Consider the following 57,671-nt stretch of genomic DNA (forward strand, 5'->3'; position numbering starts at 1 on the left):
CCCGGCCATAGGGCGAGACACTGAAAACAGCCGATCCCAAAGGCAAGTTTTGGAGTCATTTCATCTAAAGAGTGAAAGGTTGCCTGTTCAATATCATGTGCTGGAGCATATTTTTCGACGCAAAGAATGAAGACTGCACCTACCGCAAGGGCAAAAGAAACAGTGATTGGGTTGAACAGGTAGGTTTTAATATACCCGCTGAGTAGTAATCCAATAATGCTGGCAGGGAGTGATGTAAGGAAAAGCATCCATAGGCCGCGTATGCCGGAGAAAGGAACTTCAGGTGTGTTTTTCAGTAATCCTAAAAATCTGTTAAGATACAGCATGACAACAGCGAGAATGGCTCCAAGCTGAATAAATACTTCGAAAACTGTTGCCTTTGGACCGGTATAGTCGAGAAGGTGTCCAGAGATAATAAGGTGCCCAGATGAAGAGACTGGTAAGAATTCAGTCAAGCCTTCGATAATACCGAGAATTCCAGCGGAGAAAAGTTCAGTCATAAATATGTCACATATGGTTTAGGGTTAATGGCAACAACCGCGGAAAAATACAGTATAGTAGACTTAGTTGCAAGGTGTTGGTTAGTGAGTTAGATTACCACGTTTTTCCATGTTAAGGGCTTAGGTCGTATTTACTACCAATGGGGAGTCGCAGATGACTACTATTATGCCGCAGAGTGAGCTCGTGAAAAAAGCTGTTGTCTATATTTATGAGCAGCGAAAAAAGTATCCCAAAAATTTTAATAAATTGTTGGATCAAGCGGGGATGCGATTTAACCTGAGTCCTAAGGAAGCAGAAATGCTTAAGGATTTTTTTAAACAATCAGAAAGTGACCACTAGGGGGGGCTGTTCTGTTTAATATCAGTTTAGTGCACAGACAGATTTTTAAGGAACATGTATCCATTTTTTGTCTGGCGATGTTTTCTCTGGTTTTTTTGATAGTAATCGGAAAGGTCTTACAGCTTCGAGAATTGTTTCTTGGTCTGGATATCGGGATTCTCGAAATGTTGAAGCTTTTTGGATTCTTAATTCCTGCCGTTTTGCTTATGATTATTCCAATAGCAACCATGCTATCTGTGTTTCTTACTTTTTTGCGCATGAGCTCTGATAGGGAGCTTGTCGCGTTGAAAGCAAGCGGTGTTAGTTTATATCAGTTACTCCCGGCACCAGTTGTATTTGGAACGCTTTGTACTTTGCTTACCCTTTGGGTTTCCATGTTTGGAATTTCATGGGGCATGAGTAATTTCCGTTCATCAGTTTTGGAATTGGCACAGACACGTGCCAAGGTTGTACTGCAACCGGGCGTTTTTAATAAATCTATTCCTAACTTAATGATTTATTCGCGTAGCTCCAGCCTTGCAACAGGAGAATTGGAGCATGTGCTTGTTCAGGACACCAGTAGAGATACAGGCGGGGTCACCATTGTTGCTCCGACAGGAAAACTTATCTCAGATACGGCTCAGGGAGAAATCCGTTTTGTTTTGCATGATGGTAAAATATACCGTCAGAACGGTAATAAGATTAGCGTACTTGGCTTTAATCGGTATGTAGTCCGCCTTGCGTTGTCGCAGCTAGTGAAGGGCGTCCATCTAGGCAAACTTCGTCCTTCCGGCATGTCTTATTCTCAACTACAGGCCATTAAGAAAGATCCATCCATTGCTGAGAGTAGATCCTTTATACACAAAACGGATGTTGAAATTCCAAAGCGCTGGGCGATGCCGTTTGCCTGTCTTGTGCTTGGTTTATTTGCCATGCCGTTAGCATGTGCTTTTGAAGGGATGCGGCAGCAAATGGGGGTTGTCATGGCTCTCGGGAACTTCCTTGTTTACTACAGCCTGCTTTCTATTGGGATGAAGAGTGGCGAAAGTGGCAGTGGTTTTTCTCCGGACATTACCCTTTGGATTCCTAACGTTCTTTTTGGCTGTTTAGCAATTGCAGGACTATATTTTACTGCAAAAGAACGAACAGTGAATGTTACTGCCATGATTACACATGTATTATTCAATCGTCGCAAAGGAAAAGGTGATGGAACATGTCGCTCTTAACTCGCTACATGCTTAAGCAGAACCTTTTTTTAATGCTGCTTATCTTGGGGATTGGCACCGCCGTTTATTTGTTGACCGACTTATTTGAAAAGCTGGATGACTTTCTCGAAGCTGGACTCGGTTTTTATACCGTTGCCATGTATTTTATTTGCAAGCTTCCTCTTATTGTTTCGCAGATTCTTCCTGCGGTATTTTTGCTTTCTTGCACAGTTCAACTATGTGTTATGTCCCGTAACAAAGAGCTTGTAGCGTTGCAGGCTGGTGGCGTTTCTTTTGTGTCGCTTGCCCGTTTTATCGTGTACATGGGATTATTTTGGGCTGTGATTCAGCTTGGTTTTTCACAGTTTCTCGGGGTAATGGGCGATGTTGAATCGCGGCGTATCTGGAATGAAGAGGTACAAGGAGAAACGGCTGCCAATACTACAGTCCGTGATATATGGTTCATTGAAGATGAGTATATTATCAACCTTGGTGTGGCTCATCTGAATGATGAAACTGCTGAGGGTGTCACCATTCTGCGTGTGTTGGAACAGGGTGACACTATTAAGGAAGTTATTAAAGCGCAGCGTGTTTCAATTCAGCCTGAGGGCTGGGTCTTGACCTCCGTGCTGCGCACAGAACCGGGTAGTTATGTCGAATCGACAATCCCGAAATTAGTTTTGCCGATACAACAGAAGCTGGGTGTATTTAAAACAGTATCTGCTGATGCAGACTTGAACAAGTTGGCATTATGGGAGCTTGGAGCAGCTATAGATAGACTGAAGTCATCCGGTTCTAACGTTGAAGCTCTTCAAACAGCGTATCAGCAGAAAATTGCCTACGCCACGGCAGTCTTAGTAATGGGGCTGGTGGCATTGATGCTCCTCACTTGGAGAGACAGCCTTTACATAAACATTTCTGTCGGGCTTGTCCTTACCTTCGTATTTTATGCACTCTTTACATGGTTTGGTGCTCTTGGTGAACGGGGCTATATTAACCCCGTACTTGGTGCTTGGTTTGCCAACATTCTGTTTGCAGCGGGTACCCTTGGGCGAGTGCTTTGGTATACTCGTTCCCGTGTTAAGAAAACGTCTTCTATGACGCTTTCCGGCAGTACTGCTACCTAATTAATTTTTCCTTACAGCAATAACATTTGTCATGCGCTTTACTATAGGTGTATGGAGATTGTATGTTTGAAAATAGCTTTTTTTCTGAATGGTTAGATGCTTTCTCTGTCGATGACGATCGTTTTGGTACAGCATATGATGCCGTACCGGATAACCGTCGTGCATGGTTGAAAACTACAATTGCCCGACTTCATGTGTTGTACGGAACCCCTCAGGTTATGTGGGGAAGGCAGGAACGACACTGGCGGCAGGGACATGTTTCTATTGCAGAAAGCCGACCGGTAGATTGGACTGCTGTGGTTGTGGATTCTGCCTATATGTCGGGTGTACGTCTTCTGGCGGCAGCAATGATCCCTTTGCTCAGCGGTGTCGAAGATATTCTTGTTGTTTTTACTGGTGATGCGCCAGTTGCGGCGGAATGCCTTGCCGCGCTTGAACTGGCAGGCATTGAGCGGGCTGTGCAGTTAGATACAGAAAAAACAGTAGCTTTTATGGCAGCGGTTTCTGGTGCTGAACTTAGCGGAAGAGTTCTTGCTCTTGGTGACACTGCTCTACAGGTTGTACACGACGCCGGAATTCCAAGTAACGGTGTTTCTATGTGGTTCGAACCTCAGTTCACGAGTATTGGTGTTCTTTCGGGCGGGTCTTTTGATAGAAAGCTATTGGCGTGGGCGCATCCTGATTTGAACATTGTTGATGTTACGGTGGACGATCTTGCATCGTTGCCTTCAGTTGCTGCGGTTTGCTGTGAAGGTGATGTTGTTGATACTGTGGTGGATACAGTTCCTGTTTCTTTAGGAGCAGGACAGGAAGGCTGTTGGATTTGGCCGGATTTATTGCCGCAGTGGTTTACGCATCGCCGTTTTTCTCTTCTTTCTGAAGTGTAACATCTCATTTGAGCGAAGGTGGATTCAATGAGCAAGAGCGCGACTTCATATCTGCATGGCTTGAGAAACATTGGCATTATTGCACATATTGATGCTGGAAAGACTACGCTTACTGAGCGAATCCTGTACTACACTGATAAAATTTATCGCATGGGCGAGGTGCACGAAGGTACCGCAACCATGGATTTTATGCCGGAAGAGCAGGAACGAGGAATTACGATTGCTTCAGCTTGCACCACGTGTGAGTGGAAAAACGGTGTTATTAACATTATCGATACTCCGGGGCATGTTGATTTCACTATTGAGGTTGAACGTTCATTGCGGGTGCTTGATGGTGCGATTGGGGTTTTTTGTGCTGTTGGCGGTGTTGAACCGCAATCCGAAACTGTATGGCGCCAGTCAGAAAAATTTAATGTTCCTAAAATCGCTTTGATAAATAAGATGGATAGGCTTGGCGCTGATTTTACTTCTGTGCTTGCGTCTATGCGCGAACGTCTGAAAGCTAATCCATTGTTGCTTGTGGCACCTCTTGGAGAGGGTGATGAGTTTTCTGGTCTTGCAGACGTTTTGACTCTGGAGCGTCTGGACTTTGATCAAGAGTCTGAAGGCCGCAACTACACGCGCACTCCTCTTTCAGGTGAAGAGTTGATTTTTGCTGAAAAATGGCGGGAAAAAGTACTCGAAACGGTTGCAGATTTTGATGATGAGATCATGGAAATGTACCTTGGCGGGGAAGATGTTCCACTTGAACTGATCAAGGATTGTATCCGCAAAGCGACACTAAATTTGTCCGTTACTCCTGTTTTTTGTGGTTCTGCTTTGAAAAATGTGGGCGTACAATGTGTTTTGGATGGTGTCTTTGACTATCTTCCAGAGCCGCTTAGTGTTCCTGCACCAAAGGCAATTATACAGGAAACTGGTAAGGTTCAGGAGCTTGTTGTTTCACCGGAGAGTCCCTTAGGCGCTCTTGCCTTTAAGGTGTACATGGATGAAGGGCGTAAAATGGTGCTGGCGCGTATTTACTCCGGTATGCTACGTTCTAGTGACTCTATTCTGAATGTCACACAGGGTAAAAAAGAAAAGCCTGCCCGTCTTTATCGGTTGCATGCAAGCCACAGGGAGCAGGTAGAAGAAGCGCGCGCAGGTGAGATTGTTGCTCTGGCCGGAATGAAATTCGCAAAAACAGGCGATTCCCTTGCGACAGAAAAACATCCATATTTGCTTGAAAATATTGCAGGGTATCGACCTGTTATTTCGCGTGCGCTTGAGCCGGCTAATTCAGAAGAGGCCGATAAGCTTGATGAAGTGTTGCAAAAATTATTACTTGAAGATCCGACATTACAGTATGAACAAAGCCCTGAAACCGGACAGCGTGTTATTTCCGGCATGGGTGAGCTTCATCTTGAGGTTGTTGTAGATCGTCTTCGTCGAGAGTTTCATGTTACACCGCGTGTGGGCAACCCGCAGGTTGTTTATCAGGAAACAATCAGCAGTACAGGTTCTGCTTTTGAAGAGTTTGATCGGGAATTAGGAGATAAACGTCATTACGGTTACGCAAGCCTGACGGTTACTCCTCGTGATCGTGATGCCGGCAACATGGTTCGGTTTACATTTGATACCACTGAATGGCCGGATGCATGGGTTGATGCTGTTGAGCAGGGCGTTAAAGACGGTTTGCAATGCGGTGTTATTAAAGGATATCCTGTGCAGGATGTAGACGTTGCTATTACAGAAATTAAACGCAATGAATGTTCTTCTGAACCTGGTTATCGAATGGCCGCAGGTATGGCTCTTAAGACTGCGCTTGAGAACGCAAAACCGGAGTTGCTTGAGCCAATAATGGATGTAGAGATTTCTGTTCCTGACGAGAACGTTGGGGACGCTATTAGCTTGCTTGGCGCAAAGGGCGCAAAAGTTGAAAACCTTTTTGACCGCGCAGGGCTTAAAATGGTGCAGGCATTGGCCCCTATGTGCAGTCTTTTCGGGTTTTCAACGGACTTGCGTTCTGCAACACAGGGGCGCGCCGGGCTTGTAATTCAATTTTTACGATTTGATACTTTGTCGTAAAGATTAGAAACGAGGAGTTTTTGGTGCGGTTCTGGGAATCATTTAAACGAGCTATACGATATAATTACTTACGAGTAATGCGTTTGAAGGTTTCAACGCATTCTGTTGCGTTGGGTGTGGCCGCTGGTGTCTTTACGGGGTGCCTGCCTATTCTTCCGTTCCAAACGGTCGTGGCTGTTGCGTTGGCCTTTGTGCTGCGATGCAGTAAAATTGCAGCAGCTGCTGGAACATGGATTTCCAATCCGTTGAACTGGGTGCCTTTTTATACAGCGTGTTTTATTATTGGGAACTTGATTATTCCAATTGATGTAACGTTTGATCCTCACCATATGGAGTTGAAAGAACTTTTCGCACAAGGCGGCGGGATTGTTGTCGTTATGATGGCTGGCGGACTGGCAATGGCAATACCATGCTCCATTTTGTCATACATTATTACGTTTAGGGCCGTTGCACGTTTCCGCCAACGCCGCATGATACGACTTATAAATAAATATAAGAGTAAGCATGGAGGCCAGAGCAGCAATGATCAAACCTTGGACCGTTGAACAGCAAGCTGATTTTGGACAAAAACTGGCAGCCTGCCGCAGAGCTGTTCTCTTTCTTGACTATGACGGCACATTGGCGCCGTTAGTTCCAGACCGTCATAACGCCCGCCCATTTCCCGGTGTTCGTGAGGCGCTGGAACGGTTGTTGGTTATTAAGCATTGTCGTACAGTACTTGTCAGTGGTCGTCCGGTGAAAGAGCTTCAGCCTCTGTTGCAAAGCCGTTTACCCTTTGAGGCATGGGGCTCTCATGGTGGTGAGCACCTGCGGGTATCTGGGCAGCTGGATTTGGTGTCTATTCCCGAAAAAGCCCGTGAGGGGCTTCGCATTGCTGCTGAAAGGGTAGCAGTTTTATTGGGTGACCATGCCATTGAATGCAAACCCAACAGTGTCGCTGCACATGTGAGCAGTATCAATGCGGAACTGATTCCGCAGTATATAATCGATCTTGAAGAGTTGTTGGAACCTATTGCAGAAAATTTCGGACTGGAGCTTCTGGATTTCCATGAAGGAGTGGAAGTGCGTGTCCCGGGAATTAATAAATCTCGAGCTATTCATTCTGTCCTTTCAGAGGAGCCTAAAGATGCTGTTGTTGCATATATTGGTGACGATGTGACAGATGAAGATGCATTCCGTGCTTTGGGAGAACAAAGCTATACTATTCTGATAGGACGGGAGAAACGCTCATCTGCGGCTAGATGGTTGTTGTCCGAGAAGTCTGATGGTCTTCATATCGTTGAATTTTTGAATGCAACCGCGTCTGCTCTTTCATAACTAACGTACTTTGATGTTCCGCCCCGCACTGGCAAATGCAGTGCGGGGCTTTTTTTATCTCATCATGTTTCTTGGGAACTCTCATTGTCTCATCAGGGTAAGCTGGGTATTCTTATAGGCTGAACAATTTGTAAGGAGTTCCCATGCCCAAAGCTATTGGAGAAGACCAGGGTGTTATTGTCGTTTCAAACAGGTTACCCGTTTCACTGGAGTGTGATGGGGGGATATGTCATTCTTCGCCTGTCTCAGGTGGATTGGTAACGGCATTGTCGCCTGTGCTTACTGCGAGTAAGGGGGTATGGATTGGCTGGGCCGGCGCACCGGACGTTGAGGGGGTTGATGCTGCCTTGCGTCTTTTTTCAGAGGATACAGGGTACACACTGCGACAGGTTGGGTTGACATCAGAGCAGATTGAGAACTTTTATTTTGGATTTACTAACCAGATTATTTGGCCGTTGTTTCATGCCTCTAATTTTGAGTGCAATTTTAACCCTGAATACTGGCGGGCATATTTAGATGTGAATGCGTTGTTTGCATTTCGCACTGTCGAAAGTGGTGATGAAGACGACTATGTCTGGGTGCATGACTATCATTTGATGCATGTCGCAAAATATATGCGTGAAGCAGGTGACTGCAGGCGCACTGGCTTTTTTCTTCATATACCGTTTCCCAGTGTGGATTGTTTTAAGCGGCTACCATGGCGTGCTGAATTGTTGGAGGCACTTCTTGAGTATGATCAAATTGGTCTTCAAACCTTGCACGACAGGCGCAACTTCATTCGGGCTGTTTCTGCTTTGTTACCGCATGTTACCGTATCCGGCCGAGGGCAGGTTGTACGTGCTAAAATTGGTTCACGCACTGTGAAGATCGGTGCCTTTCCTATTAGCATTGATTATAAAAAATTTTATAAGACGGCTCGGTCAGCCAGTGTTCGTAAGAGTGCACAGCAGGTACATAAGGCGTTGCCGAGCAGTCAGGTTATTTTGGGAATAGACCGTCTTGACTATACGAAGGGGATACCACATCGCCTTAGAGCAATGCACCAATTGTTGACTGACCATCCAGAAATTCAGGGTAAACTTAGTTTACTACAGGTTGTTGTTCCAAGCAGGGCAGCTATCCCGATGTATGCAGAGTTAAAAAAAGAAATTGAAAGACTGGTCGGACAGATTAACGGTGAGTTCTCAGTGCCGGGCTATGTTCCGATTCATTATCAATATAGAAATTTGTCTTTTGACGAATTGATTGCGTACTATCGCGCTTGCAGTATTGCTCTGGTGACGCCGCTTCGTGACGGGATGAATCTTGTTGCCAAAGAATACTGTGCCGCCAATGTGGAGCGTACGGGAGTACTGGTGCTCAGTGAGTTTGCCGGTGCTGCCGCACAGCTTAGAAATGGGGCTATACTGGTGAATCCTTTTGATGTAGAAGGTGTTGCTGCTGCTATTCATCAGGCATATACGATGGAGAAAAAGATGCGGCAAAGACGAATGGACAGAATGCGGGAATCAATCCGCAAAAACGACATTTTTAAATGGGTAGACAGCTTTTTTGCATCTGCTTTTGCAAAGTAGCGCTGCCTGTCTGGATATACACTCATGGCATTGGATATTAAGCAAGGACCTCGCGCAAAAAAGAGTTTGGGGCAGAACTTTTTGCAGGATAAAAATACGGCTAACCGTATTGTTGATGCGCTTCACATAGAAGCAGAAGACTATGTTATTGAAATTGGCCCGGGCCCGGGTGCGCTGACACATCTTATTCATGACCGTAAACCGGCATGGTTCACGATTCTTGAAAAAGATCACCATTGGGCACACGAGCATAAGCGCCAACCGCCTGCCGGTAATCCTGCGTTGCAGGTTGTGCTTACAGATGCCTTGTTGTTTCCGTGGGAGAACTTAACTCCTGAAAAGCCGTGGAAGGTTATTGGTAATCTGCCTTACAATGTTGCTTCTCCACTTATGTGGGATATTTTAAGTAAGGCTTCCGGCTTAAGACGTGCTGTTTTTATGATTCAAAAAGAAGTAGGGGACAGAATTGTTGCTACCCCTTCTTCCAAACAGTATGGGGCATTGTCTGTTTGGTTACAGAGTTTTTGTAAGCCAAGACGGGAGTTTATCGTTCCTCCGGGGGTGTTTATTCCGCGTCCCAAGGTGGATTCTGCTGTTTTGAGTTTTGTGCCGACTCCTGCCGAAGAACGTGATTTTGACCCAGAAGCTCTTTCTTGGTTACTTAAAGTGACTTTTCAACAGCGTCGAAAGCAATTGCAGAAGATTTTAAAGGGTTGTGTAGCTTCAGGTGCTGAAAAAGCCCTTGAAAATGCCGGCGTGCAAGGATCTGCAAGGCCTGAGACGCTTACAACTCGTCAGTTTCAATTGCTGGCAGATGGTTTGAAAAGCTGCCCAAAAAAGTAGGAAAGCCCTGTTTTCAAGGCTTTAAGAGCGTATAAACCGTTGCATATGCTGCATTCATCTGGTATCGACTAACAAGTTTGGGCTTATATCTCAACTAACAGTAATATTTTTGTAGCTAGAGTGTGTGCGCTTTGGCAAAATGTATTGCAATTCCCAGAGAGGAGGACGTGGCCGTGACCAAGGCGGAACTCGTAGAACGAATTGCTGAGAAAGCAAATCTTACTAAAGCAAATGCAGAACGCTCCCTGAACGCATTTCTTGAATCTGTGCAGGATGTTCTTGTGGCTGAAGGTAAACTGACTTTGACCGGTTTTGGCACTTTCGTTGTTGAAGAGCGTAAAGAACGCTTGGGACGCAACCCGCAGAGCGGTGAGCCAATTATCATTCCAGAAACTAAAGTAGTTAAATTCCGCCCGGGAAAACTGCTTAAAGAAGCTGTTAAGTAGTAGGAGACCGTTATGCTGCATGGCGAAACTCTGCACAGTGCATTGCCTCAGGATATTCCTTGGTGGATGCCTGACCACTTCGTATTCTTCGGAGCACTCTACGCTGTTCTGTTCGTAATTCTTGGTGGACTGGGTTACGTAATTCTTAAGTCCGCTCTTCATGCTAGACATGAAAGTTCCGGACACAGTCACTAATTTTTCGTTTGTTAAAAAAAGCCTACTGTTCTCAGTAGGCTTTTTTTATGTGTAATATGTAAAAAATAACTTGCAAAAAAACAAATCAGGCCGTAAATTACGCTCTTGTCTTGAGCATGCTTGTGCTTGAGGTATTAAGTAATGAAGGTGGTGATATTTCATGCCAGGCGTATATCTCGATGATGGTGATTACAACTTCGACATCGCGCTTCGACGCTTTAAAAAGCAGGTAGAAAAGGCAGGCATTCTTTCAGAAATGAAAAAACGTCAGCATTTCGAAAAACCTAGCGTAATGCGTAAGAAGAAGAAAGCAGCTGCCCGTAAACGTCTTCTTAAGAAGATGAGAAAGATGAACCAGTACTAGTACTGCGTTTACCGCTACGGCGGGTGCATCTATAGATGCTTCTTGGCGGGGATTCGTTATCGGATCCCCGCATTATTCTATGCAAAAATTACATAAGAGTGACAGCATGAGCCTTATTCAGCAGATCGATAAAGATTACATTACTGCCTATAAAGCCAAGGAGCAAGTTGCACTTGGTGTACTGCGTCATCTGAAAACTGCTGCGAAAAACATGCAGATTGACCTCAAGCGTGAACTTAATGATGAGGAAATGCTTGATGTTGTGATGAAGCAGGCGAAACAGCGTCAGGACTCTATTGAACAGTTCCGTGCGGCAAATCGTGAAGACCTTGTTGCAGTCGAAGCTGCAGAACTCGAAGTTTTGCAGACTTACTTGCCAAGCCAGCTTTCCGATGAAGAACTTGAAGAACTTGTTACCAAAACCGTAGAAGAAACCGGTGCAGCCGGTATGAAAGATATGGGTAAGGTAATGAATGCTATTATGGCAGAATACAAGGGTCGCGTTGACGGTAAAAAACTGAGCGCATCAGTTCGCGCAAAGCTCGCATAGTTTTATGGAGCAGCGTACTATACACAATTTAGAGTTCCGTAAGGTGCTTGGGCGCCTTGCGGACTTTGCTGTTTCGGAGGCAGGCGCGAATGCGTGTTTGTCTATTTCTCCTGTGTCTAATTATAATGATGCGCAAAAAGAAGCGCAGTTATTTAGGCAAGGACAGGAATGGATGCGTACCGTGACTGTAAAGCTCTCTTCTTTTCCTGATCTTGCAGGAATGTTCCGTTTTATTGATACCCCGACCGCAGTTCTTGATCTTGATGATCTTTGGGCACTGCGTCAGGTGCTTGTTCAGGCACGGGATCTGCGGGCTTCCATTCGTGTAAGTACAGAAGAATCACCTTGGCCGCTTTTGTTGGCTATGGTGGATAAATTTCCTTGGCCGGAGCAGTGTGCTTCCGGTCTTTCCCGTTGTGTCGGGGATGATGGTCTCATCCGTGATAACAGTACCCCTGAGCTTTTGCTAATACGTCAGGAGATTCGAAGAATCCACCAGACTTGTACTCGTAAAGCTAAGGATTTTGTTAATTCACACGGCATCCTTCAATATCTTCAGGATGAGTACATTACACTTGCAAATGATCGTTATGTGCTGCCGCTAAAAAGTAACTTTAAGGGCAGAGTGCAAGGTATCATCCATGACTATTCTCAGACTGGTGAAACCTGTTATTTCGAGCCGATGTTCCTTGTTGATCTCAACAATGAGCTTGCGGAACTGAAAAAGCAGGAGCGCGAAGAAGAGCATAGAGTCCTTGAGTTCCTGACAGGTCTCGTCCGCGCCAACTATGGTGCATTACACGGCGTGTATGATCTGATGGTTCATGTGGATGTTCTGCTCGCAAAGTGTGCTTTAGCTTCCAAATTTAATGGTGTCGCACTGGACTTTAGTAATGAAGGGAATCTGCATCTTGTTGATGCACTGCATCCATTGCTTGCCCTCGCTGAAGGTGGAGCGCTTCCTGTAACTCTTGAGCTTCAGAAAGACCAGTTTGCCCTGCTTATAAGCGGTGGAAACGCAGGTGGTAAGACGGTATGTCTTAAAACTATCGGGCTTATTGCTATCATGGCAATGAGCGGCTTGCCTGTTCCTGTGAAAGAAGGCAGCTCCATTCCATTCTGGAAAAATATTTTTGCTTTTATCGGCGATGAACAAAGTCTTGAAGAAAATGTATCTACGTTTACAGCTCAGATTGCGAATTTAGGTGCTATCTGGGATGCCGCAGACGACAGCACCCTTGTTATTCTTGATGAATTTGGTGCAGGGACTGATCCGGCACAGGGTGCGGCGCTTGCTCAGGCTGTTATCGACGAGCTGCTCGACCGTGGAGCGTATGTGTGCGCGGCAACACATTTTCCTGCGTTAAAGGCATACGCACTTTCGAACGATAAGGTTCGTGCGGCGTCTGTTCTTTTTGACCCAAGTACAAAGAAGCCTTTGTATCGTCTTGCTTATGACCAGGTGGGTGCGTCTCAGGCTCTTGATGTTGCGCGTGAACACGGTATGCCGGATTATGTGCTGCGTCGTGCAGAACAATACTTGCTCATGGACGGAGAAGATACTTCTGCGCTTATTGATCGTCTTAATACCTTGGCTGTTGAACGAGAACGCGAGGTTGCCAAGCTTGATACAGAGCGTCAGCGTCTTGAAGAACGTCGCAAAAAGCTGAGTACACGGTACGAACGAGAACGTGATAAGTTGTTTGGAGACATTCAAAAAGAAGCACAGAATGTTCTTAACGAGCTAAAGAAACAAAAAATTACGCATAAGCAGGCTCTGAAAGAATTGGCAAAAACTCGCCAAAAGCTTGTTGAAGCAGATAAGGCCGGTCAGCCGACAGTGGAAGCGTTAGCTCCGCAGGAAATTAAGCCGGGTCAGACATTAAAATACAATCCTTGGAAAAAATCAGGGGTTGTAGAAGAAATTGATGATAAACGTGGAAAAGTGAAGATTAACCTTTCCGGCGTTGCTATGTGGGTGAATTTACAAGATGTTTCCTTTGCTGAAGAAGAAAATAAAACTGTTCAAGCCTCGCGTACTACAGTAAAAGCAGAACGTAAAACATCTTTTAGGGTTGACTTACGTGGAAAGCGTGCTGATGTAGCTATAAGTGAACTTGACTCTTTTATTGATAAGGCTCTTTTGAGCAATATTGAAGAGCTTGAAGTAGTGCACGGAAAGGGTACAGGCGCATTGCGTCGTGAGATTCATTCTTATCTTAAAAATGCTCCTGCCGTTGCTTCATTCCGTCTTGCACCTGCCGATCTTGGTGGTGACGGAATGACTATCGTTGAATTACGATAATGTCTTCTGGGTATCGTAACGATTCTGGATCAGCTATGACAACAAGCGGTTTTTCTGCTGTAAAAGAAATTAAAGCCCGTCTGAATATTGCTGACGTTGCACGTCGCTACATGGAGTTGCGACATGCTGGTGGCAGGTGGATGGGGCTTTGCCCTTTTCATCAGGAGAAAACACCATCATTTTCTATTAATGAAGATGAGGGTTTTTATTACTGCTTCGGATGTCAGGCTGCTGGCGATGTTATTGACTTTTTTTGTAAAGTAAACGGACTAGAGTTTCGGGAAGGACTGCAATTGCTTGCAGAAGAGACCGGAGTTCAACTTACTGAATATAAAGCAGACCCGCATGCGAAAGAAGAGCGTGATTTTAAAAGGCAGTGTTATACTATGTATGACATTGCAAAAAATCACTTTCAGCAAAATCTTTCCAAACATGATGCGCGGGAATGCAGAACGTACATTAAAGGGCGTAAACTTACGCCGGAGATTGTCGAGCGCTTTGAGCTGGGCTGGGCACCTGATTCGTGGCAATCCCTTTCAGATGCACTTGTTGCAAGGGGGATGACACAGAAGCAGGCTGCTGAGGCTGGTCTTTTGTCACGCAATGACCGTGGTCGGATGTATGATCGTTTTCGTGGAAGACTTATCTTCCCGATAAAAAATCTTTCCGGACAAGTTATCGCTTTTGGCGGTAGAATCATTGGAAAAAGTGATCAAGCGAAGTATATCAACAGTAGTGACTCAGTAATCTATAAAAAAGGTGAGCATCTCTACGGACTTTTTCAAGCACGTAGAGCTATTTCTTCGACCCAAAGTGCCTTTTTAACAGAAGGGTACATGGATGTACTTACGTTGCATCAGTTTGGTTTTGAAAATGCCTGCGGGGTGCTCGGGACAGCTCTTACTCCCGATCAAGTTAAGCGACTTGGCGGTTTTTGTTCTTCCGTTGATCTCATTTTTGATGGCGATGAAGCGGGGCGAAAAGCTGCGTTAAAAAGTTGTGAAATGATCCTGACAAAGGGAATGAAGTGTCGTGTTGTTTTGTTGCCAGACGGAGAAGACATAGACAGTTTTTTACATGAGCGCGGAGTAGAGGCGTTTGAAAGGTTGCTTGCGCAATCTCCGGACGGCTTAGCATATTGCACTGCAACTGTAAGTATGTATGCACCACGTGATGTAATGGATTGGACTACCCGTTTTTTAAGCAATATGGAACAACCTGAACTCTGTTCATTTTATGTGTCCCGTATTGCGTCCGGACTTGGACTGGATGAAATTGAATTACGTCAGCTTGTTGCACCGAAAAAGGCTGTTCAGGCCAGAGCGGACTCTTCTTTTTCGCAAAGAGGAAAACGCGACAAGTCCGGCAATTGGAGAAAAAGACAGGAGAATACGCAAGGCTCTGCCCCGCGTCCTGTGTTGGCTGCTTCATTGGAAGAGCGAGTGTTGCAGTTTGTAGTACGGTATCCACATCATATTCCCACGTTGGAACAATATGGCGGAATAGAACTTTTGCAGTCCTTATGGGCTGAATCGCTCTGGAACAAAATTTCTGCTTACGGCAATGATGCCGTTGAGTACCTTGAAGGTAAAGAAAAAGTATTTTGGATCAAGCACCGTATTGTAGATGCGGTTGCAATGCAAAAAGAACAGGAAGAATTGAACGACGTCTGTATGTTCCTGGAAAGAACTCGCCGCCAACAGCAAGGGCAATCCCTAGTAGCCGCAATGCGGCACATCACAGAGGGGGGCGAACAGGATGCAGAGATGGATTTTCTTCTGGCCTTAAAAGAATCCTTGGGGAGGTCCAATGGGGAATATTAAGGACATCCAGCAAATCAAGTCCTTGATTGCGAAGGGCAAGGTTAACGGGTTCCTGACCTTTGAAGAGGTCAACAAAGCGTTACCGGCTGAAGTGAATACTCCCGAACAGGTTGAAGAAATTATCGGGATTTTTGACCAGTTGAATATTGCTATTGTTGATACCAACAAAGCCAAGGATGAAATTCCTGTTGCCGATGCTGACAACGATGAAGACCTGCCTTCTGAAGACGTTATTGAATTTAACGAAGAAGAAGAAAGTACCGATTACGCGTCACGTAGCACGGATCCCGTGCGTATGTATCTGCGTGAAATGGGTGCAGTTCCGTTACTCGATCGTGATGGCGAAGTAGTTATCGCTAAAAAGATCGAAATTGGTGAGCAGGATGTATTATATGCACTCGTAGAAGTGCCTGTGGCTGTTGAAGAACTCGTAAGCGTTGGTGAAGACCTTAGAGAGAACCGTGTTAAGCTGAAAGACGTAGTTAAGACCATCGAGGAAGATGATCCTAGCGAAGACGAACTTAACCAGCGAGAGCGTGTTATCAAGCTTTTGGACGAGATTCGTAACATCTACAAAAAGAAAAGAAAGATCTACGATAAGCTTGATGATTGCTGTACTCTCGAGCGTCGAGTATACGGTTTGCAGAAAGAGATTATGCAGTACAAAGAAGACATTGTTATACGTCTTCGTGATATTAAACTGGAAAAAACTCTTATCGACCGTGTCATCGAAACTGTTGAAGATTACGTGCGGCAGATGCATAACTGTCAGCGAGATCTTTCGGCATATATTCTTTCAACCGGAAAAACCCAGTCTGAAATTCAGACTTTGTTTAAACAGCTTGATGATCGCGAAGTGAATCCTGTTGTTGCAGCGGACGAACTTGGACTTACCGTTGACGAGTTATTCTCCTTTAAGGAAATGATTCTTGGTAAGATTGAAATTCTGCATCGGCTGCAAGAGAAGTGTTGCCACAATGTTACAGATCTTGAAGAAGTTCTCTGGCGCATTAAGTATGGTAACACCGCGGCTATGCGCGCAAAGCAGGAGCTTATCCGTTCCAACCTGCGTCTTGTTGTAAGTATTGCTAAAAAATATACGAACCGAGGTTTGCAGTTCCTTGATCTTATTCAGGAAGGCAATATCGGTCTTATGAAGGCTGTTGATAAGTTCGAATATCAGCGTGGTTACAAGTTCTCCACGTATGCGACTTGGTGGATTCGTCAGGCTATTACCCGCGCGATTGCGGATCAGGCTCGCACTATCCGTATCCCTGTGCATATGATTGAGACTATTAACAAGTTGATTAGAACCTCTCGCTACCTTGTTCAGGAACTTGGACGTGATCCGACACCTGAAGAAATCGCAGAACGCATGGACTACCCGATCGATAAGGTAAAAAAAGTCCTGAAGATTGCAAAAGAACCTATTTCTCTTGAAACTCCTATCGGTGACGAAGAAGACTCCAGTCTGGGTGATTTCATTGAGGATAAGAAAGCAGTTGCTCCAGCTGAAGAAGTGGTAAACACTAAATTGGGTGAGCAAATTGCAGGTGTCCTTGCAGATCTGACTCCTCGTGAGGAGCAGGTATTACGTAAGCGTTTTGGTATCGGTGAAAAATCTGACCATACTCTCGAAGAAGTTGGTAAGTTGTTTAACGTTACACGTGAACGTATTCGACAGATTGAAGCAAAAGCGCTTCGAAAATTACGCCATCCGGTTCGGAGTCAGACGCTCAAGTCTTACTACGAAAACTAAAAAAAAGGCGGCTTCATTAGAAGTCGCCTTTTTTGTGAACTGTCACAGGAGTTTTCATGGTGAAGAAGAGAATATTTTTTTTAGGTATTTTATGTTTTTTATATGCTACAGCTTTAAGTGCTTTTGCCGATACTACACATGTTGTAACTGCAATTGTTGATGGCGATACGTTGATTCTTGAAAATGGAAAAAAAGTACGAATTGCATTTGTAGATACTCCAGAACTTGGGGATAAAAAAAGAAAGCAACAGTACTTTTCAAGTATAGCTAAAAAATTTATAGGAAGTAAAGTTCTTGGACGTGAAGTTTCGTTACAAAAAATTGTTGCAAACGATAGATATAAAAGATTGGTTGCAATTGTTCGATTGCGCAACGGGTGTGATTTAGGAGCGTTACTTGTCCAGAATGGCATGGCCTTTGTCTACCCACATGGTATGAAGCAGAGTTCATATATAACTGAACTTGAAAAACTACAAAAAAAGGCCATGGATGCAAGAGTGGGGATGTGGGATAAGATAATCCCTTACTTTAAAAACACCGGAAGCGTTATAGGGAACCGACGTAGCAGACGTTTCTTTGCATTAGATTGTAAATTTTCCAAAGAGATTGCAAACAAGAATAAAGTTCCCTTTATCTCTGCTGTTGATGCATTTTATAATGGATATGCTCCAGCACGAATTTGTAAGCTGTGGCCTAATGATACTGAGATATTAGAACAATAGAAAATGTATCACGTGCCTTTTTTTAAGAAAATTATTGCCGAACTGTATATGTAAGGGGGCGGTGTTGCACTCTGGTAATCCTTTAGAAAAAATTTGTCGTTTTGATGTAGGTCATAAATATTGTGATCTCTTTGAGCGCTTGGGGGTTCCTCGTGATGATCGTTGGCGTTCATTGCTCACATGTTTACGCAGTACCCAGAAGTATTCATATTATGCTCAAGAACAAAAAAAGTCAGTAGCTGACCTGTTGATAACGACACTTGAAGGCTCGGATTTTTCTGAGGAGAAATACTGCTTTGTCTTGCGTGAATATCAAGCGATTCTTGCGAGCTCTTACGCAAAGAGGTTGGAAGAGGCCTTGCAGGAATCTGTCGATTTAGCAGATGATTTTCGGAAAAGTGTCTATCGTCATCAAGGTGTTGTTGAGGATCTGGAAGAATCCAGTGTGGCCGCGGTTCGTAGTGGTGCGGATCCGGAGGACGTTGTTGCACAGCTCCGAAGTACTTTTCAGGATGTTATATCTGTTTTGAAAGAGGATGCCGAGCGTCTTGAGTATATTTGCAAAACAGATGGCCTGACAGGGTTGTTTAATCGTCGTGCCTTTGATGAAAGTCTGAAAGAAGGGATTTACGCATGGGAACATGCTGAAAAACCTTTTTGTCTGCTCCTTTTGGATATCGATAACTTAAAAATCTTTAATGATCGTTTTGGTCACCGCATTGGTGATCAGGCCTTGCAGACTTTTTCGCAAATAATGCAAGAGGTTGCACATAGGAACCACGATGATTCAGATGTTTGTTGTTGCCGGTTCGGTGGGGACGAGTTCGCGATTCTTTTGTTTGGAGATGCCGCAGCAGACGTAATTGATATCGCACAAACTATTCGCTCTCGTCTTGAAACATATGATTTCGTTATTCGGGATAATCAGGGACGTATTATTAGGCGTAATGTTCAGATGACTGTTTCATGTGGTTTTGCGCACGCCTATGACTTCCGACTGGAAAATTTAGGTGCTTTGATGTTAGATGCGGCTGACTCAGCTCTTTACGAAGCAAAAGATCTTGGACGTAATAGAATTGTAGAATATTCAAAAAAAGATGGTAGTTGCTCGTTCACCGTTGTTTGCGGTGGTGAGGTTGCGTAAAAATATTGATAAAATGGTTCCAGTTATGTTGACACAACGGCTGGAACCATATAGCCATTTTGTTAACGCGAATTTATTCTCAGGGCAGGGTGTAATTCCCTACCGGCGGTAATCCTCTTTAGGAAAGCCCGCGAGCGCTTCGCTTTGCGAAGGACAGCAGATCTGGTGTGATTCCAGAGCCGACGGTTAGAGTCCGGATGAAAGAGAGTAAATGCAGCCTGCATTCCTTTCTGACAGCAATAAATGCTGTTCTATTCTTTTGCACTGCTTTTTACTTGCCCTGATTCTTGCGATTCTTAAACTTTTTGGAGAATTCAATGAATCAGTCATTACTTGATCAGTTTGGTACCTCAGAGGAACGTGTAGAAAAAGCTCTTGCCGCTTTGCAGCAAGGTTTTGGTGTTATCGTTACTGACGATGAAGATCGCGAAAACGAAGGCGATATGATCTTTTCTTCAGAGCACCTGACCCCTGCACAGATGGCATTACTTATTCGTGAATGTAGTGGCATTGTTTGTCTCTGCATGACCGATGAGAAAGTTAAGCAGCTTGACCTGCCTATGATGGTTGATGAAAATCACAGCCAGTACCAGACCGCGTTTACGGTATCAATCGAAGCTGCAGAGGGTGTAACTACCGGTGTATCGGCAGCTGATCGTGTGCGCACAATTAAAGCAGCATCTTGCGGCAGTGCAAGTTCTTCAGATATCAACAGTCCTGGTCATGTTTTTCCACTTCGTGCTTGTGAAGGCGGCGTTCTTGAGCGCCGGGGGCATACCGAGGCAACTGTTGATCTTATGCGCCTTGCTGGCCTTGGAAACTGTGGCGTACTCTGTGAAGTTACTAATTCAGATGGTACAATGGCACGTATGCCAGAGCTTGTTAAGATTTCAAAAAAATATGAGATGCCAATGCTCACTATTGAAGATCTAGTAGCCTATAGAAAAGGAAAGAATATCTAGGGGCAGCGCTAATCCCTATGACGCAACGATAAAGACCGGACAATGTCCGGTCTTTTTTTATAGATATTAAATATGAACTCGTCGGATCCTGAACATAAAAATGGCTGCAAGGAATACTCCCTACAGCCATTTAGTTAACCTTATTCCCCGTCAATTTTTAGGACGAGGCGCGAAGCGAAGCTTAGTTTTTTTCAATTTGAGCACGTTGCTCGTGTTCATCTTTATAGAGCTTGTAAGTGATAGAATCAGCCACAGCTTGCCAACTGGCTTCAATGATGTTGTAGGACACGCCTACAGTTACCCATCGGGATAGATGGTCACCAGATTCCACAAGAACGCGTACAAATGAAGCTGTACCACCGCCCGCAGGATCTTCCGCTGTCATGACTCGAACTTTGAAGTCAAGCAGCTTCATCTCAGAGAGGCGTGGGTAGAAGTTGCAGAGTGCTTTACGCAATGCGTTATCTAAGGAGTTAACAGGACCACGGCCGGTTGCGGCAGTGTGCTCGGTAACACCTTCAACTTCAACTATTACAGAAGCCTCAGAAATAGGATCTAGGTCCTGAGCTTCTTTTAGTTCCAGCACTCGGAACTGGTTGAGTTTAAAGAACTCTCTGACTCCACGACGACCAAGCTTCTTGAGCAAAAGCAACTCAACAGATGCTTCTGCTGCGGCATAGTCGTACCCCATGCTGGAACGTTTTTTTAATTCATTGAGCAGCCCTTTGACAACCGGTTCATTTTTATCCAGATGGAATCCGAATTTTTTAGCCATGTTGACAATGTTAGCCCGTCCGGCAAGTTCTGTGAGAAGTACTCGCTGTCTGTTGCCGACAATTTCTGGATCAATGTGCTCGTACAGTGCAGAGTTTCGGTTAACCGCACTTGCGTGAACACCACCTTTATGCGCAAAAGCTGACCTGCCGACAAACGGCTGGCGGTTGAATGGCATAATGTTGGCAACGTCTGTAACAAATGCTGAGGTGCTCGTTAACAATGCCAATTTTTCCTTACCTAGAGTTGTGTATTCATCGTTGAATTTTAACTCAAGTGTAGGGATGATGGAACAGAGGTTCGCATTACCGCATCGTTCTCCGATGCCGTTAATGGTTCCTTGAACATGGGTGGCACCTGCTTGTATCGCGGCAATGGAGTTTGCCACTGCCAGTTCACAATCGTTGTGAGCGTGGATACCGAGCTGTGCATCCGGTAATGCTTTAGCTATCTGCTGTATAATCTGATATACTTCATGCGGCAGTGTGCCACCATTTGTATCACACAGACTAAGAGTTTGAGCTCCAGCACCGTATGCTGCCGTGATAGCAGCAAGTGCATATTCCTGATTTGCTTTAAAGCCGTCGAAGAAATGTTCGGCATCAAAGACAACATCGCGACCCATAGATTTTAGGAACGCAACAGAGTCATGAATAATGTCCAGGTTCAGTTCCAGCGGAATTCGTAGCGCTTCGGTTGCGTGAATATCCCACGTCTTCCCGAAAATTGTACACACATCAGCCCCGGAACTAAGCAAGTTACGTAGATTGGGGTCGTTTTCCGCAGTAAAGCCTGGGTGATGAGTACTCCCGAAAGCCGCAATCTTTGCATGCCTTAATGAAAACTTTTTAATTTCATTAAAGAATGCCATATCCACAGGGTTAGACCCTGGCCAGCCGCCTTCAATAAAGTCTATACCAAGTTCGTCAAGCTTGAGAGCAATCTTAAGCTTGTCATCATTGGTAAGGTTTATGTCTTCTGATTGAGTTCCATCACGCAAACTTGTGTCGTAGATCTGAATTTTTTTCATGGCCCTTTCAACTTTGTTATTCTTTGCCGAGCCCGAAGGCATCGTGCAGTGTTCTTACTGCAAGCTCCGTGTACTTCTCCTCGATAAGGCAGGTAATTTTAATTTCTGAGGTGCTAATCATGAGAATGTTAATATTTTCTCTACGCAGAGCATCAAATGCCTGTGCAGCAACGCCGGAGTGGTTACGCATTCCAACGCCGATTGCAGAAACTTTACAAACATGTAAATCGTGCAGAACTTCTGCCGCATTTGTTTCTTTCTGGATTTTGGCCATTAGTTCAAGAGTTTTATCCAGATCGCCGCGCGGAACAGTGAATGTCATGTCAGTCTTGTTATCACGGCTTGGGTTCTGAACAATCATATCAACAACAACGCCGCCTTCTGCAAGCGGACCGAACAAACTGGAAGCGATACCCGGCACGTCCGGAACATCGCGCAGCGTTACACGCGCCTGATCCTTGTCATATGCGATACCTGAAACTAAAACGGCTTCCATGCGTGAATCCTCCTGAGTTACTAACGTGCCTGGGGCGTCTGAAAATGTTGAACGGACAAGTACTGGTACTTTATATTTTTTAGCAAATTCAACAGAACGAATTTGTAAGACCTTAGCGCCCATGGAGGCCATTTCTAGCATTTCATCATACGAAACGCGGTCCATTTTGCGAGCGTTGCTCACGATATTCGGGTCGGTGGTGTATACGCCGTCTACATCAGTGTAGATTTCGCATTGGCAGCCAAGTGCTGCAGCAAAAGCTACTGCAGATGTATCTGAACCACCACGGCCAAGCGTTGTCACGCGGGATTCATCGGTGCAGCCTTGGAAACCGGCAACAGCAAGAACATCATGCTTTTCAAGAAGTTCCTGTAGTTTTTCTTGATTGATCCCAAGGATACGTGCGTTGCCGTGTGCACAGTCTGTGCTTACGGGGACTTGATACCCAAGCAGGGAACGGGTGTTAACTCCGGCATCTTTCATCAGCATCGAAAAGAGCGCTACAGATACCTGTTCTCCAGTAGAGACGAGAACATCAATTTCCGCCGGGTCAGGGGAGTTGGACCATTCTTTTGCAAGTCCTAAAAGTCGGTTAGTTTCTCCTGACATTGCAGAAAGAACAACCACTACTTTAAATCCCTTGGCTCGAGCGGCAAGAACTTTTTCACGTACTTTTTTCATGCACTCTAAGTTGGCAACTGAAGTTCCGCCGAACTTCTGAACCAAAATACGCATACTGATTCCTTTGTCGTTAGAAAGAGAATGAGAAAGGTAGAGCGAGTCTACGAAATAATTATGGTGCTACTTGCATCGAGGTCACAAGTGGTTTTAATGCCTCGATGACACGGGTAGCTCCTGCCCCTTTTACCAAAATGTCAATTTGTCGTCCTTCTTCGCATGGAATCCAACTGAATTGCAACCATTCATTCGGGTATTCCTGCTCAGGAAGGTGCTCCGCCCACTCGACAAGCATAAGTGTCTGTTCCTCATCCAACAGTTCGTGGAATGACTCGTCGACACTACCCCCTGCCAGCCTGTAAAGGTCATAATGGGCAGTCTCCGGGGTGGTCGGGTACAGGTTGTATACGTTAAAACTTGGGCTACTTACCTCGGCTTCATCCCCACCTGGGAGGTGTTGGACGAGTGAGCGGATAAGAGTTGTTTTACCCGAGCCGAGTGTGCCTTTGAACAATATAGTTTGCACAGGATCTGTAGAAACGAGAGCCTGTGCAAGATATTTTCCCAGAAGTTCAGTTTCTTCTGAGGTTTTTACATAAAGAAGCACAGATTAATTACTCTTTTGGTTCTTCCTTTGGAAGGAGTGTACGTAAGATATCTTCTTTTCCCACAATTCCTACCAATTTGCCATTTTTGACAACTGGCAGCGAGTGATACTTGTTATCCACCATAAGCGTCGCTATTTCGTCAATAGGTGTTTCTTCTGTTACAGATGCAGGAGCTGGAGTCATGGCCTCTGCAACCGTGCTGGCAGATATTTTTCTTATTTCTGCATCCGTATTGGAACTGAAACCTAGAGGGATAAGACCGTCAAGTACTGTAAAAAACGAAGGAACATTAAGACGTTTGTGCTGGTTGATGAGATCGCTTTGGCAGATAATGCCAATTAAAGTTCCATCAGCCTCTACTACAGGTAGTCCGTTGTAGCGTTTATCAAGCATAATGCGCGCTGCTGTTACAACGTCATCTTCCGGGGCAATTGTCTGTGGATTCTGTGTCATCAGGTCGTAGGCTGTGAGCATAAGCATTTCCTTACGGCTTTTGGCAAAGCATGAGCGATTTCTTGCGGTAGATTCCCTCTTTGCGGGAATTCATTTTCAAGAAATTCTCCAGCTAGCCCATGTTGATAGACGCCAAGACAGGCAGCTTCCCGTGCCGGAACTCCTTGAGCAAGGTGGGTTCCCAAAATTCCGGAAAGTACATCTCCAGATCCGGCAACTGCAAGTGCAGAAGTGCTGAATGGAGAGATGACCGTCGGCTTTCCTTGTTGCGCGATACAACTTACTGCTCCTTTGAGGATAACAGTACCCTTGAATATGTCGGCAAGAAGGATTGCTGACCGAAGCCTGTTTACTTGAATTTCACTGATTGTTTTTTGACAGAGTCTTGCCATTTCACCCGGGTGGGGGGTGAGGATGTCATGTTCTGACAGTGATTGTAAAAGATTTTTATCTTCGGCAAGATGATAGAGAGCATCTGCATCAAATACCGTTGGTGGGCGGAGCAACGCAATCAGCTTTCGTAAAAACGTAGCTGCATCTTTAGAGCGTCCCATGCCGGGACCAATGATAATGCTGTCTGAATTTTCGATTGCCCGAATCAGAGTCTCGGGGACATGCATAGGCCATTCTTCTGTTGTACCAATGTCCAGTGTCAGAATTTCAGGTTGTCCTGCTTTGACTTCTTGAGTCAACAACGCTGGAGATGCAACAGTTACATAACCGGCACCGGAACGCATGGCTCCGAGTGCAGATAAGTTCGGCGCGCCGGTAAGTCCTTTTGAACCGCCAATAATCAACACTTTTCCTGCGGAGCCTTTATGCATTACTTCCAATGTAGGCCTACGCAAATTGAGCACTTTGTCTGTCATGATAAGATGAGAAACAGGATGCATTTTTTGCACTTGTGCAGGGATTCCTATGGAGCGCACATACAGGTTTCCAACCCATTGAGAGGCTCCCGGCATAACAAGCCCGCATTTAGCTGCTTCAAACGTCACCGTGGCATTGGCTCGAACTGCTATAGGGTCAGCAGTGCCAAGAGTGCCGTTTAAACCGGACGGGATGTCCAGTGCAAACACAAAGGCTTTTTTACCCAGTGAATTGATGTGTTCAATGAGGCATATTTTATCAGAAGATAATGTGCCGCGCATACCCGTGCCGAGCAGGCCGTCTACAATAATGTCAGGTTGTTCTGTGAGAAGAAGGCGTGAAGCATTCTTAGGCGTTAGCAACGCGTGCGAAGTGCCGATAGCTCTGGCCAGTTTGAAATGGTAACCAGCTGTTTTATGGTACTCCCGTATCCGTTTTGTATGGAGAAGCAGAACATCTGCGCCAAGATTGTGCAGATGTCTGGCTACGGCGGCAGCATCGCCGCCGTTATTGCCGCTTCCCATAAATACAAGCACGCGTTTGTCTGTAATTGAACCCGTCAGCTCGAGAAGCACATGAAGTGCTTCCCGGCTGGCGTTTTCCATAAGAATTTCTTCACGGATACCGAAGGCAGTAATTGCTTGAGTATCCCAACTGCTTATTTCCGCCGGTGTCGGCAGGGGAAGGTATGTCATTGAGCCTCCGCTAAAGGCTATAGTGTCTATAAAGACTCAAGAATGACAACAGCAGAGGCTGTATCTCTGCCATGTGTTAAGCTGACATGGTACCGTGTTGCAGACAACGTGTCTGCAACTTCTGCTGCTTTGTTATGCAGTATCAAGATCGGTTTGCCGGAAGCTTCTGATTGTATTTCAATATCTTGAAATTGAATGCCCTGCGTGAATCCTGTTCCAAGCGCTTTCACTGCGGCTTCTTTTGCGGCGAAACGTGCTGCAAGATAGGCTACAGGATGCTTGGGTAGCGCCGCTTGTTCATTCGGATGCAGGATACGAGAAGTGAACCGGTCTCCATGTCGATCAAACGATTTTTCGATGCGGTCCAGTTCCGTTGTATCAATGCCAAGTCCGACAATCACTTAATACTCCGCGGTGTTGTTACTCAGCAAACGTGCTGATGATTTCGTTCATTTCGCGCACAGCGCGATCCATACCGACAAGAACTGCACGGGATACAATGGAGTGTCCGATAGAGTATTCAGAGATACCCGGAACATTCGCGAATTCGTATACATTGGTGTAGTTGAGGCCGTGGCCGAGGTTCACTTTAAGACCAATGCCTTTTGCATATGCTACACCTTTGATGATCTTGTCGCGTTCGAGCTGCATTTTTTCTGGAGTTTTTGCATCTGCAAAATGACCGGTGTGAAGCTCAATATATTCAGCACCACAAGCGTGAGCTGCATCAATCTGCTTTTCACTTGCTTCAATGAACAGACTGGATTTAACGCCAGCTGCATGGAATGGTGCAAGGTAATCACGGAAAAACTCTTCGCGTCCTGCTACTGCAAGACCACCTTCGGTTGTAAGTTCTTCGCGTTTCTCCGGTACAAGACAAATCATGTATGGATTAATGCGAAGTGCAATTTCATGCATTTCTTCAGTTGCAGCCATTTCAAAATGGAAACGGGTATTCAGACAACGGGATACCAGTTCAATATCACGATCCTGAACATGACGACGGTCTTCACGAAGGTGCATAATAATGCCACGTGCTCCAGCAAGCTCTGCAAAATGTGCAGCAGTTACCGGTTCTGGCTCGATACCTAAACGTTGTTGCCTAAGAGTAGCAACATGATCAATATTAACGACTAAAACGGGCATATCTTCTCCTCATATAAGTAAACCCATATGTATGTAATCACTTTATATAAAGTCTCGCGCAAAGAAAACATTGTTTTTGCGGACTCTAAAGAGGTTATACACTCTTTTACAATAAACTTCATGTCCAAAGTGTAGCAAACCTGTGCGAAACAAGTTTGACCACGTCTACTAACTGATTTTGCTAAACCGACGGACATGCATAAATCGCCTATCACTTGTGCAGACTAAGTTTGTTTTTGTTGGCTATTGCATAATATTTTTCTGCACATAATTGACTGTTCAGATACAACTCAGTAAGGAGTGTGTCCATATTTACGTGAAATATGAAATTACATGAAATATGAAATTACATGAAATATGACATCTCAGCAGGGATGAACTGGAGTTCTTTTATGAACGTTTGTATTGTTGGTACAGGTTATGTCGGTTTGGTAAGCGCAGCATGTTTTGCAGAAATGGGGAATGCAATCACATGTGTTGATGTTAATCCAGACGTTGTTGAAATGCTTTCTGATGGCCGGGTTCATATTTGGGAACCGGGGTTGGAAGAGCTTGTACAGCGTAACTACGCAGAAAAACGTCTCACATTCACAACAAGCCTGCAGGAAGGTATAGAGAAATGCGACGTGGTATTCATTACCGTTGGTACACCTTCCAGCGAAGACGGATCTTGTGACCTTTGCTATGTTGAGCAGGTCGCACGTCAGATCGGTGCGGTAATGACTTCCCCGAAAATTATTGTTGATAAATCTACAGTGCCTGTTGGTACTGCTGATTTTGTTACTTCCCTTGTTCAGGAAGAACTTGATAAGCGCGGTGAATCAATTGATTTTGCAGTTGTTTCTAACCCTGAGTTCTTGAAAGAAGGCGATGCGGTTAATGACTTTATGAAGCCGGATCGCGTTATTGTCGGTACTGAGAACGCAAATGCTGCAGCTGTTCTTGGCGAACTGTATGCACCATTTGCCCGTAGTCGTGAAAAGCTGATCGTAATGGGTGTTCGCAGTGCTGAAATGACTAAATATGCAGCAAACTGCATGCTTGCAACCAAGATTTCTTTCATCAATGAAGTAGCAAATATTTGTGAACGTGTTGGCGCGGATGTTCGTGACGTTCGTACCGGCATTGGTTCCGACCATCGCATCGGATATGAGTTTATCTATCCCGGTGTAGGGTATGGTGGTTCTTGTTTCCCTAAAGACGTTAAAGCGCTTATCCATACGGCGCATCAGTACGAGTACACTCCAGAGTTACTCGAAGCTGTGGATAACGTGAACAAGCGTCAGAAAAAACGTATGGCAGAGCGCCTTGTTGAATACTTTGAACCACAGGGTGGTGTTGAAGGAAAGACATTGGCTCTGTGGGGTATCGCTTTTAAAGCAAATACAGATGATACTCGTGAAGCTGCATCATTATCTATTATTGAAGAGCTTACTGCAAAAGGTATGCGTATTCGTGCATTTGACCCTGTTGCAGGCGAAAAAGTGAAGGATCGTTTTGCTGACAACGACCTGGTAGAGATCGTTGATGAGCAATATGCTGCGCTTGATGGTGCACAGGCCCTGATGGTTGTTACTGAGTGGCATCAGTTCCGTATACCTGACTTTGACCGTGTGAAGAAACAGCTCACCGCACCTATTCTGTTTGATGGACGTAACCTTTACAATGCCGCGACAATGGCCGAGAAAGGGTTTGCGTACTTCTGCGTAGGTCGTAAAGCAGATTAGAGAGCGCGTAGAGAAAGTCTTCTACGCCTGATGGGCATAAAGCCTTAAGAAAAGAAAACCCCTGCCGATGAGAAATCAACGGCAGGGGTTTTCTTTAGGGAAAGTCTTATAGTTGAGCAGTAGCGGCACAGCGCCTGCAAGATCTCAGTTGAAGTTCCTGTAGAATCAGTTTTTCATATTGCATTGAGTCCTGATTTTGTACAGGGGTGCCTTCTTTCAGAAAGCGTTCAAGAAATTGTGTTTCTTCCCAGAAGTCAAGAAGTTCCTCGTCGCCAAGTGATTTTATCTGCATAGCAAGAGGCGTGTCTTCGGGGAATGGTAAGATGTTCGCCATCAATTTGGTACTCCTCGCGGATAGCGTTGTACTCAATTGCTTTTGAGCGAAGTTATATTATCTAACACTCTCTTTTTTTACAACCGCTTTTATGAACAGTGGTATCACACTGTAGTTGCTTTGGATTGTGAGAACAGGTATATGTCGTTTCACTTAATTTTTTCCCGTACTACGCTGCTCGGGAAAGCAAGGAGTTGTTCTGTATGAATGAGCCTCAGAAGAAGCAGGATGACGAGCTGATGCAACTTGTCACCTTTAGTATAGGTGAAGAGGAATTTGGTGTTGATATCCTTAAGGTACAGGAAATTATCCGTACTATGGAAATCACTAAAGTGCCTAAAGCTCCGGATTTTGTTGAGGGGGTAATTAACCTTCGAGGGAAAGTGATTCCTATCATTGACCTGAGAAGGCGTTTCGGGCTTAGCTCCAAAGAGCATGACAAACATACCCGAATCATTGTAATCGAAATCAACAACATGATTGTCGGGTTTGTCGTCGATTCCGTGTCAGAAGTTCTGCGTATTCCAGCAGGCACGGTTGAACCGCCTCCGGCTGTTGTTGCAGGTATGGAATCTGAGTACATTAGTGGTGTTGGTAAGCTTCAGGATCGTCTGCTTATTTTGCTTGATCTTGATCGTCTGCTTTCTAATGATGATCTTGAGGTGCTCGGACAGATTTAGTTTTTCCTCGAGGATGTCATCGAAGATGTTTAACTTCTCTTGAAAAGCAAAAGCCGCCTGCCTTCCTAAAAGGGCCGGCGGCTTTTTCAGTTTATATATTCAATAATCCGGGAGCAGGGACGAGTGCTGTTTTCTGAAATAGTCAGAAAAATTCAGAATGAGAAGAATGCCGTTGTTCATGTTGCGCGCAGCGGGCCTGCAAGTCAGGCGCGATTAGCCCGTACATTACGTGACAGAGGCGAAAATGTGGTAGTGATCGCGCGTGATGCCAAAGAATTTGCAGAACTGAATGGACTGCTTCGGCTGTTCACTCCTGATTGCTCTCGAGGGGCTGCCTCATTAGCTACACCTCAATGGGACGATGAATGGATTACCATTCCACAGCATCCAGCAGGTACGTATGGTAAATCACGTTGGGCAACAAGAATGGCAAGCTTGTATGGGCTGGGCTTGAAGCGTGCTGCTCAGGGTGTATTGCTTTCTATCGATAACTTTTTGCCTGCACTGCCTCCTGAAGATATTTTTACCCATAATGAGTTATTACTTACAATCGGTGACGAAACAGGTCCGGATCTTATTATCGAGCAGGCTGTAGAATGGGGGTACACTCGCGTTCCTCTTGTAACGCAGCCGGGTGAAATCGCTCTGCGTGGTGATATTCTGGATATTTTTTGTCCCGGTTTTACACTTCCAATCCGAATGGAATTTTTTGGCGATCTTCTTGAAGAAATTCGCCTTTTTGAACCAACCTCACAGCGTTCCCGGGGTAATATTCAAGAACTCGTGTTGCTTCCTGCTGCCCCCGTTGTGTTGAATGACTCCAATATTGCGCAGGCTTCCGTTTGGTGGAAACAGTTAGAGGCAGAGGGCACGTTAGCTCATGGCCAGTCTTCCGCATTGCAACACGCAGCAGCAAATGGAGATTATACATTCCTTCCGGGGTGTTTCTATAAAAAATCAAGTTTCTTGGAGAGTTGGCTTCCGAAGGACGCTGTCTATGTTCTGCCGTCAGAAGGTGGGATGAATGAAGCGCTGGAAGTTTCTGAACGTTCATGGGAAGCATTTCTTGACGCGCAGGCTGAAGAATATGGAGTGCGCCAGCCCGTAAGTTGCGTGCTTCGTTCTACGGGCACTGCCGATGCTGTCTGGCAGCAAGTCCGGAGAATCCATTTTGAAGAATTAAAAATGGGTGTGGAATTACAAGGCGCTTCATTGCAGGAACGTAGCTATGGAGCCTTTCAGGATATTTTTCAGCGGCCGGAGGATGCGGAACGGCCATGGCATGCTCTTGTTAGTCATTTACGTGAATGGATGAAAGAGAAGCGTCAGGTTGTACTTAGTTTTGCTACAGATCGTAGTCGAACAAAATTTTTAACACTCGCAGAGCAAGACGGCTTGATGCCGCATATGTGCTACTCCCCGAGAGAACGGGGATTGTTTGCGCTGGTGTCCTCTTTCCGGCGCGGGATAGATCTTGAATGGGATAATATCCTGCTGCTCGGTGAAGATGTATTACAGCCTAAAGTTGAGCGGCAGGTGCGTACCCGTTCCGGTGCATTTTCTGGGCTAAAGGATTACGACGATCTAAAAGTAGGCGCGCATCTTGTTCATAGAGATTATGGTATCGCTACATTCGGCGGCCTTCATCGTCTTGATCTGGGTGATGTCTCAAACGACTTTTTACTGCTGCAGTATGCAGGTGAAGATAAGCTATATCTTCCTGTAGACAGATTGTCTTTGATCCAGCTCTTTAAAGGGCCGGATGGTGCTGCGCCTGTTTTGGATAAGCTTGGCGGAGCCGCATGGCAGGCAAGTAAGTCCAAGGCACGGAAAGCTATTGAAAAAATTGCCCATGACATCATGGAGATGTATGCATGGCGCAGACTTGCTAAGGGCTTCACATATGGGCCGGTGAATGAACTGTATCGTGAATTTGAAGCCTCATTTGGCTTTGAGGAGACTCCGGATCAGGCAAAAGCCATTCAGGATGTGCTGGATGATATGCAAAAGCCGGAGCCAATGGACAGGCTTGTTTGTGGTGACGTTGGTTTTGGCAAAACTGAAGTTGCAATTCGCGCAGCTTTCCGTGCAGCCTGTGAAGGTAAGCAGGTTGCGTTGCTTTGTCCGACGACTGTTCTTGCTGAGCAGCATTATCAGACATTCAAAAGTCGCCTTTCACGATTCCCTGTACACATTGGCCTGTTAAGTCGTTTTGTAACCCGCACTCGCCAAAAAGACGTACTTTCTGCTGCAGCACGCGGGCAAATTGATATTTTGATCGGTACACACCGTTTGTTGTCAGACGATGTAGATTTACCGAACTTGAGTCTTCTTATTTTGGATGAAGAACAACGTTTTGGTGTTCGTCATAAAGAAAAGTTGAAGAAACTGAAGCGTAATGTTGACGTACTAACGTTGACTGCGACACCGATTCCACGAACACTTCAGTTATCCATGTCTGGAGTGCGCGAGCTTTCTGTTATTGAAACGGCACCTGTTGGTCGTAAACCTGTGCAGACAGCCCTTATAGAGCGTGAAGCGCAGGAACTGAAAGGTGTGCTTGAGCGCGAACTTGCCCGTGAAGGTCAGGTGTTCTGGGTATATAACCGTGTTGAAGGGCTGGAACGTGTTGCAGAGTATGTGCGGGAGTTGGTTCCTCATGCCCGGATAGGGATGGCACACGGCAGAATGTCCGAGAAAAATCTGGAAGAGACCATGCATCAGTTCTGGCATGGTGAGCTTGATGTTCTTGTTTGTACCTCGATTGTTGAGTCAGGTCTTGATTTTCCTCGAGCAAATACACTTATCGTCGATCAGGCCCAGATGTTCGGGCTAGGGCAGCTTTATCAGCTACGTGGTCGTGTTGGGCGTTCTGACAGACAAGCATATGCGGTTTTTGTTGTTAACAATCTGGACAAACTGCCAGCTCCGGCTCGCAAACGATTACGCATTATTCTGGAATTGGATTACCTTGGTGCCGGATTTAGGGTTGCCATGGAAGACTTGCGTCTGCGTGGTGCCGGCAACATCTTAGGCGAAGCACAATCCGGACAGATGGCGCGAGTTGGTCTTGATATGTATCTTGAAATGCTTGAGGCGGAAGTAAAACGCCTAAAGGGTGAAAAAGAAAATGTTGTAGTTGAAACGGAGATCAACCTCGGCATCAATGCACATATCCCTGAATCGTATATTCCAGATGGTAAAGAACGTCTGAAGTTCTACAAAGCTCTTTCGTCCGCAACAGATTCCGGTCATATGCAGGATGTCGAACTTGAAATACGTGATCGCTTTGGGGCGTTGCCGCCAGAGCTTATAAGCTTCCTCGGTGTACTTGAGTTCAAACGCTTTCTTATGGAGATTCAGGTACAGAGGGCAGATATTTTACGAGATAAAGTGCGTCTTACATGGGCAGAGAATGCGGACGCTGTTTCGCCTGCGCTGCTTGTAGGCTGGGTAAATGATAATACAGACAGAGCAAAGTTGGCTCCTCCCGCAACGCTTGAACTGCGCTTGAAAGGAACTGATGATTTGCGTACACGTCTTGCTAAGCTTAAAAAAGAACTTGAACCGCTTGTAACTGCATAAAGGTAACGAATGCGTCGAATCATACTATTACTGATTCTTCTACTGGTTGTTGGCTGTACGCAACATCCAGAAGAGAGAGGGGTTGTGGCACGGGTCAATGGTAAGCCCATCTACTTGAAAGAGTTGGAAGCCCGCTATGATCTGAATAATCTTGGATGGGTCTCCGGAGTAGTCCCTTCTGTTGAAGCCATGAGCACAGAGTACGGGAATGTTCTTTCGGAGCTTATCATTTATAAGCTTGTGGGCTTTGCATTGGAAAACGAAGGTCTGCATGTTTCTTCAGAAGATGTGCAAAAAGAAGAAGCTGCTATCAGGGCAGATTATCCTGACGATCTTTTTGAGCGCACCTTAACAGAAGAATACATTGATATAGCTGTCTGGCGATTGTTTTTGAAACGCCATCTAGAAATGAAATTGTTTTTTAATGAAGTGTTGCGCCCGAAAGTTTCCCTGACCTATCAGGAAGCCGAAAAGTACTATAAAGAGAATTTGTCTGAATTTTATATTCCGGAACGGGTGCATGTATTGCTTGTGCGCGGTAATGACAGAACAAGCGTACAACGATCTGCTCTTTTATTAGAAAAAGCTGAAGATTGGAAAACTGTTGCTGAATCGCTGTCGTCAGAAATTACAGTACGTGAACTAAAGCTTAAGAAGGACCGTTTGCCGGTTCAGTGGGCTTCTACGTTGCAGCGTATGACTCCAAAAAGCAGCAGTAATGTCTCCACCACGGCATATGGTTTTGAACAGCTTGTTTTGCTTGCTGTTATTCCAGAGAAGCTTCTTGGACCGTCTCAGGCATATTCTGTTATAGAGCGTGTGTTGATAGATAAGAAAATGAATGAGGCATTTGTTGAATGGTTAGAAAAACAGGTTGCCTCTGCTAAAATTGAAGTGACTCCGCTTCTTTCAAAAAAATTAAGCGGAAAAGTGCATCAGGATGTTTCGTCTAACCCGTCACAGGCGCAGGAAGAGCTGCAGGAAGAACCTGACAGGGAACCTGAGTCGGAAGTTGGCAAAAGTTCTGATCCATAAACTTGAAATAAAATAAGAAATTATTTTACATGGTTTTGTTGTGAATTAGTCGATCTGTATTATTCTCATTATTGCATAATTGCTTAAAAGGTAATACAGACCCAAGAAGTAAGAACTCGCGCACCACGAGGGGAGCTGTGTTGTGCAGATGTTTATCACCTATATTGGGAGAAAAGTATGGCCTCCAGATTTTTAATTGCGCTGGCAGCTGTTGTTATGTTTGCTGCACCTGTTCATGCTGAGCAGTTGGTTAATAAAATTGCCGCGGTTGTGAACGGTGAAATTGTAACGCTATATGATTTGAAACAACTGGCAATTCCGGAATTGAGAAAAGCCGGAGTGCTTGGTCCCAAATACGCTGACAGCCCAAAAGTAAAATCTATTCTGAACACTGTTCTTGAGAACGTAGTGACAGAAAAACTTTTTTTACAGGATGCAGAGCGTCGCGGTATTTCCGTTGATGAGGCCGAAATTGAAAACGAGTTGCGCAAAATGGCGCAACAGCGTGGTTTGACTCTCGAGAAGGCAAAAGAACAGATTGTAAGCGAAGGTCTTACTGTCGAATCCGTGAAAGAGCGAGTGAAGACGTCTATTATTCGTCAGCGTCTTCTTGGGCTGATGGTTGGACGTAAAGTCGTTATCACCAAAGAAGAGGTTCAGCGTTTCTATGAAGAGCATAAAGCTGAATTTACAGCAGATGAAAAAGTCGAACTAAGTTTGCTTGTTTTTGCACCGACAGTAGATGCACTGAATGTTCATGATGAACTTTCTGCTGGTAAGATTTCATTTGAAGAAGCAGTTCAGAAATATTCTGTTGGACCAGGTAAAGAACAGGGTGGTTACCTTGGTGAACTTGGTGTTAAAGATGTATCACCGCAGATGATGGCGGCTGTTGACGGAATGAAAGATGGTTCTGTTTCTGATGTATTATCTCTTGGGTCTTCAAAAGCACTTATCAAATTGCATAGTAAGACCAAAGGTTCACTGCGTCCGTTTGAAGATGTGGCGCAGGCAATTGAAGCTAAGCTGAGGGCGCCTCGTCTGGAAGCAAGCTTTAAAGAATACGCTGAAAAACTGCGTAACAATGCCGTCGTAGACGTTCGGCTGTAAGTGGAGGTACAGATGTCTGAAATGCTGGAGCTCGGAACCTTGTTGCGTGAGGAACGTGAACGAAAAGGCTTATCACTCGAAGAACTTTCTGAACGCATAAAATTGGCACCGCGCACACTTGCATTTATAGAATCAGGTACTAAATCAGAATTGCCTCATGCAGTGTATGTGAAAGGCTTTGTTAAAAGTTATGCAATGGTTTTAGGGCTGGATCCTGAAGAACTTGGTGCAATGGTAGACATTGCATATAAAGAAGAACTTGAGGAAGAGGTTGCTGAGCCTATAGTTGCCCGCAGAGCAAAAAGAGGTTGCCCCGTTAAGCTTATCGCCATTGTGGTGCTTATTGCCGGTCTCGCTGCGGCGGGCTACTTCTATATGCAGTCTGGTACTGCGACTCTCGGTAATGAAGAAGCAACTGTTGAAGTTCCTGTCCAGCCTCCTGTCCAGCAGGAGGAACCGGCAAAACAGGGTACTGAGCAGGAGAATGCTCCTGAGATTGTTTCTGTTGAACCTGTAGTAGCCGCCCCTTCCGCGCAAGTGAAAGATGCTGCATCGGAAGTTACAACTGAAACACCTAAGGTGGCAGCAGTAGAACCGGAACCAGTGGCTAGTAACAAAGAATCAACTCCTGCTGTTGAAGCAGTGGAGATTGTGGCCCCTTCTGATGTTGTTGCACAAGAGACAGAAAAAAAAGATGTAGCAACCAAACAGACGAAGGAAAAAGCTGAAGTTGCAATGCGTTCTTTGCATATTCAAGCCATTGCGGATTGCTGGGTTGAAGCAACCGGTGATGACTTTACACGCAAAGAATTTTTACTTCGTAATGGACAAGGGTATACACTTACTTTTCCCCAAAATTTGTCTTTACGTTTAGGCAACTCCGGCGGAATTTCACTAACACTCGATGGCGCTCCATATTCTTTTAACGGTGCGGACGGTAAGGTACGTACTGTATATATTGCCGCCCAATAGTTTAATGATGGAGTTTACCGAAACAGTTATCATCCTCCGTGTTGGAAGATTTAAAGAAGCGGACCTTTGGGTCCGCTTTTTGTCTCCAACGCGCGGAATCATGAACGCATTTGCTTTTGGCGGCTGTCGAAGCAGAAGGCGTTTTTGTGGTTGTCTGGATCATTTGAACCGGGTGCTGTTTCGTGTAAAAGGCAGCAAGCTCGCAACGTATTTTTCTCTGGAAGAGGGAACGTTGATGGATTCTCCCGAGAACCTTCGTGTTAGCCACGAGAGATTGGGGCTTGCCGTGAATTGTCAGAAATTTTTAGAAGCAATGGGTATATCTTTTGAAGGTGCACCTGCTGCCTATAGTCTTTTTTCCGAGATGCTGATGTTATTGAACGAAGCAGAAACGTTGGATAAGCTTTGGCCTATTTTTTTTCGTGCTCGTTTTGCATTTGATCAAGGCTATAATCCAGAGTTGCACGTTTGTCAGGTGTGCTCTAACGAATTGAAATATCCGGTTTTTCATGTTCAGGAAGGGGTGCTTACGTGCGCCTCGTGTGCTCGTTCGCAAGGGCCTAGATTCAGATTAAGTAAGGAATCACTTGACGCTTTACGATTTGTGCAGGAAAATTCTCCGCTTCATTGGATTGAACTGAATCTTTCTGTAAGGGCTCGTAAAGAGCTTTCGAGAGCTATTGACGGCTTTATCCAATATCATATAGGTCTTTCCTGGGAAAACGGAATGTTTAGACGCGTTTAGCGCTACATAAAGTTACCACAACAACTCGGCATAGGCCGTGTAGAGAATATAGTATTCAGGGGAACAACATGAACTTCCAAGACGTTATCCTCACCCTGCAGGACTTCTGGTCCAAACAGGGCTGTGTATTGCAGCAGCCGTTCGATATCGAATGTGGTGCCGGTACATTTAACCCCGCAACTTTTTTGCGTGTTATTGGTCCGGAACCATGGAAGGCTGCATATGTAGAGCCTTCCCGTCGTCCTACAGACGGTCGTTACGGTGAAAACCCGAACCGTTTGCAGCATTATTTCCAGTTTCAGGCTATCTTAAAGCCTTCTCCTGATAATATTCAGGAAATTTATCTCGACAGCTTGCGTGCTCTTGGTATTGATCCGGCAGCACACGATATCCGCTTTGTTGAAGATGACTGGGAATCTCCAACACTCGGCGCCTGGGGACTTGGCTGGGAAGTTTGGCTGAACGGTATGGAAGTAACTCAGTTTACGTACTTCCAGCAGGTTGGTGGTATTGATCTTCATCCTACCAGCGTAGAAATTACTTATGGTCTTGAGCGTATTTGCATGTACTTGCAGGAAAAAGAGTCTGTGTACGATCTTATGTACAACGACACAGTTACATACGGTCAGGTTTACCATCAGAACGAAGTGGAAATGTCCAAATATAACTTTGAGCATAGTGATCCAAAGATGCTTCTTGAGCTTTTCAATATGTTTGAAAAAGAGTGCAAGCAACTTTGTGAGACAGGTCTTCCGCTTCCAGCGTACGATTACTGTTTAAAGTGTTCACACACGTTTAACATGCTTGATGCTCGTGGTGCGATTTCCATCACGGAACGTACTGGCTATATTGGCCGCGTACGCGCTCTTGCTTCTGCTGTTGCCCGTCTGTACGCACAGCAGCGTGAAGAGCTTGGTTACCCGTTGATGCCTGCAAAAAATAACGATTAGTCCATAGGAAGAATTGAGATGTCCTTATTTATTTTGGAAATCGGCACTGAAGAGCTTCCCGCCCGTTTTCAAAAGGGGTTGGAAAAAGAATTAATTACCCGCCTTTCTAGTTTTCTCAAAGAATCCAATGTGGAATTTGATAAGGTAGAATCGCATGTAACCCCTCGTCGTGCTGCTGTAATGGTATATGACATTGCAGAAGTTCAGAAAGAAAGCGAAGAAGTTATTCCGGGGCCTCCTGTCCGTATTGCATACGATGCTGACGGTAATCCGACTAAAGCCGCCGCTGGTTTTGCAAAAACACAGGGTGTGGAACTCGCTGACGCATTCCGTCTTGAAACTGACAAAGGTGAATACCTTGCTGTCCGTAAAAAAATGGGTGGCGCAAAAACTGTTGATCTGCTCGCAGCATTTTGTCCGGAACTGATTGCACATCTTCCTTTCGCAAAGAAAATGAAGTGGGGCGATCAGGAATTCACTTTTGCTCGTCCAGTGCGCTGGGTTCTTGCAATGCTCAACGATGTGGTTGTTCCGTTTGAAGTTGCGGAGTTGAATTCCGGCAATGAGACATACGGTCACCGTGTGCATGCAGCGGGGCCATTCGCTATTGAAAATGCAGCTGACTATTACGCAACCATTGAAGAAAAGTGTGCAGTCGTTCTTTCTGCAGAAAAGCGTCGCGCTAAAATTATTGAAGAAGGTAATGCGCTTGCTGAAAAAGCAGGTGGGCGTATTATCTGGAAAGACAGCCTGTTGGATGAAGTTCAGGGACTTGTTGAGCATCCGATCGCTTGTCTTGGCGATTTTGATGCTTCCTTCCTTGAATTACCACGTCAGGCGCTGCTTACCAGTATGCAGAGTCACCAAAAAAGTTTTGGTGTGGAAGATGCCGAAGGCAATCTCCTTCCACACTTCCTTACTGTACTGAACACAACTCCGAACGAAATGGAAGTTGTTAAAGTTGGTTGGGAACGTGTTCTACGTGCACGTCTTGAAGATGGCCGTTTCTTCTGGAATACAGACCTTAAGGTTGATGTTAATACATGGCTTGAAAAACTCGACAGTGTTATCTTCCTTGCTCCTCTTGGAAGCATGGGGAATAAAACACGTCGTATTTCCGGTTTATGTGCAGATCTAGCAGCTAAGGTTGCTCCAGAAATTCAAGCTGATGCTGAACGTGCAGGCCGCATCTGTAAGGCTGATCTTGTTTCTGAGATGGTTGGTGAATTTGACAGCCTTCAGGGCATTATGGGTGGTATTTACGCGGCGCGTAAAGGCGAAACCGATGTAGTTGCTCAGGCAATTGCCGAGCAGTACCTCCCAGCAGGTCCTGATTCTCCAGTGCCATCTACCATGGGCGGTGCTTTGGTTTCCATGGCAGACAAAGCCGACACTCTTGCCGGTTGCTTCGGTCTGGGGATGATTCCAACCGGTGCTGCTGATCCATACGCACTGCGTCGTTGCTGTCTTGGTATTGCACGTATTATTATCGAAAAACATCTTCGCATTTCTACAGCAGAGCTTTTTGCGTCTGCACAGAGCCGTTACGAAGGTATTGCTTGGAAGCTGGATGAGCAGGAAGCTCTTACGAAGCTGAACGAGTTTTTTGCACAACGCCTGAAGAACTACTTTACCAGCAAAGGATATGAAACCTTGCTGGTTGAAGCTGTACTTGGTGCAGATTCAGATGATGTATGGGCTGCAGATGCTCGCTTAAAGGCTCTTTCTACATACAGCAAGGGCGATGGCTTTGATCAGGCAGTTCTTACCTTTAAGCGTGCTGCAAACATTATTCGTAAGCAGGGTAGCGAAGCTGGTGTAGAGCTCAGCGGCGCTTATGATACTACGCTATTTGAAAATGACGCAGAGAAAGCTTTTGCTAAAGCACTTGAGGACGTAGCTCCTAAGTTTGCTCAGCTTTGGGCAGAAGAAGATTTCGATGCTCTCTTTGCGTTGCTTGCAGAACTTCGTCCTGCAGTAGACGCTTTCTTTGATAATGTAATGGTTATGTGTGATGACCAGAAGGTGCGCGCAAACCGTTTGAACCTGCTGAGTGCTCTTGTACAGCAGCTTGGCCGTTTGGCAGACTTCTCTGCGCTACAGATGTAGAGTTGTTTTTCTTTGCTGGGATATGTTGATAAAAAATGGGAATTGGTTGACACAGCGCTTTGTTGCGCGTAATGAGCTATTTCCCGTGTTCCAGTAAGGTCTTTATTTTGAATCTTACTACCATATAGTTTTGGAGGAAATTACCTTGGCTAACCATAAATCTGCCATCAAGAGACATCGTCAGTCCCTTAAACGTGCTGCACGTAACCGTGCAATGAAAACTCGCGTTCGTAACGTTGTTAAAGACGTTCGCGCAGCAGTAGTTGAAGAAGATATGACGAAAGCTCAGGAAGCTCTCCGCGTAGCTAACGGTATTCTGGATAAAGCAGCCGGTAAAGGCGTTATCCATTGGAAAACCGCTGGACGCAAGATCTCCCGTCTGAGCAAGGCTGTTGCTGGCATTAAAGCCTAGTCTGTCCTGCTTGACTTTTCAAAAAAAGCCCGCTTTCGAGCGGGCTTTTTTTCTTTTCAATATCTATACGTTACTCTGCTTGGTTGATGTTATACCTTGAATCTGGTAGCTTTTTTAATTACCCCAGATACCTTTCAGAAAAAATGCTGATGTCGTTGTTACATCTGTTTCAATTAGCTCACTGGTGGATGTTTTTGCGTCCAGTGTTGTGCTGTTGAGAAATCAATTAGTGTGAGACATTTTTAGTGGCAGGTACCGCTGCGTGTGGTCACTGTCATGGGGCATATGCCCCTAACTTCCTTTGTCTCACGTTTTTGGGAGTTACTCTCTATATGCGTTTATTTAATCGTGAACCCAAGGCTGACCAGCTGAAAGTCGTTATCGTCGGAGCTGGCGAGGTTGGTTATCATATTTCACATAGACTTGCTCAGGAGCATAAGCAGGTTGTTGTGATTGATCAGGATGAAAACGCGCTTAGAAGAATTTCAGAGATTCTTGATGTGCAAACAATTCTTGGTTCTGGTTCCAGTCCCAAAGTACTTAAAGATGCTGGTGCTGCTAACGCAGATATTTTTCTGGCAGTAACAGACAGTGATGAAGTTAATATTATTGCATGCTTATTTGCAAATATTATTGCTCCGGATGCGAAGAAGCTCGCGCGAATCCGTAACGAAGAATACAGCGGTTACAGTAAAGAGCTTTCTGAAAATCTCCTCAATATTTCTGCTATCATTAATCCCGAAGTTGAAGTCATTAAGAGCATCGATCGGTTGCTATCTATGCCGGGAGCTGTGGACTATAACGAGTTTGCTGCTGGTAAAATCAAGTTGATTGGTGTTCGTATGGGACATGGTCCATTACTGGATCAGACTCTTATGAATTTTAGAAGCGTTGTTTCTGACTCTGACGTTATTATTGCTGCAATTGTACGCGACGATGCGCTCATTATTCCGGGTGGTAGCGATACTATTCAAAAAGACGATATTGTTTACTTCGTATGTAAAAATACAAGTCTTGAGTCCGTACGCAAGGCGTGTGGAAGAAGTCTTGATCCAATCAAAAATGCATTCATTATCGGTGGGGGCAATATTGGCTTTCGTTTGGCTTCCTTGTTTGAAAAGAAAGGGATCCATACAAAGATCGTTGATTCAAACCCTGATCGATGTAGTGTTCTGGCCGAGAAACTTGATGCAGCGCTCGTACTATGTGGCGACGGCACAGATCAGGAATTTTTACAGGAAGAGAATATTGCTGAAATGGATGTGGTCGTCTCTCTAACTTCAGACGAAGAGACTAATATCCTTACCTCCCTGCTAGCGAAAAATCTTGGTGTTAAAAAAACAGTTACCCGTGTGAACAAGCTTGCATACCAGCCTTTGATTAAGGCTGTCGGTATCGATCATTCTGTTTCACCGCGTCTGTCTGCTGTTAACTCCATCCTACAGTATGTACGTCAGGGAAACGTTCTGTCTTCGGTCTCAATCAGCGGTGAAGGAGCTGAGGCTCTGGAAGCTATTGCTGAAAGCCATTCTGAAATTGTCGGTAAGCCTATTAAGGATCTACCATTCCCGAAAGGAACGTTGGTCATCGGCATTATGCGTGACACAGAGGTTATCATTCCAAACGGCGAAAGCGTAATCCTCCCTGATGACCGCATTATTATTCTGACTACTCCGGAAAATGTTGCACGAGTTGAACAAGCTTTAGTTGTAACGTTGCAATCCGTGTAGGTACTGTATGCGAGTTAAGTACTGTCTTTACATTATCGGAGCATTGCTCGGAGCTGTTGGCCTCACCATGTTCTTTCCTATTGGTTGGGCCTTGTATTATCAGGATGCTGGGTTAGTTCCATTACTGGTTTCAACTGTGATTACGTTGTTGGTTGGTGCAGCGTTATTTTTGCTGTTTCGACCTAAGCAAAAAATGATGATGAACCACAGGGAGGGGATGGCGATAGTCGCCATCGGCTGGCTTGCCGCTGGCGTTGCCGGAGCTCTTCCCTTTTATTTCGGCGATGTGTTCCCCACACTGACCGACTGTATCTTCGAATCCATATCTGGTTTTACTACAACGGGTTCCAGTGTCATGACGGACATAGAGTCCGTGGCAAGAAGTCTCCTGATGTGGCGTAGTTTAACACACTGGCTTGGTGGTATGGGGATTATTGTACTTTCTCTTGCTATTCTGCCATTTCTCGGTGTGGGTGGTATGCAATTGTACAAGGCTGAAGTGCCGGGTCCTGTTCCGGATAAGTTGAAGCCACGTATTAAGGATACCGCTGCTGCGTTATGGAAAGTATACGTTCTTTTTTCTCTTCTGCTGTGTGTTTTATTAATGTTTGGCGGTATGAACTTGTTTGATGCCATTTGTCATACCTTTGGGACAATGGCTACAGGTGGGTTCTCCACTAAAAACACGTCTGCAGGGTATTACAACAGTGCATATATTGACTGGGTGATCACAATATTCATGTTTATCGCCGGTGCTAACTTCTCTCTGCACTTCAGGGCTCTTGCGGGAGACGTTAAGTGTTTTTGGAAGGACTCTGAATTCAGGTTCTACACTGCAATTATTGTATTGTTCACTGCGATTATTACCTTGGTAGTATATGGCTCAAACTATGATTCTTTCGCAGATTCTTTGCGCTTTGCAGCATTTCAGGTCGCTTCTATTTGTACTACAACAGGTTTTGCTACCGCAGATTATGAACTATGGGCTCCACTTGCTCAAGCTTTGCTCTTGTTCCTTATGTTCCTAGGAGGCTGTGCAGGCTCCACGGGCGGCGGTATAAAATGCATGCGTATACAGCTGTTGCTCAAGCAGGGATACCATGAACTGTTTAGATTGGTTCATCCTCGTGCTGTAAAACATATTAAGCTTGGCGGGCGTACTGTTCAGGCGAGTGTTATGTCCGGCGTGCTAGGCTTTTTTGTTATCTACTTGGCAGTCTTTGTTCTTTCTGGATTCTTACTATCAGCTACTGGACTGGACGTATTGACGTCATTTGCTGCAGTTGTTGCCTGTATTGGCAATATTGGCCCGGGACTTGGCTCAGTTGGTCCTGCAGAAAATTTTGCGCACCTTCCTGACTTTGCAAAATGGGTTTTGACTCTCTGTATGCTGTTAGGGAGGCTGGAGATTTATACCGTCTTTATCCTGTTCATTCCTGAGTTCTGGAAAAAGTAAAGATGAAGCCTAAGGAATGATTTCTTAGGCTTTTTCTTAAGTAAAACGCAAAGCTATTTTTTGAGTACGTAGCAAAACAACGTACTGATGTTATTATTTTCTGCTGGTTCAGATTTATTGAGAGCTGTTTTTTTAAGACGGCGTTCGGTTTTATGCACAAAAAAAGACCTCTTACCTGTACAGGTAAGAGGTCTTTATATTCTAAAGCGGTATAACTAGGAAAGCTTAGAAATAAGAGTATCTTTGATGGATTCGATAGAACCTTCACCATCAAGCTCAATGTATTTTGTTTCACCTTTTGCAGCAAGATCTTTGTAGAAGTAAGCTGCAGCGAGAGTTCCGTCGGTGGTGTTGTAGTAAATGTCGTGACGTTTGTTGATTGCACCTTCGTCCTGATCGTCAGCACGAGCAGTAAGAGCACCGCCACATACGCGACAGACGTCTCCGTTTGGCTTGATAGGCTCAATGAAGATGTTGTTAGGGTGGTTGTTGTCATTTTCGCAAAGACGACGACCCATGATGCGGTTTTTAGCAACTTCACGAGGAAGAAGGATTTCAACAACGTAGTCAAGCTTGATGTTCTCAGCTTTGAGAGCTTCGTACAGTTTTTCAGCCTGAACCATGTTGCGTGGGAAACCGTCAAGCAGCCAGCCTTTTGCGCCTTCTACTTTCAGAGTTTCGAGAACCATAGGAATGGTGATTTCGTCAGGTACGAGGTCACCGCGGTCAATGTATTCTTTAGCTTTTTTACCAAGCTCAGTTCCGCCGCCAATGTGTGCACGGAAGATAGCACCGGACTCAATGTGAGCCATGCCATCGTACTTTTTCTTAATGAGAGCGCCCTGAGTACCTTTACCACTGCCGTTTGGTCCAAAAATGAGAATGTTCACCTCATTCCTCCTTGTCATTTATTTCACAAATGAAATACAGTAGGCTGTAACGTCTGTCAATCGCAGAGAGATAAAATAAATAATCATTGGTAACTAAAATAGATTGTACCCTTTCGAATCGTGGCAATTTTATTACCGGGAAACTGCACAACTTTTCCACCGACATTCGCTTGCCAGGCTGTATCCAGCGCAAGCAAATTCTGTTGAAGTGGTTGTCCCTTGCCCATGCTGTTCAGAACCGCTTTGTATACGCGCAGCCTTGTAGCCTGTGACATTGAACTAAGGTCTTCTTTGAGTAATTTCGGGGAGTCAAAGTCAGTTTTTTGGAGGTGCTGATTAATTATTTCAGCCCAGTGATCAGTATCAACCTGTGCGAGCTTCCAAAGGGACGTTGTTGCGTCGAGAAAAGCAGGATTCTCTTTGCATAACAATGGGATAATTTGTGATCGTACGCGGTTGCGCAGGAATTGTTTGTCAATATTTGATGCATCTTCACACCATGTAAGGGAACATGCATTTGCAAATGAAATAAGATCATCTTTCGGTGTTGTGAGCAATGGGCGTAGCAATTTGCGATTGTTGCATTTCCCTTGCATGCCACCCAGCGCAGGCCAGCCTGTTCCACGAATAAGTCGCATCATAACGTCTTCTGCGAGGTCATTGGCGTGGTGCCCTGTAACAATCCAGTCTGCATTTACTGCGAGTCGCGTTGATTCTAAAAAGGCATAGCGGCGGAGGCGCGCGGCTTCCTCTATTCCTAATTTATGACCAGAAGCGTATGCGGCAATATCTTGAGAATCTGTTGTTAATTCAATGTCTAATGAAGAGCATAGCTGGCGGATGTGTGTTTCCTCAGCATCTGCCTCAGGTCGGAGCTGATGATTAAAATGAGCTGCATGAATGCAGAATCCGTTTTTTTTGGCAAGGCATGTGAGGATGATGAGCAGGGCGCTGGAATCGACCCCTCCTGAAAGTGCAACAAGTAAAACGGTGTCTTCTAAAGAGGTTTGAAGTTCTCTTGTGATAAAATTCTCAATCCCAAGACAGAGATGTGCTGCCTTGGGATCGAGTTCTTGCAAACCTGTAGGAAGATGCCTGTTCATGGTCTGTTTAACTAACAGGTTGTGTTATACATAAATATCAAGCTCTGTAAGCATATCATCAATGTATTTGATCATATGCGCACGTAATTCTGGAGATGCGTACGATACGCACTCGCAGCGCAGTTTGTTGCGGGCACGTACAAGAAGCTCCATGCGTAACTCTGTGCCATTAATTTCAACAGCCATGCAGTGCGGGCCGCACTCTTCTGTATGATCTTTCTGGACGTCAGAAAGCAGTTCCTGTGGACAGGGAAGCCAATAGATGCCTTCCATTGCGCCGGCAAGTTCCATCTCATTCAGTCGGCTTGTAATGGCCGTAATTTGATCACTGGTGAAATCTTCGAGCAAGTAGAGTCGCATGTGAGTATTCCTTTCTATTCAACTGTCAGCTTTAATTCGCGATATGACTAGCGTCTTCTGTGAGGGTGTGCTTTTTCGGTCACATCATCCTTGTCCAGATTGAACATACGCCGGGTGATATCAATATATCGTTCACCGGCTTCTTCTTCCTCATAACGACGTTTGAGGAAGGAGATAGGTTCATGGTTTACCTTTTTGGAAATGGAATTAATCATTTCGCGTAAATGCATTTCCATTTCAGGCGTGGCATTTGGAATGTGCTTGAGTGTCTTAGCAAGCTCTTCTTCCATAATAGCATCTGTTCTGGAGATAAGGTCAACAATTGTTGGCTGTAATTGTAGTGATTTAAGCCACTTATTAAAAGTGACTGTCTCACATTCAACAATTCTGCGCGCCTTGTTGGCTTCTTCCTGACGCTGAGCAAGGTTTTCTTCGACAACTTCTTTTAAGTCGTCGATGTCATACAGGTATACATTATCCAGACCGTTGACGTCTGGATCAATATCACGTGGTACAGCAATATCGATGAAGAACATGGAGCGGTTTTTACGCTTTTTTAATACCTGACGGATATCTTTAGCGCGGATAACGGCCTCATGTGCACCAGTGGAAGAGATGATGATATCAACTTTTTCCAGCTGCTCGAAAAGTTGGTCAAATGGAATTGCTTCACCGTTAAATTGTTCAGCGAGAGCCTGTCCGCGGGCGAACGTGCGGTTAGCAACATAGACTTTGCTGATACCGTTATTAAGTAAATGCGTTGCTGCAAGCTCGGCCATTTCACCGGCACCGATAAGCATGGCGCTTTGTTCACTCATATCACCAAAAATACGTTTTGCTAATTCTACAGCAGCGTATGAGATAGAAACAGCGCTGGAAGCAACTCCTGTTTCTGTACGCACTCGCTTAGCAACAGAAAACGCTTTGTGCAGCAGTCTGTTTAACACAACACCGGTAGTATTTTTATCTACTGAGTCATGGTATGCATCTTTGAGTTGACCCAAAATCTGTGGTTCACCAATAACAAGTGAATCAAGACTGGCTGCAACTGTAAATAAGTGAGTTACTGCATCGAGACCTTTGTGCTTGTAGACATACGGAGCAAGTTCTTCAACCGGAAGGTTGCGAGCTTTTGCCCAGCACTGGAGCACATGATCAACGGCATTATCGCCATCTGCAACAACGAGTAACTCGACACGGTTGCAGGTGGATAGTGTAAGTGCTTCTTTAATACATCCTTCAACAGGCACAACGCCTTCTTCAAGATGTTTGCAGTCTGTAAGAGCGAATTTTTCGCGGACTTCAACACCGGCGGTCTTGTGGTTAAGACCAATGAGATAAATATCACGATCCATATTGTTTACTGAAGAAAGCTGTGATGTGTTGTTGTGAAGATATTAATGCCAATTAATGAGAACATGCAGATACTGAATATCCAAATAGCTGCACCCGCGGCCTTACGACCACGCCATCCCATTACGAGTCGCTGGTGGAACAGCCACGCGTAGACAAACCAGACGCCCAGTGAAACAATTTCCTTGGGGTCACCGCTGAGTATTCTACCCCATTCGACTCGAGCCCAGATAAATCCAGTGACTAAGCCCACAGTGTACAAAGGGAAACCGGCAACTACAGCAAGTTGGTTTACTTTGTCAAAAGTGTTTAGTGCAGGTAGTTCTTTTTCAAAATCACTAAGAGGTTCTTTTGATTTGATTTTCTTTTCAAGACGAATGAATAAAATTCCTGCCCCGAATGCCATTGCAAGCAAGCCAAAGCTGAAAAACAAGGTGCCGATGTGCAGCCCGAAGAAAGCTGCAGACCATGCTTTTGGTATTTGTGACATGCCCTTGGCATGGAACGATCCTATAAATAGTACCAGCGCAAGCGGGGAGGCTGTGAGCGATAAAAAGGAAAGCTTAAATCGCCACCACATAAAAAAGTAAATAAGCAACAAGCTCCATGAAAGCATGGAGATATAGTAACCGGAAGGTAATGCCCATCCGGCTAGTGCCATGGCATACCCAAGCAGTACTGTGTGCAGTCCAAAACCGGCAATAGTCACCGCATTAGACAATTGTTTTAGCTTTGTGCTTTTAACAATTGAACCAGTGAAAACGGCAAGAGCACCCAAACAATACAACGAAACGACAAGAATGGAGAATAGCTCAAATGAGCTCATGGAGTAACGCTCCTATAGTAGAATGCAATGTCTCCGGAAGGGTAGACCGTAAAATTGATTCAGCCGCGATCCGATCTTTTTTCTGAATGACTTCTGCAATGTCAGATGAAACAAGACGACGGAACAAAACCGTGTTTTGTGCAGTATCATTTGCCAGTTCAAGTATCAATGGACGAATACGTCCCATAAGCGTGACAACAGGGGCATATTTATTGCCAATCTGTTGTTGAAGTTCTTTTTTTATTTTGCGTGAAAGAGCAGGGCTCGCTCCTCCCGTCGAAAGAGTAATCAGTAATTCACCGTTTTCTATGTGTGCAGGAACTGTGAAAGTGCCAGCTGAAGGATCATCGATGACATTACACAGGATTCGTTGTGCTGCACACGCGCTTGAGACGGCTTCGTTTACATCCCTGTTGCCAGTTGAAGCAAAAACAAGAGTTTTACCTGTAACATCGCTTGCTTCAAAATCCCGCTGCGCGTAGGTAACAAGTGGGTTGTTAAGTAGTTGCAGCAATTCAGTATCCTCCACATCTCCAAGTGCAAAGGTATCCAGAACCGTTACTTGTGCTGGATTTGCTTTTAGAAGAGTGGCAAGCTTTCGCTGCCCGACCTTGCCGAAGCCCACGATAAGGCAGTGCGTACCATGAAGGTCTAGTAGAAGAGGATAATAGCGCATGTCTGTCTTATATATTGTGTGCAGCGTCTTGTAAAATGCTGCCTTCAATAAGTTTACGGTAAAAAAAGTTGTAGTGCTGCTTTTAATAATAAGAGTGCCTTATTGGTGTGCGTTTCAATATTTGCACAATGCGGCGTGGGCAAAGTGAATCAGAAAAGGGTTAAGATAATTTTTTACGGTAGTAATTATTATGAAAAAATACTGCGTTATCCAATTAGGTAATCTAACTGACCTGCTCCAAACAAAACGGCTTATTCTTTCTTTGCGTCAACATGATGCTGAGGTGCATCTATGCGTATTGTCAGAACTTCAAGATGCTGCTGCGTTTTTGTATCCAGAAGTTGTGCTTCATGTTCTTCCGTTGGAAATGATGGGTGATGAAGGTTCATTTGGGGAGGCTTCGATAGCTTCTTTGCAAGCAGAGTCGTTTGATTCTATCTACAATCTGCATGATTCCTTACAGAATATGGCACTTTCGTCAGCACTTTCTCTAGGTTCTCTGTATGGCTATTGGAGAAATAAGGGGCGCGAATACCGTAGCCAGTGGTTTACTTGTATGTCGCGTGTGCAGGGGCGGCGTCGCTTTTTGAATATGATGGACATCTGGGCACATCTTGTACCATCACCAATTCCGTCTCATATGGTTAACCCTATTGCCATGCGTAAAGGTGGCGGCATCGGGGTTGTTTTACGGGACATACACAATAGAGTGCTGCCACTCACTGTACTTGCAGGATGCATAAATGCAGTTTGTACCGCCAGTCGCGAAACCAACGTTGTCCTGTTTGGTGAAAAAACAGACGAGCAGGTTGTTGCTGACCTGCTCCCATTGTTGAGGGAGAAAATAGCAGCCAAGACCGTAACCCGATGTTTTGCAACTTCATTTAAGGAAGATCTGGAAATTATTGGTACGTTGGACATGCTTGTAACACCGGAATCAAGCTTAATGCATGCAGCCGCACATGTAGGAACGCCTGTGAACGCTTTTTTCCATTCCTCAGCGTGGTGTATGGAAAATGGCCCTTACGGGCTTGGGCACAGGGTATGGCAGGCAGACACCGCTTGCGCCCCATGTGTCCCGACGGAAAATTGTTCAGAAGCATTTGCTTGTATGCATGCATTCGGTAGTGAGAAACTTCAGCGTTTTCTCGCTGGTAAAATTGATGATGATTACCCGCAGGGAGTGACTGGATATGTGTCCATGCTAGACGAAGTAGGGGTAACGTATATGCCGGTTTTTGGCGCAGAGGAACATGCGGGAGAGCGTCTTGCGTTACGAGGTGTTGCCTCTGAGTTTGTGGGTATAACTAAAATTAGTAAAACAGTGCCTGTGGGTAGCAATACGTTTTATGCTGAGCAGGATTGGCTTATCCAGAATTGCGCACACGATGAGGAGTATGTTGATGACTAATACCCCACAGCATATTCTTATTGTCCCTCCGTTTGATACTCTAAGCTCCTGTATTGTTACAGGCTGTAAGGAAGCTTTGGAAAAGCTAGGGCATCAAGTCGATGTCTTCGATACAGAGGCATGGTTGCCTATGACGGCTGCGCTTCAGCAGTTACCAATAAAGCTTGTATACCAAGACACATTATCTGCACATGGGGTTGAGCTTATCTCCCGTGCCGTTGCTGCTGTAGCATATTCAAACTGCATAGATATTGTTCTTGGATTTCCACGTTCTCCGCTTACTGCACTTGTTCGTAAAGAGATGCAGGCGCAGTCCATCATAACTGCTTGCTGGATGACAGAGGAGTATGCTTCTTTTCCATTCTGGCGGAAAGTGATTGAAGGGTATGATGTTGTTGGAACCATTCAACACGAGCCGTTTATTAGTGAGCTTTCTGTGCTTGGACATACCCCTGTATATTTACCGTTTGCCGCTAAGAGTGCTTGTTGTACACCGATAAGTACGCATACAGCTGTAGAAGATATGATTGTGGTGCTTGGAGATGCGAGTGACGAGCTTGCCAACGCATTGGCTTCACATGTGGACAAAGGGATGGTTCTTTGGGGGGACGGCTGGGATAACTACGAACGCTTTGTGCCACATTATCAAGGCAAACTTCAATCTCTTACTCGTTCTGAACGTAAGGCTTTGTACAGAGATGCCGCAATTATCGTAAATATCCATTCTACAAATATTGGTAGTGGTGATGCCATAAATATGGAAACGTTTGCCATAGCTTCTTGTGGTGGGTTCCAACTCGTTGATAAACGTATTCTCATGGACGGGATGTTCTCATACGATGAACTAGTCATATTTGAATCTGCTGCTGAACTTTCAGAGCAAATTACTGAATTTTTCGATGACCGAAATTCCCGGATGGAATACGCCCGTAATGGACAAGAACTCGTGTTAGCTAAGCATACCTATGAGCAGCGAATGCAGGTTTTGCTGAAAGCTATTGCTGACACCAAGGAGTAAAGTTGGTTTCGGCTGGCCATCCAAGTTGTTATATCCGACAGCGTTTGGCAGCGGGATTTTTTAATTCAGAAAAGGCCTTGGTGTTCTTTTGTACTTCCAGCTTGTGAGCAATATGTTTTTAGAGGGACGGAAGTGTTACGGTGAGAAAATAAATTTCTCTATTGTGCGGCAACAAGGTTGTTTCTTAGCAATGAATAAAGGGCTTTCCTTCATGTGAAGGAAAGCCCTTTTTTTAGGAATGGTAAGAGAGTGTAGGTCGCGAGGTGCGCATAAAAACGTGCTGACCAAGCAGATAAAAGTTTTAGAAGAGTTCAGTGAGGCTTTTCACCAAGATAGCTTTCCTCAAAGAATACGAGATATAAATGGCAATAGAGGTACAGAGTCTTTGGTCGCCGGATGCGAAAGATAAAAGTACTACCCGCGTAACGCCATAATAGCAGCTACGGCTTTGATGCCTTTTTTCTCACCAGTAAATCCGAGTTTTTCTTCGGTGGTAGCTTTTACGTTCACTTGGTCGTCGTTAAGCTTGAGCATACGACAGATATTTTTTTTGATCTGCGGCTTCCAAGGTACAAGGCGCGGCACTTGTGCAATAATTGTGAGGTCTATGTTTGTGAGACGATAGCCTCGCTGAAGAAATTTGTCATAGACTTCGTTGAGGAGCACGCCGCTTGAAATATTGTCAAACTGCGCTGAAGAGTCTGGAAAATGTTCGCCGATATCGCCGTCGCCCATGCAGCCGAGGAGTGCATCACATAGCGCATGAAGCAGAACGTCGCCGTCCGAATGCGCAACAACCTGAGGACCTCCTTGGATAGGAATGCCTCCAAGCTTCATTGGTCGTCCTTCACCATAGCGGTGCACGTCGTATCCCCAGCCGGTAACTGGAATTGGCATGGAAGTCTGTTTTGATTCGATCATGGCAAGGTCTTCCGGATTTGTTATTTTGCAATTTGTCATTTCACCTGCCACTGTAGCAACAGAGTATCCAGCCTGTTCAACAATGGATGCATCATCTGTCACTTCCCAACCTTCTTCGTTGCACTTGTTGTGTGCCTCGATGAGCATTTTTTTGTGGAACCCTTGTGGAGTTTGACAGGCTCTGAGGGTAGAGCGGTCAAGGGTATGGCAAATGCTATTGTTTTCGACAACTTTTATGGTGTCAGTGACAGGAATTGCAGGGATGACCGCTTGAGAGCCTTTTTCAAGAGCGTCGAGAAGTGCGTTTGTGAGCGTCGCAGAGAAAAAAGGGCGTGCTGCGTCGTGCACAAGTATGTGGGTGCTCTCGGTAGGCAGTGCCTGTAAGCCGTTATAAACAGAATCCTGTCTGCGAGCACCACCCGCAACCACTTTCCATGGTAGGCCAAGCCTGCGTCCAAAATCGAGTTTCTTCAGCGTTTCTGTTGCTTCGTCAATATCTTCTTCAGGGAAAACAAAGACAAGCCCGCGCATACGGGTTGTATGCGAGAATGTAATCGCAGATTGCCAGAAAAGCGGGGCGCCCTGCCATTCTAAGAACTGCTTTTTAATGCCGTTTGTGGCAGCAGAGAGTCGGGTTCCAGAACCAGCGGCAAGAATGATAGACCAACAATGCATGGGGAGTTCCTTACATATTGTGCAGTGGTAGTGGTAAAAAAAGTATAGCATACAAAAAAAGGGTGCAATGCACCCTTTTTTTGAAATTATGGAGTCAGGACTATAAGCCGGGTTTTGTCTCCCTCTTGCGAGGGCGGTTATCATTCGTCTAGGATTATGATTACTCATAACCTCAAGCAACCTACCCGAAAACAACGACCGGGCCGGTCGTAACTGTTTTCCTATTTGGTCTTGCTCTGAACGGGGTTTACCTAGCCTACCATGTCACCATGGTACCTGGTGAGCTCTTACCTCACCGTTTCAACCTTACCGGCAGTAAACTGCTTAGGCGGTTTGCTTTCTGTGGCACTCTCCGAGGATCACTCCTCCTGGGTGTTACCCAGCGCTCTGCCCTTTAGAGCCCGGACTTTCCTCCCCGCACAAACGTGCGCGACGATAACCTGTCCAACTCCAAAAATATGTTTTACGCTTCCGCTGCTTTGTCTGCTTCGCTAGCGAAGTGTTCTGACCAGTAGATTAGACGCTGGCAGTTTGGGCAGCTAAGGATCTGATGACCTTTTTGAAGCTCGATGTAGCTCTGTGGTGGAATAGCAATGTGACAACCGTTACAGATCTGTTCTTTAACAGCTACAATAACTGGGTTGTCCAAACGAGAACGAATGAATTCGTAACGGTTAAGGATAGGAGTAGGAACTTCTTTTCCTGCAACATTACGTTTTTTATCGAGTTTCTCGAGAACCTTGTTTGCTTCTTCGACACGCTGTTTGAGGCTGGCTTTCTTTGCTTCCAGATCCTCTTTGATGATGCTGTAACGTTCATCCATATCAGAAACTGCCATCTGCTGACGCTCAAGTTCTTCTAAAAGAGCAATCTTTTCTTCTTCACGAAGACGGTTGAGTTTCTCAAGGTTGTCCATTTCACGCATCATCGCATGATACTCTTTGGTGTTACCAACGAGCATTAGTTTGGACTTGCTTTTTTTAACTTTGAGAGCGTCGTTTTCGATCTCAGCGTTAATGCGTTTTTCCTGTCCCTTGAGGTGGTCAATCTTCTCAAGGAAACGGTTGCGCTGGTTTTCAAGCGCATCAAAGCGTCCTTGAAGAGCTTCAACTTCTTTTGGAGCTTCATCAAGTTCGCTGGTGATACCAAGGATTTCATCATCAACAAGCTGCAACGCAACAAGCTGTTCGATTTGCTTTAAATACAGGCTCAAGGTTTTTTCCTCCTGAAAACCATAAGGTTCGGACTCGCCGAAACTGTGAAATTTCTATTCTGCGAATGGGCCGATCAAACGCATCGGATCCTGCGCCGGCAGGAAAAATATTTCTATGTCTTCCAGTTCTGTTGCAAGTTGCAATGCGAACTGCCGCATCATTTCTTCTTCAAGGCTGAAATGTCCAACATCGAGAATGCATCCAGTTGTATCCAGAGCAGAATGATATTTGACATCACCAGTAATAAATACATCCGCACCCATGGCAAACGCTTTCGGGGCAAAATCACTGCCGGATCCTGTACAGTAAGCAATTTTTGTTACTGATTCAGGAGTAGGGCCGCTTTTAACCCAATAATCACGATCTACCACTGAGGCAAGTTGCTCAGCGAATATGCCAAAAGATACAGTTTTTGGCAAAGTGCCAATAGTGCCAAAGCCGAGGCTTCGGGAGGCCGTATCAGGTGTAGAAGGTATAAAAATCGGCAACTCATCCAAGTCAGCTGCAAGCTGAGCAAGAACAGTGCTTCGATGCTCTTTATTATATGTTACATTGATCATTTGTTCAACGTGCCGCACACAGTGAATATGGGGGTGGTTTTCCCATTCATAGAGCATAGAGCTTGCTGCAGTCTTACGTGATGGCGTAAAAGCAATAGCTTCCGGTTCAAAGGTACAGGAAGCGCCAAGTATTTTGCAATCTTGCAGTTCAAGCGCACGTGCTAGCCATCCCGCCGGTCCTTCCGGGTTTGCATCAAGCGACGTATGTGCACTGTAAAGGCATATATCATTTTGTATGAGCGCTGATACAATAGAAAAATGTGTATCAAGTCTGTTTAAATACCGAGGCTTCATCAACAACGGATGGTGCGTAAGTATAAAATCTGCACCCTGTGCTATGGCTGCCTGAATTGTCTCTTCAGTTGGATCAAGCGCCAGAGCAAGTTTTTGTACATTTTTTCTTCGGTTGGGAATCTGCACGCCACAGTTATCCCATGTAGCTGCGCCGCAAAGAATGGCTGTATCTTCGATTTTTCCGATAAGGTCAGCTGTCTTCATGAACATCTCTCAACAAGTTAGGAAGGCGGTATAGTTTGTCGCCTGTAAAACAGCGTTAGTATCAACGAAAATTAAGAATAAATCCAGCAATAGGAAAAAAAAGCAGCGTTCTGTCTGTAGCGTTGACTACATGTTTTTTAGCAAAACTCTGATTCCGTGCTGGCTGTATGTGATCGGCACAATTCTTTGCGTGTCGCAAAGCGGATGTGTGCTATGACATAACATGCGATGATGGTCAAGAAAAGTATGCAAACCGCGTGTTAAAGAGAAATAAAAGATGGGAAGTTTATGAGGAGAAGGGATGACTTATCGGAGTCGTGTTGTTTTAATGAATTGATCCTCCAGAAAAAAATCAGGAGGATCAAATAAAATTGCTATCTTTTTTTGCTTGGCTGCCACATATCCCAATCCATAGGTCTGTTTACAGCGTATGCATCAGTCGTATCGCCCGCGCGACTAGTGCGTTCAGCGGCTTTTTTAATCCAGCGCTCTTTGTTTTGTGGTTCCCAAAGGTCATTCCAATTTTTAGGGCTGTTAGCTGTGTTAGGTTGTACCATATCCCTTTCCTCCTGGTTGAGCGTGCCCACGAACAGATTTTATAATCTGAAAATTGACGTTGTACAAAAGTGCGGCAATGCATTGCCTGTATTTGCACAATGAGATTATATCCTAAATCATACTATTGAAGTATGATTTGAACGCAAAAAAATATTAATGAGTACACCGAACTAACTTGTGAACGGCGCTATGTGAAACCAGCTGAAAAAACATTTTGGTTGTTATGCAAATTCAAACAATTTCTTAGTAGATGATTAATGCTACAGTATTGGAGAATTTGGTTCAACTCTTTTCCTACTAAAATTGTAGGAATTTAAAAAATGAGAGTGAGGAGGCAAGAAATCTTTGCACTAAAAAATATTGATCAATAAAAAAGCCCCTTACATTGCTGTAAGGGGCTTTTGAATTCATGAGGCTGGCTGTTATGCTTTTTCTTTACCAAGTGCGGAAAGAAGTTCCATAACAAGACCCAGTGCCTGTTTGGAGTCTTTGGAATGAAGTTTTGCAACCATACCAAGCGGGCTCACAGGCTTTGCATTTTCAAGATCAGCATCGCCCATCTTTCCAAGGAGACCTGCAAGTACTACCAGACCATCGCCCATGCGGCCGATTTCTTCTGGAGAGTATTTGTCAGTGATTGTGCCCATGGATTCAGCAAGTGCATTGATAGATTTGAACACACCTTTTTCGTCCAGTTCCTGAAACTTGCTGACGCCAGCAAGGAACGTAGGCTTAATCATAGGCTCTGTAAGTGCCCATATGTCTACAAGGTCATCAAGACGCTCAAGTGCCCATGTGATATTACGAACGCTCATTACAAAGCGTTTTAACAGGGCTGTGATGTCATCTAGTTCGCAACGGTGTTGCAGCGCATCTAGTTCGCCGAGCATTACGTTGTGAAGAGTATCCCGCATAATCGGGGTAACTGTAGCTCCCAGTTCAGCCATGGTCTCAGCGCGACTGTGCATCATGCTGATTTTTTCTTCCATGGCTTCCAGGCGAGCTAAAATGAGTTCTTCGTTGGTCATAGTAGGCTCCGCTATTTGTTTTTACGAACGTCTATTTTGCCAGCCATGTACATGTTTGGCTCAAACGGAAGTTCGTGACCTTTCAGCATGAGGTTGTAGTAAACCCAACGGAACATCTGCTTGCCGTAGTAGTTCATACGTGTGTCGCCGAGAAGATCGAATGGACCTACGCCTGGAAGTGGGAACTTGCCTGGAAGCGGCTCAGTTTCGTAGTTAAAGTCAATGAGGGAGGCTTTCTCGAGGCTGGTAACAATAAAGCAGTTTGAGTGACCATCAAACATGTGGTGCGGTGCGTTACCGTTGATTTCAGCAAAAAGGTTTTCGCTAATGATGTCGCACTCGAAGTGAGCAACGGAGCCAGCTTTAGATGTCGGAACGTTGGTTGCATCACCGATAACGTACATGTTCTCGTGCTCTTCAGCTTTGAGAGTGTGGTTGTCAGTAGGCACGAAACACATTGCATCGCCGATGCCGGAATCTTCAAGTACCTGCTGACCAAAGTTAGGTGGGATGGATACGAGTAAGTCGTAGTTGATCTCTTCACCCATTACGTCAACGAGAGCTTTATTTTTAGTATCTACACTGTCGAGAACGAAGTTAGGAACAATGTTGATGCCTTTTTCTTTACAGAGGCCGCCAAGGATTCGGTTTGCAACAGACTTGGTGAAAGCGCCTGTAAGCGGGGTAACGAGTTCGATCTCAATATTGTCACGAACGCCGCGTTTTTTGAAGAAGTCATCTGCCATGTAGAGGAATTCAAGCGGAGCAACTGGACATTTGTACGGTGTCTCAGCAATATTAAGAATAAGCTTGCCCTTGGTGAATTCGTGCATTTTAGGCATAAGAGCCGCAGCACCATCAGGGGTGTAGAAGTCG

54 protein-coding genes, 1 other RNA gene and 1 riboswitch (2 of these 56 cut by a window edge) are annotated in these 57,671 nt (G+C 45.1%); of the genes, 33 read left to right on the forward strand and 22 right to left on the reverse strand.

Translation table 11 applies throughout. The annotated features are described in order from the left end of the window. A protein-coding gene (locus F461_RS0113245) for an undecaprenyl-diphosphate phosphatase (protein ID WP_020001639.1) crosses the window boundary here: on the reverse strand, window positions 1-500 show its 5' portion. It extends 310 nt beyond the left edge of the window; 500 of the gene's 810 nt are visible here — the first part of the coding sequence; it begins with the start codon at window positions 498-500; its stop codon lies beyond the left edge, outside the window. 154 nt (window positions 501-654) lie between these two features. Between F461_RS0113245 and F461_RS0113250 the strand changes: the two genes are divergently transcribed. The 19 genes from F461_RS0113250 to ribB all read left to right on the forward strand — a co-directional run bounded on the left by F461_RS0113250 (window position 655) and on the right by ribB (window position 20,109). Next, window positions 655-840, forward strand: coding sequence for a hypothetical protein (locus F461_RS0113250; protein ID WP_020001640.1), 186 nt, complete (start codon window positions 655-657; stop codon window positions 838-840). Between the two features lie 29 nt (window positions 841-869). Beyond that, window positions 870-2,045, forward strand: a complete 1,176-nt coding sequence (locus tag F461_RS0113255; protein WP_020001641.1) for an LptF/LptG family permease — start codon at window positions 870-872, stop codon at window positions 2,043-2,045. Beyond that, on the forward strand, window positions 2,033-3,151 hold the full coding sequence (locus tag F461_RS17930; RefSeq protein ID WP_020001642.1) for an LptF/LptG family permease: 1,119 nt from the start codon (window positions 2,033-2,035) through the stop codon (window positions 3,149-3,151). The genes F461_RS0113255 and F461_RS17930 overlap by 13 nt, the downstream gene beginning before the upstream one ends. Window positions 3,152-3,213: 62 nt before the next feature. Further along, on the forward strand, window positions 3,214-4,038 hold the full coding sequence (locus F461_RS0113265; RefSeq protein ID WP_020001643.1) for a hypothetical protein: 825 nt from the start codon (window positions 3,214-3,216) through the stop codon (window positions 4,036-4,038). A 27-nt stretch (window positions 4,039-4,065) separates the two neighbouring features. Continuing rightward, window positions 4,066-6,105 (forward strand): elongation factor G, encoded by a 2,040-nt coding sequence (gene fusA, locus F461_RS0113270; protein ID WP_020001644.1) that lies wholly within the window; start codon window positions 4,066-4,068, stop codon window positions 6,103-6,105. A 23-nt stretch (window positions 6,106-6,128) separates the two neighbouring features. Further along, window positions 6,129-6,650, forward strand: coding sequence for a DUF2062 domain-containing protein (locus F461_RS0113275; protein WP_020001645.1), 522 nt, complete (start codon window positions 6,129-6,131; stop codon window positions 6,648-6,650). Next, on the forward strand, window positions 6,610-7,422 hold the full coding sequence (gene otsB, locus F461_RS0113280) for a trehalose-phosphatase (RefSeq protein ID WP_082208217.1): 813 nt from the start codon (window positions 6,610-6,612) through the stop codon (window positions 7,420-7,422). Before F461_RS0113275 ends, otsB begins: the two co-directional genes overlap by 41 nt. 143 nt (window positions 7,423-7,565) lie before the next feature. Next, entirely contained in the window at window positions 7,566-8,996 is a 1,431-nt protein-coding gene (locus tag F461_RS0113285; RefSeq protein WP_020001647.1) for an alpha,alpha-trehalose-phosphate synthase (UDP-forming), read from the forward strand. A 24-nt stretch (window positions 8,997-9,020) separates the two neighbouring features. After that, window positions 9,021-9,839 (forward strand): 16S rRNA (adenine(1518)-N(6)/adenine(1519)-N(6))-dimethyltransferase RsmA, encoded by an 819-nt coding sequence (rsmA, locus tag F461_RS0113290; protein WP_020001648.1) that lies wholly within the window; start codon window positions 9,021-9,023, stop codon window positions 9,837-9,839. A gap of 173 nt (window positions 9,840-10,012) precedes the next feature. Next, on the forward strand, window positions 10,013-10,285 hold the full coding sequence (locus F461_RS0113295; protein ID WP_020001649.1) for an HU family DNA-binding protein: 273 nt from the start codon (window positions 10,013-10,015) through the stop codon (window positions 10,283-10,285). Between the two features lie 12 nt (window positions 10,286-10,297). Beyond that, entirely contained in the window at window positions 10,298-10,480 is a 183-nt protein-coding gene (locus tag F461_RS0113300; RefSeq protein WP_020001650.1) for a hypothetical protein, read from the forward strand. Window positions 10,481-10,640: 160 nt separating this feature from the next. Further along, window positions 10,641-10,844 (forward strand): 30S ribosomal protein S21, encoded by a 204-nt coding sequence (gene rpsU, locus F461_RS0113305; RefSeq protein WP_020001651.1) that lies wholly within the window; start codon window positions 10,641-10,643, stop codon window positions 10,842-10,844. A 106-nt stretch (window positions 10,845-10,950) separates the two neighbouring features. Then, window positions 10,951-11,394 carry a GatB/YqeY domain-containing protein gene (locus tag F461_RS0113310; protein WP_020001652.1) on the forward strand — a complete coding sequence of 148 codons (444 nt, stop codon included), beginning with the start codon at window positions 10,951-10,953 and terminating at the stop codon, window positions 11,392-11,394. 4 nt (window positions 11,395-11,398) lie between these two features. Then, window positions 11,399-13,699, forward strand: coding sequence for an endonuclease MutS2 (locus F461_RS0113315; RefSeq protein ID WP_020001653.1), 2,301 nt, complete (start codon window positions 11,399-11,401; stop codon window positions 13,697-13,699). 35 nt (window positions 13,700-13,734) lie between these two features. Next, window positions 13,735-15,522 carry a DNA primase gene (gene dnaG, locus F461_RS0113320; RefSeq protein ID WP_020001654.1) on the forward strand — a complete coding sequence of 596 codons (1,788 nt, stop codon included), beginning with the start codon at window positions 13,735-13,737 and terminating at the stop codon, window positions 15,520-15,522. Continuing rightward, complete coding sequence (rpoD, locus tag F461_RS0113325) at window positions 15,509-17,281, forward strand: RNA polymerase sigma factor RpoD (protein WP_020001655.1); 1,773 nt, start codon at window positions 15,509-15,511, stop codon at window positions 17,279-17,281. The genes dnaG and rpoD overlap by 14 nt, the downstream gene beginning before the upstream one ends. Before the next feature lie 56 nt (window positions 17,282-17,337). Then, a complete protein-coding gene (locus tag F461_RS0113330; protein ID WP_020001656.1) occupies window positions 17,338-18,003 on the forward strand; it encodes a thermonuclease family protein in 666 nt (221 codons plus the stop codon). 64 nt (window positions 18,004-18,067) lie between these two features. Beyond that, complete coding sequence (locus F461_RS17935; protein WP_020001657.1) at window positions 18,068-19,147, forward strand: GGDEF domain-containing protein; 1,080 nt, start codon at window positions 18,068-18,070, stop codon at window positions 19,145-19,147. Between the two features lie 71 nt (window positions 19,148-19,218). Beyond that, window positions 19,219-19,360: riboswitch (FMN riboswitch) on the forward strand. Window positions 19,361-19,464: 104 nt separating this feature from the next. Continuing rightward, on the forward strand, window positions 19,465-20,109 hold the full coding sequence (gene ribB, locus F461_RS0113345) for a 3,4-dihydroxy-2-butanone-4-phosphate synthase (protein ID WP_020001659.1): 645 nt from the start codon (window positions 19,465-19,467) through the stop codon (window positions 20,107-20,109). A gap of 181 nt (window positions 20,110-20,290) precedes the next feature. On the opposite strand, the gene cimA is transcribed toward ribB, so the two are convergent. Genes cimA through F461_RS0113380 form a run of 7 tightly spaced genes read right to left on the reverse strand, consistent with a single transcriptional unit; the run spans window position 20,291 to window position 26,859 of the window. Continuing rightward, entirely contained in the window at window positions 20,291-21,913 is a 1,623-nt protein-coding gene (gene cimA / locus F461_RS0113350; RefSeq protein WP_026364766.1) for a citramalate synthase, read from the reverse strand. Window positions 21,914-21,929: 16 nt separating this feature from the next. Further along, complete coding sequence (locus F461_RS0113355; RefSeq protein ID WP_020001661.1) at window positions 21,930-23,144, reverse strand: aspartate kinase; 1,215 nt, start codon at window positions 23,142-23,144, stop codon at window positions 21,930-21,932. Window positions 23,145-23,202: 58 nt separating this feature from the next. After that, window positions 23,203-23,694 (reverse strand): tRNA (adenosine(37)-N6)-threonylcarbamoyltransferase complex ATPase subunit type 1 TsaE, encoded by a 492-nt coding sequence (gene tsaE, locus F461_RS0113360; RefSeq protein ID WP_020001662.1) that lies wholly within the window; start codon window positions 23,692-23,694, stop codon window positions 23,203-23,205. Between the two features lie 7 nt (window positions 23,695-23,701). After that, window positions 23,702-24,169, reverse strand: a complete 468-nt coding sequence (locus F461_RS0113365) for a CBS domain-containing protein (RefSeq protein WP_020001663.1) — start codon at window positions 24,167-24,169, stop codon at window positions 23,702-23,704. Beyond that, window positions 24,148-25,713 (reverse strand): bifunctional ADP-dependent NAD(P)H-hydrate dehydratase/NAD(P)H-hydrate epimerase, encoded by a 1,566-nt coding sequence (locus F461_RS0113370; RefSeq protein ID WP_020001664.1) that lies wholly within the window; start codon window positions 25,711-25,713, stop codon window positions 24,148-24,150. The genes F461_RS0113365 and F461_RS0113370 overlap by 22 nt, the downstream gene beginning before the upstream one ends. Window positions 25,714-25,739: 26 nt before the next feature. Beyond that, window positions 25,740-26,114 (reverse strand): holo-[acyl-carrier-protein] synthase, encoded by a 375-nt coding sequence (locus tag F461_RS0113375; protein ID WP_020001665.1) that lies wholly within the window; start codon window positions 26,112-26,114, stop codon window positions 25,740-25,742. Window positions 26,115-26,133: 19 nt separating this feature from the next. Beyond that, on the reverse strand, window positions 26,134-26,859 hold the full coding sequence (locus F461_RS0113380) for a pyridoxine 5'-phosphate synthase (protein ID WP_020001666.1): 726 nt from the start codon (window positions 26,857-26,859) through the stop codon (window positions 26,134-26,136). Between the two features lie 392 nt (window positions 26,860-27,251). On the opposite strand from F461_RS0113380, the gene F461_RS0113385 reads away from it, so the two are divergent. Next, window positions 27,252-28,586, forward strand: a complete 1,335-nt coding sequence (locus tag F461_RS0113385; protein WP_020001667.1) for a UDP-glucose dehydrogenase family protein — start codon at window positions 27,252-27,254, stop codon at window positions 28,584-28,586. A gap of 106 nt (window positions 28,587-28,692) precedes the next feature. On the opposite strand, the gene F461_RS0113390 is transcribed toward F461_RS0113385, so the two are convergent. Continuing rightward, window positions 28,693-28,920 (reverse strand): hypothetical protein, encoded by a 228-nt coding sequence (locus F461_RS0113390; RefSeq protein ID WP_020001668.1) that lies wholly within the window; start codon window positions 28,918-28,920, stop codon window positions 28,693-28,695. 203 nt (window positions 28,921-29,123) lie between these two features. On the opposite strand from F461_RS0113390, the gene F461_RS0113395 reads away from it, so the two are divergent. The 11 genes from F461_RS0113395 to F461_RS0113445 all read left to right on the forward strand — a co-directional run bounded on the left by F461_RS0113395 (window position 29,124) and on the right by F461_RS0113445 (window position 43,704). Continuing rightward, window positions 29,124-29,600, forward strand: coding sequence for a chemotaxis protein CheW (locus F461_RS0113395; RefSeq protein WP_020001669.1), 477 nt, complete (start codon window positions 29,124-29,126; stop codon window positions 29,598-29,600). Window positions 29,601-29,723: 123 nt separating this feature from the next. Continuing rightward, the gene (mfd, locus tag F461_RS0113400) at window positions 29,724-33,185 is read left to right on the forward strand and encodes a transcription-repair coupling factor (RefSeq protein WP_020001670.1); all 3,462 of its coding nucleotides are present in this window, start codon (window positions 29,724-29,726) and stop codon (window positions 33,183-33,185) included. 9 nt (window positions 33,186-33,194) lie between these two features. After that, window positions 33,195-34,220, forward strand: a complete 1,026-nt coding sequence (locus tag F461_RS17940; protein WP_020001671.1) for a peptidylprolyl isomerase — start codon at window positions 33,195-33,197, stop codon at window positions 34,218-34,220. Between the two features lie 177 nt (window positions 34,221-34,397). Then, window positions 34,398-35,330: a peptidyl-prolyl cis-trans isomerase gene (locus F461_RS0113410; protein ID WP_020001672.1), complete on the forward strand. Its 933-nt coding sequence runs from the start codon at window positions 34,398-34,400 to the stop codon at window positions 35,328-35,330. A gap of 12 nt (window positions 35,331-35,342) precedes the next feature. Beyond that, on the forward strand, window positions 35,343-36,302 hold the full coding sequence (locus F461_RS0113415; RefSeq protein WP_020001673.1) for a RodZ domain-containing protein: 960 nt from the start codon (window positions 35,343-35,345) through the stop codon (window positions 36,300-36,302). 7 nt (window positions 36,303-36,309) lie between these two features. After that, window positions 36,310-37,047 carry a DNA repair protein RecO gene (gene recO, locus F461_RS0113420; RefSeq protein WP_026364768.1) on the forward strand — a complete coding sequence of 246 codons (738 nt, stop codon included), beginning with the start codon at window positions 36,310-36,312 and terminating at the stop codon, window positions 37,045-37,047. Window positions 37,048-37,115: 68 nt separating this feature from the next. Further along, window positions 37,116-37,997 (forward strand): glycine--tRNA ligase subunit alpha, encoded by an 882-nt coding sequence (glyQ, locus tag F461_RS0113425; RefSeq protein WP_020001675.1) that lies wholly within the window; start codon window positions 37,116-37,118, stop codon window positions 37,995-37,997. An 18-nt stretch (window positions 37,998-38,015) separates the two neighbouring features. Beyond that, window positions 38,016-40,106: a glycine--tRNA ligase subunit beta gene (glyS, locus tag F461_RS0113430; RefSeq protein ID WP_020001676.1), complete on the forward strand. Its 2,091-nt coding sequence runs from the start codon at window positions 38,016-38,018 to the stop codon at window positions 40,104-40,106. A gap of 145 nt (window positions 40,107-40,251) precedes the next feature. After that, complete coding sequence (rpsT, locus tag F461_RS0113435; protein WP_020001677.1) at window positions 40,252-40,518, forward strand: 30S ribosomal protein S20; 267 nt, start codon at window positions 40,252-40,254, stop codon at window positions 40,516-40,518. Window positions 40,519-40,850: 332 nt separating this feature from the next. Continuing rightward, window positions 40,851-42,248 (forward strand): Trk system potassium transporter TrkA, encoded by a 1,398-nt coding sequence (trkA, locus tag F461_RS0113440; RefSeq protein WP_020001678.1) that lies wholly within the window; start codon window positions 40,851-40,853, stop codon window positions 42,246-42,248. Window positions 42,249-42,255: 7 nt separating this feature from the next. Beyond that, window positions 42,256-43,704 (forward strand): TrkH family potassium uptake protein, encoded by a 1,449-nt coding sequence (locus F461_RS0113445; RefSeq protein ID WP_020001679.1) that lies wholly within the window; start codon window positions 42,256-42,258, stop codon window positions 43,702-43,704. A 215-nt stretch (window positions 43,705-43,919) separates the two neighbouring features. On the opposite strand, the gene F461_RS0113450 is transcribed toward F461_RS0113445, so the two are convergent. From F461_RS0113450 to F461_RS0113475, 6 genes are all read right to left on the reverse strand, one after another. Further along, window positions 43,920-44,594 carry an adenylate kinase gene (locus tag F461_RS0113450; RefSeq protein WP_020001681.1) on the reverse strand — a complete coding sequence of 225 codons (675 nt, stop codon included), beginning with the start codon at window positions 44,592-44,594 and terminating at the stop codon, window positions 43,920-43,922. An 83-nt stretch (window positions 44,595-44,677) separates the two neighbouring features. Continuing rightward, complete coding sequence (gene tilS, locus F461_RS0113455; protein ID WP_020001682.1) at window positions 44,678-45,697, reverse strand: tRNA lysidine(34) synthetase TilS; 1,020 nt, start codon at window positions 45,695-45,697, stop codon at window positions 44,678-44,680. A 24-nt stretch (window positions 45,698-45,721) separates the two neighbouring features. Further along, entirely contained in the window at window positions 45,722-46,057 is a 336-nt protein-coding gene (locus tag F461_RS0113460; protein WP_020001683.1) for a hypothetical protein, read from the reverse strand. A 47-nt stretch (window positions 46,058-46,104) separates the two neighbouring features. Further along, window positions 46,105-47,412, reverse strand: a complete 1,308-nt coding sequence (gene hemA, locus F461_RS0113465; RefSeq protein ID WP_020001684.1) for a glutamyl-tRNA reductase — start codon at window positions 47,410-47,412, stop codon at window positions 46,105-46,107. A 5-nt stretch (window positions 47,413-47,417) separates the two neighbouring features. Beyond that, the gene (locus tag F461_RS0113470; RefSeq protein ID WP_020001685.1) at window positions 47,418-48,236 is read right to left on the reverse strand and encodes a cytochrome C assembly family protein; all 819 of its coding nucleotides are present in this window, start codon (window positions 48,234-48,236) and stop codon (window positions 47,418-47,420) included. Continuing rightward, window positions 48,223-48,912 (reverse strand): precorrin-2 dehydrogenase/sirohydrochlorin ferrochelatase family protein, encoded by a 690-nt coding sequence (locus F461_RS0113475; RefSeq protein WP_020001686.1) that lies wholly within the window; start codon window positions 48,910-48,912, stop codon window positions 48,223-48,225. Before F461_RS0113475 ends, F461_RS0113470 begins: the two co-directional genes overlap by 14 nt. A gap of 190 nt (window positions 48,913-49,102) precedes the next feature. Between F461_RS0113475 and F461_RS17945 the strand changes: the two genes are divergently transcribed. Together F461_RS17945 and F461_RS0113485 are read left to right on the forward strand one after the other, a co-directional pair. Beyond that, window positions 49,103-50,323 carry a glycosyltransferase family 9 protein gene (locus F461_RS17945; protein ID WP_020001687.1) on the forward strand — a complete coding sequence of 407 codons (1,221 nt, stop codon included), beginning with the start codon at window positions 49,103-49,105 and terminating at the stop codon, window positions 50,321-50,323. Further along, window positions 50,316-51,341, forward strand: coding sequence for a CgeB family protein (locus tag F461_RS0113485; RefSeq protein WP_020001688.1), 1,026 nt, complete (start codon window positions 50,316-50,318; stop codon window positions 51,339-51,341). Before F461_RS17945 ends, F461_RS0113485 begins: the two co-directional genes overlap by 8 nt. A gap of 414 nt (window positions 51,342-51,755) precedes the next feature. Here the strand turns inward: F461_RS0113485 and ispD are convergent, their stop codons facing one another. From ispD to sqr, 7 genes are all read right to left on the reverse strand, one after another. Next, window positions 51,756-52,937 carry a 2-C-methyl-D-erythritol 4-phosphate cytidylyltransferase gene (gene ispD, locus F461_RS0113490; protein ID WP_020001689.1) on the reverse strand — a complete coding sequence of 394 codons (1,182 nt, stop codon included), beginning with the start codon at window positions 52,935-52,937 and terminating at the stop codon, window positions 51,756-51,758. Between the two features lie 86 nt (window positions 52,938-53,023). Beyond that, window positions 53,024-53,389: RNase P RNA component class A (gene rnpB, locus F461_RS18890), an RNA gene on the reverse strand. Between the two features lie 11 nt (window positions 53,390-53,400). Continuing rightward, on the reverse strand, window positions 53,401-54,150 hold the full coding sequence (locus tag F461_RS0113495) for a zinc ribbon domain-containing protein (RefSeq protein ID WP_020001690.1): 750 nt from the start codon (window positions 54,148-54,150) through the stop codon (window positions 53,401-53,403). Between the two features lie 54 nt (window positions 54,151-54,204). Beyond that, the gene (locus tag F461_RS0113500) at window positions 54,205-55,209 is read right to left on the reverse strand and encodes a Nif3-like dinuclear metal center hexameric protein (protein WP_020001691.1); all 1,005 of its coding nucleotides are present in this window, start codon (window positions 55,207-55,209) and stop codon (window positions 54,205-54,207) included. A gap of 374 nt (window positions 55,210-55,583) precedes the next feature. Beyond that, window positions 55,584-55,766: a hypothetical protein gene (locus tag F461_RS0113505; protein WP_020001692.1), complete on the reverse strand. Its 183-nt coding sequence runs from the start codon at window positions 55,764-55,766 to the stop codon at window positions 55,584-55,586. Window positions 55,767-56,189: 423 nt separating this feature from the next. Further along, window positions 56,190-56,795, reverse strand: a complete 606-nt coding sequence (locus F461_RS0113510) for a DUF1641 domain-containing protein (RefSeq protein ID WP_020001693.1) — start codon at window positions 56,793-56,795, stop codon at window positions 56,190-56,192. Window positions 56,796-56,806: 11 nt separating this feature from the next. Further along, window positions 56,807-57,671: the 3' portion of a type III sulfide quinone reductase, selenoprotein subtype gene (gene sqr, locus F461_RS0113515; protein WP_020001694.1), read on the reverse strand. 374 nt of this gene lie beyond the right edge of the window; the window shows 865 of its 1,239 coding nt (coding positions 375-1,239); its start codon lies beyond the right edge, outside the window; its stop codon occupies window positions 56,807-56,809.

Source organism: Halodesulfovibrio aestuarii DSM 17919 = ATCC 29578, from assembly GCF_000384815.1.
GTDB classification, from domain to species: domain Bacteria; phylum Desulfobacterota; class Desulfovibrionia; order Desulfovibrionales; family Desulfovibrionaceae; genus Halodesulfovibrio; species Halodesulfovibrio aestuarii.

Coding starts and splice junctions, on each gene's coding strand:
- F461_RS0113250 (WP_020001640.1), top strand. CDS start 655: ATGACTACTATTATGCCGCAGAGTGAGCTCGTGAAAAAAGCTGTTGTC.
- F461_RS17930 (WP_020001642.1), top strand. CDS start 2,033: ATGTCGCTCTTAACTCGCTACATGCTTAAGCAGAACCTTTTTTTAATG.
- F461_RS0113265 (WP_020001643.1), top strand. CDS start 3,214: ATGTTTGAAAATAGCTTTTTTTCTGAATGGTTAGATGCTTTCTCTGTC.
- fusA (WP_020001644.1), top strand. CDS start 4,066: ATGAGCAAGAGCGCGACTTCATATCTGCATGGCTTGAGAAACATTGGC.
- otsB (WP_082208217.1), top strand. CDS start 6,610: ATGGAGGCCAGAGCAGCAATGATCAAACCTTGGACCGTTGAACAGCAA.
- F461_RS0113285 (WP_020001647.1), top strand. CDS start 7,566: ATGCCCAAAGCTATTGGAGAAGACCAGGGTGTTATTGTCGTTTCAAAC.
- rsmA (WP_020001648.1), top strand. CDS start 9,021: ATGGCATTGGATATTAAGCAAGGACCTCGCGCAAAAAAGAGTTTGGGG.
- F461_RS0113300 (WP_020001650.1), top strand. CDS start 10,298: ATGCTGCATGGCGAAACTCTGCACAGTGCATTGCCTCAGGATATTCCT.
- rpsU (WP_020001651.1), top strand. CDS start 10,641: ATGCCAGGCGTATATCTCGATGATGGTGATTACAACTTCGACATCGCG.
- F461_RS0113310 (WP_020001652.1), top strand. CDS start 10,951: ATGAGCCTTATTCAGCAGATCGATAAAGATTACATTACTGCCTATAAA.
- F461_RS0113315 (WP_020001653.1), top strand. CDS start 11,399: ATGGAGCAGCGTACTATACACAATTTAGAGTTCCGTAAGGTGCTTGGG.
- dnaG (WP_020001654.1), top strand. CDS start 13,735: ATGACAACAAGCGGTTTTTCTGCTGTAAAAGAAATTAAAGCCCGTCTG.
- rpoD (WP_020001655.1), top strand. CDS start 15,509: ATGGGGAATATTAAGGACATCCAGCAAATCAAGTCCTTGATTGCGAAG.
- F461_RS0113330 (WP_020001656.1), top strand. CDS start 17,338: ATGGTGAAGAAGAGAATATTTTTTTTAGGTATTTTATGTTTTTTATAT.
- ribB (WP_020001659.1), top strand. CDS start 19,465: ATGAATCAGTCATTACTTGATCAGTTTGGTACCTCAGAGGAACGTGTA.
- cimA (WP_026364766.1), bottom strand. CDS start 21,913: ATGAAAAAAATTCAGATCTACGACACAAGTTTGCGTGATGGAACTCAA.
- F461_RS0113355 (WP_020001661.1), bottom strand. CDS start 23,144: ATGCGTATTTTGGTTCAGAAGTTCGGCGGAACTTCAGTTGCCAACTTA.
- F461_RS0113365 (WP_020001663.1), bottom strand. CDS start 24,169: ATGCTCACAGCCTACGACCTGATGACACAGAATCCACAGACAATTGCC.
- F461_RS0113370 (WP_020001664.1), bottom strand. CDS start 25,713: ATGACATACCTTCCCCTGCCGACACCGGCGGAAATAAGCAGTTGGGAT.
- F461_RS0113380 (WP_020001666.1), bottom strand. CDS start 26,859: ATGCCCGTTTTAGTCGTTAATATTGATCATGTTGCTACTCTTAGGCAA.
- F461_RS0113385 (WP_020001667.1), top strand. CDS start 27,252: ATGAACGTTTGTATTGTTGGTACAGGTTATGTCGGTTTGGTAAGCGCA.
- F461_RS0113390 (WP_020001668.1), bottom strand. CDS start 28,920: ATGGCGAACATCTTACCATTCCCCGAAGACACGCCTCTTGCTATGCAG.
- F461_RS0113395 (WP_020001669.1), top strand. CDS start 29,124: ATGAATGAGCCTCAGAAGAAGCAGGATGACGAGCTGATGCAACTTGTC.
- F461_RS17940 (WP_020001671.1), top strand. CDS start 33,195: ATGCGTCGAATCATACTATTACTGATTCTTCTACTGGTTGTTGGCTGT.
- F461_RS0113410 (WP_020001672.1), top strand. CDS start 34,398: ATGGCCTCCAGATTTTTAATTGCGCTGGCAGCTGTTGTTATGTTTGCT.
- F461_RS0113415 (WP_020001673.1), top strand. CDS start 35,343: ATGTCTGAAATGCTGGAGCTCGGAACCTTGTTGCGTGAGGAACGTGAA.
- recO (WP_026364768.1), top strand. CDS start 36,310: ATGGAGTTTACCGAAACAGTTATCATCCTCCGTGTTGGAAGATTTAAA.
- glyQ (WP_020001675.1), top strand. CDS start 37,116: ATGAACTTCCAAGACGTTATCCTCACCCTGCAGGACTTCTGGTCCAAA.
- glyS (WP_020001676.1), top strand. CDS start 38,016: ATGTCCTTATTTATTTTGGAAATCGGCACTGAAGAGCTTCCCGCCCGT.
- trkA (WP_020001678.1), top strand. CDS start 40,851: ATGCGTTTATTTAATCGTGAACCCAAGGCTGACCAGCTGAAAGTCGTT.
- F461_RS0113445 (WP_020001679.1), top strand. CDS start 42,256: ATGCGAGTTAAGTACTGTCTTTACATTATCGGAGCATTGCTCGGAGCT.
- tilS (WP_020001682.1), bottom strand. CDS start 45,697: ATGAACAGGCATCTTCCTACAGGTTTGCAAGAACTCGATCCCAAGGCA.
- F461_RS0113460 (WP_020001683.1), bottom strand. CDS start 46,057: ATGCGACTCTACTTGCTCGAAGATTTCACCAGTGATCAAATTACGGCC.
- hemA (WP_020001684.1), bottom strand. CDS start 47,412: ATGGATCGTGATATTTATCTCATTGGTCTTAACCACAAGACCGCCGGT.
- F461_RS0113470 (WP_020001685.1), bottom strand. CDS start 48,236: ATGAGCTCATTTGAGCTATTCTCCATTCTTGTCGTTTCGTTGTATTGT.
- F461_RS0113475 (WP_020001686.1), bottom strand. CDS start 48,912: ATGCGCTATTATCCTCTTCTACTAGACCTTCATGGTACGCACTGCCTT.
- F461_RS17945 (WP_020001687.1), top strand. CDS start 49,103: ATGAAAAAATACTGCGTTATCCAATTAGGTAATCTAACTGACCTGCTC.
- F461_RS0113485 (WP_020001688.1), top strand. CDS start 50,316: ATGACTAATACCCCACAGCATATTCTTATTGTCCCTCCGTTTGATACT.
- ispD (WP_020001689.1), bottom strand. CDS start 52,937: ATGCATTGTTGGTCTATCATTCTTGCCGCTGGTTCTGGAACCCGACTC.
- F461_RS0113500 (WP_020001691.1), bottom strand. CDS start 55,209: ATGAAGACAGCTGACCTTATCGGAAAAATCGAAGATACAGCCATTCTT.
- F461_RS0113505 (WP_020001692.1), bottom strand. CDS start 55,766: ATGGTACAACCTAACACAGCTAACAGCCCTAAAAATTGGAATGACCTT.
- F461_RS0113510 (WP_020001693.1), bottom strand. CDS start 56,795: ATGACCAACGAAGAACTCATTTTAGCTCGCCTGGAAGCCATGGAAGAA.